The organism is Mesorhizobium sp. AA22 (genome assembly GCF_001672375.2).
GTDB lineage: Bacteria > Pseudomonadota > Alphaproteobacteria > Rhizobiales > Rhizobiaceae > Mesorhizobium > Mesorhizobium wenxiniae.
The window spans coordinates 1190978-1244989 of the sequence record NZ_CP048406.1; the positions used below are offsets into that span (position 1 = coordinate 1190978).

Annotated in this window: 59 protein-coding genes, 1 other RNA gene and 3 pseudogenes (1 of these 63 running past the window's edge); 37 read left to right on the top strand and 26 right to left on the bottom strand. The window is 62.2% G+C overall.

All coding sequences use genetic code 11. The annotated features are described in order from the left end of the window. Positions 1–276: 276 nt before the first annotated feature. The 3 genes from A9K68_RS05635 to A9K68_RS05645 all read left to right on the top strand — a co-directional run bounded on the left by A9K68_RS05635 (position 277) and on the right by A9K68_RS05645 (position 3094). A complete protein-coding gene (locus A9K68_RS05635; RefSeq protein WP_065011209.1) occupies positions 277–1773 on the top strand; it encodes a CoA-acylating methylmalonate-semialdehyde dehydrogenase in 1497 nt (498 codons plus the stop codon). A 423-nt stretch (positions 1774–2196) separates the two neighbouring features. Continuing rightward, the gene (locus A9K68_RS05640; protein ID WP_065011210.1) at positions 2197–2496 is read left to right on the top strand and encodes a hypothetical protein; all 300 of its coding nucleotides are present in this window, start codon (positions 2197–2199) and stop codon (positions 2494–2496) included. A gap of 283 nt (positions 2497–2779) precedes the next feature. After that, entirely contained in the window at positions 2780–3094 is a 315-nt protein-coding gene (locus A9K68_RS05645; RefSeq protein ID WP_065011212.1) for a hypothetical protein, read from the top strand. A 150-nt stretch (positions 3095–3244) separates the two neighbouring features. On the opposite strand, the gene A9K68_RS05650 is transcribed toward A9K68_RS05645, so the two are convergent. After that, a complete protein-coding gene (locus A9K68_RS05650) occupies positions 3245–3937 on the bottom strand; it encodes a GntR family transcriptional regulator (protein ID WP_246811300.1) in 693 nt (230 codons plus the stop codon). Positions 3938–4006: 69 nt separating this feature from the next. On the opposite strand from A9K68_RS05650, the gene A9K68_RS05655 reads away from it, so the two are divergent. From A9K68_RS05655 to A9K68_RS05710, 13 genes and pseudogenes are all read left to right on the top strand, one after another. Then, positions 4007–4900 carry a dihydrodipicolinate synthase family protein gene (locus A9K68_RS05655; protein ID WP_065011213.1) on the top strand — a complete coding sequence of 298 codons (894 nt, stop codon included), beginning with the start codon at positions 4007–4009 and terminating at the stop codon, positions 4898–4900. 194 nt (positions 4901–5094) lie between these two features. Continuing rightward, positions 5095–6345: an FAD-binding oxidoreductase gene (locus tag A9K68_RS05660; protein WP_065011215.1), complete on the top strand. Its 1251-nt coding sequence runs from the start codon at positions 5095–5097 to the stop codon at positions 6343–6345. A 12-nt stretch (positions 6346–6357) separates the two neighbouring features. Further along, a complete protein-coding gene (locus tag A9K68_RS05665) occupies positions 6358–7359 on the top strand; it encodes a 4-hydroxyproline epimerase (RefSeq protein WP_065011216.1) in 1002 nt (333 codons plus the stop codon). Positions 7360–7694: 335 nt separating this feature from the next. Continuing rightward, entirely contained in the window at positions 7695–8597 is a 903-nt protein-coding gene (locus A9K68_RS05670; protein ID WP_065011217.1) for a branched-chain amino acid ABC transporter permease, read from the top strand. Between the two features lie 49 nt (positions 8598–8646). Then, positions 8647–8880, top strand: a pseudogene (locus A9K68_RS32425) (DUF3382 domain-containing protein); the annotation flags it as partial. Between the two features lie 189 nt (positions 8881–9069). Continuing rightward, positions 9070–10197, top strand: a pseudogene (gene livM, locus A9K68_RS05675) (high-affinity branched-chain amino acid ABC transporter permease LivM); the annotation flags it as partial. Continuing rightward, positions 10197–11306, top strand: a pseudogene (locus tag A9K68_RS05680) (ABC transporter ATP-binding protein); the annotation flags it as partial. The pseudogenes livM and A9K68_RS05680, both read left to right, overlap by 1 nt. Before the next feature lie 44 nt (positions 11307–11350). Beyond that, positions 11351–12079: an ABC transporter ATP-binding protein gene (locus A9K68_RS05685; protein ID WP_065011220.1), complete on the top strand. Its 729-nt coding sequence runs from the start codon at positions 11351–11353 to the stop codon at positions 12077–12079. 17 nt (positions 12080–12096) lie between these two features. Further along, positions 12097–12444 (top strand): DUF6867 family protein, encoded by a 348-nt coding sequence (locus A9K68_RS05690; RefSeq protein ID WP_065011221.1) that lies wholly within the window; start codon positions 12097–12099, stop codon positions 12442–12444. Between the two features lie 139 nt (positions 12445–12583). After that, positions 12584–13714, top strand: coding sequence for a branched-chain amino acid ABC transporter substrate-binding protein (locus A9K68_RS05695; protein WP_029348955.1), 1131 nt, complete (start codon positions 12584–12586; stop codon positions 13712–13714). A gap of 233 nt (positions 13715–13947) precedes the next feature. Then, positions 13948–17406, top strand: coding sequence for a pyruvate carboxylase (gene pyc / locus A9K68_RS05700; protein WP_065011222.1), 3459 nt, complete (start codon positions 13948–13950; stop codon positions 17404–17406). Positions 17407–17565: 159 nt separating this feature from the next. Continuing rightward, positions 17566–17826: a DUF2312 domain-containing protein gene (locus A9K68_RS05705; RefSeq protein WP_023800031.1), complete on the top strand. Its 261-nt coding sequence runs from the start codon at positions 17566–17568 to the stop codon at positions 17824–17826. Between the two features lie 51 nt (positions 17827–17877). Beyond that, a complete protein-coding gene (locus A9K68_RS05710; protein ID WP_065011223.1) occupies positions 17878–18333 on the top strand; it encodes a hypothetical protein in 456 nt (151 codons plus the stop codon). A gap of 129 nt (positions 18334–18462) precedes the next feature. Here A9K68_RS05710 and A9K68_RS05715 read toward each other — a convergent pair whose 3' ends face one another. Beyond that, positions 18463–18972 carry an arsenate reductase ArsC gene (locus A9K68_RS05715; RefSeq protein ID WP_065011224.1) on the bottom strand — a complete coding sequence of 170 codons (510 nt, stop codon included), beginning with the start codon at positions 18970–18972 and terminating at the stop codon, positions 18463–18465. Between the two features lie 213 nt (positions 18973–19185). On the opposite strand from A9K68_RS05715, the gene A9K68_RS05720 reads away from it, so the two are divergent. Next, positions 19186–19530 carry a hypothetical protein gene (locus tag A9K68_RS05720; RefSeq protein WP_065011225.1) on the top strand — a complete coding sequence of 115 codons (345 nt, stop codon included), beginning with the start codon at positions 19186–19188 and terminating at the stop codon, positions 19528–19530. A 61-nt stretch (positions 19531–19591) separates the two neighbouring features. Here A9K68_RS05720 and msrB read toward each other — a convergent pair whose 3' ends face one another. From msrB to A9K68_RS05745, 5 genes are all read right to left on the bottom strand, one after another. Next, positions 19592–19996, bottom strand: a complete 405-nt coding sequence (gene msrB, locus A9K68_RS05725; protein ID WP_027152870.1) for a peptide-methionine (R)-S-oxide reductase MsrB — start codon at positions 19994–19996, stop codon at positions 19592–19594. A gap of 109 nt (positions 19997–20105) precedes the next feature. Then, complete coding sequence (locus A9K68_RS05730) at positions 20106–20903, bottom strand: MBL fold metallo-hydrolase (protein WP_065011226.1); 798 nt, start codon at positions 20901–20903, stop codon at positions 20106–20108. 32 nt (positions 20904–20935) lie between these two features. Then, a complete protein-coding gene (locus A9K68_RS05735; RefSeq protein ID WP_065011227.1) occupies positions 20936–22126 on the bottom strand; it encodes a VWA domain-containing protein in 1191 nt (396 codons plus the stop codon). 8 nt (positions 22127–22134) lie between these two features. Then, the gene (locus A9K68_RS05740) at positions 22135–22581 is read right to left on the bottom strand and encodes a GNAT family N-acetyltransferase (protein WP_065011228.1); all 447 of its coding nucleotides are present in this window, start codon (positions 22579–22581) and stop codon (positions 22135–22137) included. Between the two features lie 177 nt (positions 22582–22758). Then, positions 22759–23598, bottom strand: coding sequence for a MoxR family ATPase (locus A9K68_RS05745; RefSeq protein WP_065011229.1), 840 nt, complete (start codon positions 23596–23598; stop codon positions 22759–22761). A gap of 181 nt (positions 23599–23779) precedes the next feature. Between A9K68_RS05745 and ssrS the strand changes: the two genes are divergently transcribed. The 4 genes from ssrS (at position 23780) to A9K68_RS05765 (ending at position 26456) form a co-directional block, all read left to right on the top strand. Continuing rightward, a non-coding RNA gene (gene ssrS, locus A9K68_RS05750) (6S RNA) lies at positions 23780–23935 on the top strand. A 191-nt stretch (positions 23936–24126) separates the two neighbouring features. Further along, positions 24127–24714: a 5-formyltetrahydrofolate cyclo-ligase gene (locus tag A9K68_RS05755; protein WP_065011230.1), complete on the top strand. Its 588-nt coding sequence runs from the start codon at positions 24127–24129 to the stop codon at positions 24712–24714. An 81-nt stretch (positions 24715–24795) separates the two neighbouring features. Continuing rightward, a complete protein-coding gene (locus A9K68_RS05760; protein ID WP_065011231.1) occupies positions 24796–25620 on the top strand; it encodes a YmdB family metallophosphoesterase in 825 nt (274 codons plus the stop codon). A gap of 71 nt (positions 25621–25691) precedes the next feature. Continuing rightward, positions 25692–26456 carry a TerC family protein gene (locus tag A9K68_RS05765; protein WP_029348937.1) on the top strand — a complete coding sequence of 255 codons (765 nt, stop codon included), beginning with the start codon at positions 25692–25694 and terminating at the stop codon, positions 26454–26456. Positions 26457–26490: 34 nt separating this feature from the next. On the opposite strand, the gene A9K68_RS05770 is transcribed toward A9K68_RS05765, so the two are convergent. Genes A9K68_RS05770 through A9K68_RS05780 form a run of 3 tightly spaced genes read right to left on the bottom strand, consistent with a single transcriptional unit; the run spans position 26491 to position 27869 of the window. After that, positions 26491–26958: an SRPBCC family protein gene (locus A9K68_RS05770; protein ID WP_065011232.1), complete on the bottom strand. Its 468-nt coding sequence runs from the start codon at positions 26956–26958 to the stop codon at positions 26491–26493. A gap of 49 nt (positions 26959–27007) precedes the next feature. Then, complete coding sequence (locus A9K68_RS05775) at positions 27008–27370, bottom strand: glyoxalase/bleomycin resistance/dioxygenase family protein (RefSeq protein ID WP_065011233.1); 363 nt, start codon at positions 27368–27370, stop codon at positions 27008–27010. Positions 27371–27386: 16 nt separating this feature from the next. After that, a complete protein-coding gene (locus A9K68_RS05780) occupies positions 27387–27869 on the bottom strand; it encodes an SRPBCC domain-containing protein (RefSeq protein ID WP_065011338.1) in 483 nt (160 codons plus the stop codon). Between the two features lie 51 nt (positions 27870–27920). On the opposite strand from A9K68_RS05780, the gene A9K68_RS05785 reads away from it, so the two are divergent. From A9K68_RS05785 to A9K68_RS05795, 3 genes are all read left to right on the top strand, one after another. Then, positions 27921–28244, top strand: coding sequence for a metalloregulator ArsR/SmtB family transcription factor (locus A9K68_RS05785; RefSeq protein WP_065011234.1), 324 nt, complete (start codon positions 27921–27923; stop codon positions 28242–28244). A gap of 219 nt (positions 28245–28463) precedes the next feature. Next, complete coding sequence (locus A9K68_RS05790; protein WP_023800014.1) at positions 28464–29213, top strand: YebC/PmpR family DNA-binding transcriptional regulator; 750 nt, start codon at positions 28464–28466, stop codon at positions 29211–29213. Positions 29214–29316: 103 nt separating this feature from the next. Continuing rightward, positions 29317–29628, top strand: coding sequence for a SelT/SelW/SelH family protein (locus A9K68_RS05795; protein ID WP_065011235.1), 312 nt, complete (start codon positions 29317–29319; stop codon positions 29626–29628). Positions 29629–29657: 29 nt separating this feature from the next. Here A9K68_RS05795 and A9K68_RS05800 read toward each other — a convergent pair whose 3' ends face one another. Together A9K68_RS05800 and A9K68_RS05805 are read right to left on the bottom strand one after the other, a co-directional pair. Further along, on the bottom strand, positions 29658–30137 hold the full coding sequence (locus tag A9K68_RS05800) for an anthrone oxygenase family protein (RefSeq protein WP_082982672.1): 480 nt from the start codon (positions 30135–30137) through the stop codon (positions 29658–29660). Position 30138: 1 nt separating this feature from the next. After that, complete coding sequence (locus A9K68_RS05805; protein ID WP_065011340.1) at positions 30139–30972, bottom strand: NAD(P)H-binding protein; 834 nt, start codon at positions 30970–30972, stop codon at positions 30139–30141. Between the two features lie 113 nt (positions 30973–31085). On the opposite strand from A9K68_RS05805, the gene A9K68_RS05810 reads away from it, so the two are divergent. Then, entirely contained in the window at positions 31086–31727 is a 642-nt protein-coding gene (locus A9K68_RS05810) for a TetR/AcrR family transcriptional regulator (protein WP_065011236.1), read from the top strand. A 9-nt stretch (positions 31728–31736) separates the two neighbouring features. Here A9K68_RS05810 and A9K68_RS05815 read toward each other — a convergent pair whose 3' ends face one another. Together A9K68_RS05815 and rpmE are read right to left on the bottom strand one after the other, a co-directional pair. Beyond that, complete coding sequence (locus tag A9K68_RS05815; protein ID WP_065011341.1) at positions 31737–32237, bottom strand: hypothetical protein; 501 nt, start codon at positions 32235–32237, stop codon at positions 31737–31739. A 104-nt stretch (positions 32238–32341) separates the two neighbouring features. Beyond that, positions 32342–32563, bottom strand: a complete 222-nt coding sequence (gene rpmE, locus A9K68_RS05820) for a 50S ribosomal protein L31 (protein WP_065011237.1) — start codon at positions 32561–32563, stop codon at positions 32342–32344. A 191-nt stretch (positions 32564–32754) separates the two neighbouring features. Here rpmE and A9K68_RS05825 point away from each other — a divergent pair, with 191 nt between their 5' ends. Continuing rightward, on the top strand, positions 32755–34557 hold the full coding sequence (locus tag A9K68_RS05825) for an ABC transporter transmembrane domain-containing protein (protein ID WP_163602988.1): 1803 nt from the start codon (positions 32755–32757) through the stop codon (positions 34555–34557). 15 nt (positions 34558–34572) lie between these two features. Here A9K68_RS05825 and A9K68_RS05830 read toward each other — a convergent pair whose 3' ends face one another. Together A9K68_RS05830 and A9K68_RS05835 are read right to left on the bottom strand one after the other, a co-directional pair. Further along, the gene (locus A9K68_RS05830; protein WP_246811301.1) at positions 34573–36477 is read right to left on the bottom strand and encodes a DUF3857 domain-containing protein; all 1905 of its coding nucleotides are present in this window, start codon (positions 36475–36477) and stop codon (positions 34573–34575) included. Between the two features lie 262 nt (positions 36478–36739). Then, positions 36740–38224: a carboxypeptidase M32 gene (locus tag A9K68_RS05835; RefSeq protein ID WP_163602989.1), complete on the bottom strand. Its 1485-nt coding sequence runs from the start codon at positions 38222–38224 to the stop codon at positions 36740–36742. Between the two features lie 182 nt (positions 38225–38406). On the opposite strand from A9K68_RS05835, the gene A9K68_RS05840 reads away from it, so the two are divergent. Next, on the top strand, positions 38407–38760 hold the full coding sequence (locus A9K68_RS05840; RefSeq protein WP_065011241.1) for a DUF1304 domain-containing protein: 354 nt from the start codon (positions 38407–38409) through the stop codon (positions 38758–38760). A gap of 124 nt (positions 38761–38884) precedes the next feature. Here the strand turns inward: A9K68_RS05840 and A9K68_RS05845 are convergent, their stop codons facing one another. From A9K68_RS05845 to A9K68_RS05885, 9 genes are all read right to left on the bottom strand, one after another. Beyond that, complete coding sequence (locus tag A9K68_RS05845) at positions 38885–39181, bottom strand: hypothetical protein (RefSeq protein ID WP_348640704.1); 297 nt, start codon at positions 39179–39181, stop codon at positions 38885–38887. Positions 39182–39505: 324 nt separating this feature from the next. Further along, positions 39506–40537 carry a peptidoglycan -binding protein gene (locus A9K68_RS05850; protein WP_029348904.1) on the bottom strand — a complete coding sequence of 344 codons (1032 nt, stop codon included), beginning with the start codon at positions 40535–40537 and terminating at the stop codon, positions 39506–39508. A 1-nt stretch (position 40538) separates the two neighbouring features. Further along, complete coding sequence (locus tag A9K68_RS05855; RefSeq protein ID WP_065011243.1) at positions 40539–41564, bottom strand: MotA/TolQ/ExbB proton channel family protein; 1026 nt, start codon at positions 41562–41564, stop codon at positions 40539–40541. Between the two features lie 107 nt (positions 41565–41671). Next, complete coding sequence (locus tag A9K68_RS05860) at positions 41672–42364, bottom strand: hemolysin III family protein (protein WP_065011244.1); 693 nt, start codon at positions 42362–42364, stop codon at positions 41672–41674. 108 nt (positions 42365–42472) lie between these two features. Continuing rightward, positions 42473–43273, bottom strand: a complete 801-nt coding sequence (locus tag A9K68_RS05865) for an inositol monophosphatase family protein (RefSeq protein WP_065011245.1) — start codon at positions 43271–43273, stop codon at positions 42473–42475. A gap of 40 nt (positions 43274–43313) precedes the next feature. After that, the gene (efp, locus tag A9K68_RS05870; RefSeq protein WP_065011342.1) at positions 43314–43880 is read right to left on the bottom strand and encodes an elongation factor P; all 567 of its coding nucleotides are present in this window, start codon (positions 43878–43880) and stop codon (positions 43314–43316) included. 173 nt (positions 43881–44053) lie between these two features. Then, a complete protein-coding gene (locus tag A9K68_RS05875; RefSeq protein ID WP_065011246.1) occupies positions 44054–45085 on the bottom strand; it encodes a tetratricopeptide repeat protein in 1032 nt (343 codons plus the stop codon). Position 45086: 1 nt separating this feature from the next. Next, positions 45087–45734, bottom strand: coding sequence for a thiamine phosphate synthase (locus A9K68_RS05880; RefSeq protein WP_029348894.1), 648 nt, complete (start codon positions 45732–45734; stop codon positions 45087–45089). Positions 45735–45868: 134 nt separating this feature from the next. Continuing rightward, positions 45869–46804 (bottom strand): DMT family transporter, encoded by a 936-nt coding sequence (locus A9K68_RS05885; protein WP_065011247.1) that lies wholly within the window; start codon positions 46802–46804, stop codon positions 45869–45871. A gap of 134 nt (positions 46805–46938) precedes the next feature. On the opposite strand from A9K68_RS05885, the gene A9K68_RS05890 reads away from it, so the two are divergent. Then, positions 46939–47397: an Lrp/AsnC family transcriptional regulator gene (locus A9K68_RS05890; protein WP_065011248.1), complete on the top strand. Its 459-nt coding sequence runs from the start codon at positions 46939–46941 to the stop codon at positions 47395–47397. Positions 47398–47508: 111 nt separating this feature from the next. Next, on the top strand, positions 47509–48279 hold the full coding sequence (locus A9K68_RS05895) for a sulfite exporter TauE/SafE family protein (protein WP_065011249.1): 771 nt from the start codon (positions 47509–47511) through the stop codon (positions 48277–48279). A 56-nt stretch (positions 48280–48335) separates the two neighbouring features. Here A9K68_RS05895 and A9K68_RS05900 read toward each other — a convergent pair whose 3' ends face one another. Next, positions 48336–48887, bottom strand: a complete 552-nt coding sequence (locus A9K68_RS05900) for a DUF2269 family protein (protein WP_065011250.1) — start codon at positions 48885–48887, stop codon at positions 48336–48338. A gap of 346 nt (positions 48888–49233) precedes the next feature. Between A9K68_RS05900 and A9K68_RS05905 the strand changes: the two genes are divergently transcribed. The 8 genes from A9K68_RS05905 to A9K68_RS05940 form a co-directional block, all read left to right on the top strand. Next, the gene (locus A9K68_RS05905; protein ID WP_065011251.1) at positions 49234–49638 is read left to right on the top strand and encodes a hypothetical protein; all 405 of its coding nucleotides are present in this window, start codon (positions 49234–49236) and stop codon (positions 49636–49638) included. A gap of 362 nt (positions 49639–50000) precedes the next feature. Beyond that, positions 50001–50531 (top strand): DUF1465 family protein, encoded by a 531-nt coding sequence (locus tag A9K68_RS05910; RefSeq protein ID WP_065011343.1) that lies wholly within the window; start codon positions 50001–50003, stop codon positions 50529–50531. Positions 50532–50837: 306 nt separating this feature from the next. Then, a complete protein-coding gene (ruvC, locus tag A9K68_RS05915; RefSeq protein ID WP_065011252.1) occupies positions 50838–51350 on the top strand; it encodes a crossover junction endodeoxyribonuclease RuvC in 513 nt (170 codons plus the stop codon). 56 nt (positions 51351–51406) lie between these two features. Further along, positions 51407–51676: an AbrB/MazE/SpoVT family DNA-binding domain-containing protein gene (locus A9K68_RS05920; RefSeq protein WP_065011253.1), complete on the top strand. Its 270-nt coding sequence runs from the start codon at positions 51407–51409 to the stop codon at positions 51674–51676. Further along, positions 51654–52073: a type II toxin-antitoxin system VapC family toxin gene (locus A9K68_RS05925; protein WP_065011254.1), complete on the top strand. Its 420-nt coding sequence runs from the start codon at positions 51654–51656 to the stop codon at positions 52071–52073. The genes A9K68_RS05920 and A9K68_RS05925 overlap by 23 nt, the downstream gene beginning before the upstream one ends. Before the next feature lie 44 nt (positions 52074–52117). Further along, a complete protein-coding gene (ruvA, locus tag A9K68_RS05930; protein ID WP_065011255.1) occupies positions 52118–52738 on the top strand; it encodes a Holliday junction branch migration protein RuvA in 621 nt (206 codons plus the stop codon). Positions 52739–52781: 43 nt separating this feature from the next. Beyond that, positions 52782–53819, top strand: coding sequence for a Holliday junction branch migration DNA helicase RuvB (ruvB, locus tag A9K68_RS05935; protein WP_029348874.1), 1038 nt, complete (start codon positions 52782–52784; stop codon positions 53817–53819). A gap of 127 nt (positions 53820–53946) precedes the next feature. Further along, a protein-coding gene (locus A9K68_RS05940) for a metallophosphoesterase (RefSeq protein ID WP_065011256.1) crosses the window boundary here: on the top strand, positions 53947–54012 show its beginning. The gene runs 837 nt beyond the window's last position; 66 of the gene's 903 nt are visible here — the first part of the coding sequence; it begins with the start codon at positions 53947–53949; the stop codon falls past the right edge of the window.

Sequence of the window (54012 nt, forward strand, 5' to 3'; positions counted from 1 at the left end):
GGCCGCTCCCGCGGCGACTTCCTTGCAACGTTGCGGGTTGGCGAAAGCCGGGATGACAGCCGATCTCCCCACTCGTGGGGGAGATGTCCGGCAGGACAGAGAGGGGCGCGAAGGAACTCAACCTGTCATTCCTTGAGGTGGCCTATCATTTGCGGGATTTGATGCTCCTCAGTCAACCGTTATCTATTTACCGCACAACGGTTGCGTTTTCGCTCGCGTTGCCATCGGCCGCGCAAAGGCGGACAATGGCGCATCACAAATACAGGGAGAGAAACCATGATCGAATACGGTCATTTTATCGGTGGCAAGCGTGTCGCTGGGACCAGCGGCCGCAAGCAGGACGTCATGCAGCCGATGGACGGCACGGTGCGCGGCACGGTGGCGCTGGCTTCGCAGGCTGAACTGCGCGCGGCTGTGGAAAACGCCAAGGCGGCGCAGCCCGGCTGGGCGGCGACCAATCCGCAGCGGCGCGTGCGCGTCTTGATGAAGTTTCTCGAACTGGTCACCGGGGAGTATGATGCGCTGGCCGACATTCTGGCGCGCGAACACGGCAAGACCATCGCCGACGCCAAGGGCGACATCCAGCGCGGCCTGGAAGTGGTCGAGGTCTGCATCGGCGCGCCGCATATGATGAAGGGCGAGTTCACGGACGGCGCCGGCCCCGGCATCGACGTCTATTCGATGCGCCAGCCGCTCGGCGTCGTTGCCGGCATCACGCCGTTCAATTTTCCGGCGATGATCCCATTGTGGAAGATCGCGCCGGCTATCGCTTGCGGCAACGCCTTCATCCTGAAGCCTTCGGAGCGCGATCCCGGCGTGCCGATGCGCATCGCCGAGCTGTTCATCGAGGCCGGCCTGCCGGCGGGCATCCTCAACGTCGTCAACGGCGACAAGGACGTGGTCGACGCCATCCTCGACGATCCCGACATCAAGGCCATCGGCTTTGTCGGCTCGACGCCGATCGCCCAGTACATCTATTCGCGCGGCTGCGCGGCCGGCAAGCGCGTGCAGTGCTTCGGCGGTGCTAAGAACCACATGATCATCATGCCTGACGCCGACATGGACCAGACCGTCGACGCGCTGATCGGTGCCGGCTACGGCTCGGCCGGCGAGCGCTGCATGGCGATCTCGGTGGCTGTCCCGGTCGGCAACGATACCGCCAACCGGCTGATGGAAAAGCTGGTGCCGCGCGTCGAAAGCCTGAAGGTCGGCCCGTCGACGGATTCGTCCGCCGATTTCGGCCCGCTGGTGACGGCGCAGGCGCTGGAGCGGGTCAAGGGCTATGTCGATACCGGCGTCAGGGAAGGCGCCAAGTTGGTCGTCGACGGCCGCGGCTTTTCCATGCAGGGCTACGAGAACGGCTACTATATGGGCGGCTGCCTGTTCGACAACGTGACCGCCGACATGCGCATCTACAAGGAAGAGATCTTTGGGCCGGTGCTCTCCGTAGTGCGCGCGCCGACTTACGAGAACGCGATCAAGCTCGCCAACGACCACGAAATGGGCAACGGCGTCGCCATCTTCACCCGCGACGGCGATGCCGCCCGCGACTTCGCCTCGCGAGTCCAGGTCGGCATGGTCGGTATCAACGTGCCGATCCCGGTGCCGATCGCCTATTATACGTTCGGCGGCTGGAAAGCGTCTTCCTTCGGCGACCTCAACCAGCACGGACCGGACGCGTTCCGATTCTACACCAAGACTAAGACGGTGACCTCGCGCTGGCCGTCCGGCGTCAAGGACGGCGCCGAATTCGTCATCCCGACAATGAACTAGCCGGACGGTTGCTTGTTTGCGCGTCCTCGCCTTCAGTTGCGGGCGCGCGGGCAGGCGTCAAAGGACGGGGCCGAATTCGTCATCCCGACAATGAACTAGCCGGACGGTTGCTTGTTTGCGCGTCCTCGCCTTCGGTTGCGGGCGCGCGGGCAGGCGTCAAGGACGGCGCCGAATTCGTCATCCCGACAATGAACTAGCCGGACGGTTCCGAGCCTAGATGTAATATTGAACGAAAAGGCCTGGCCAGCGACCGGGCCTTTTTGTTGACCGGTCGCGGCCCGCATCTGCGTGAACGCTAATGTGATGGAACCAGGCGGGCGGCAGAAACCTTAATCTGCAATCCTGCCGCGAAGAAGCGCGGCAGGTCAACCAACGGCGCTGACGGCAGCTGCGGGGGCATCGGCCGGCGCAAGGAGGTGTCAGATGACGCGTCTTATGGTGTCGATACTTTGCGCGGCGGCTGCCGCGTTTTCCGCCGTCTCGGCAACAGCGGCCGAACAATGCGCGCCACGAGCCGACATGATCAAGGCGCTCGGCGAGAAGTTCCGGGAAAATCCGACTGCGCTCGGCGTTGTCAATCCGAATGTGATTGTTGAAGTCTTCGTTTCCGATAAAGGCAGCTGGACCATCCTCGCCAGCGACACACGCGGTCAAAGCTGCGTGGTTTCGGTGGGTGAAGGCTGGGAGAGCGCGGTGACGACAGCCGCACTGCCAGGCACCTGAGCCGCCTAGCGCGTGACAGCCGCCTCGGCATGGCCCCGCGGCCGCGATTCTCGCGATGATCTTGAACGGATCCACAGGCGCCCCAGCGGGCGCCTGCTTGCGCTTTTTCGGTGCCGGTACCATATATCGAACAAAGTGGGAACATCTGGAATCGTCCCCGCTGATGACAGACCGGAACACGGAAAGGAACGACGCAATGGTGATGACGTCGGAACCGGCCTGGACCGTTCCGGCAAAATGAGGCGTCTCCCTTTGCCGGACGTGATGGCAAAGGAGGTGCCCTATGGCACGCAAATCGCTGTTGGGTTGGGTGAAAGCCCTGGTTCTTGCTGGCGCATTGGCGGTCGGTGCGAACGCCGCAAGCGCCCAGTATCAGTACTGCGTTAAACATGGCGATCTCGTCGCCCACCTGAGCGAGCAGTTCCAGGAAAGACAGTTTGCTTTCGGGCTGATCGGTCAAATGGCGATTATGGAGGTCTATGTCGCCGAGACCGGAAGCTGGACGATCATCGTCACCGATGTCGCCGGCAGAAGCTGCATCGTCGCGGCCGGCGAACATTGGGAAAACGTGATGATCCCGGCCGATCAGGACGCATGACGGAAATTAGGCGATGCTCGGCACCTGGCAGCAGCCTCCGGGCGCTTTGCGGTCTTTTGCTCTTTCTTTCGCCGTCAGACCAGGCGCGCTCGATGCCTTTTTGAGATGGGCGGGACTCAAAAAGCCTGCCGAAGCTTTGATGCCGACCTGCTAGCGCGTGGCAGCCGCCTCGGCATGGCCGCGCAGCAGCGCCATCAGGCGCTTGGCATCCTTGGCGGCGGAGTCTTCGTCGCCGTCGAGGATCGAGCGGATCAGCGCGACGTGGTGCTCGGCCGATTCGGCAAGGCCGGTATCGGCCTTGTATCGGAACCAGAAGCGGCGGCTGTGGGTTTGCAGGGGAGCAGCCAACCGCGCAGCGAAGGGGTTGTCGGCAGCCAGCGCCAGCGCTTCGTCGAGCGCCTTGTCGGCCTGAATGAAGGCGAGCACATTGCCCGATATCACTGCCTTCTGCATGGCAAGCGCGGCGTCGTGAAACAGGTCGGCGGCCTCACGGGTGACGAAGCGGGCGGCCGAACGGGCAAGAACCACCTCGACGCCACGCCGTGCATCGAGGACGCGCAACCAGTCGCCGGGATGGAGCGGGGCAATGGCGATGCCGGCACGGGGCCGGACATCCAGCAGTCCCTCCCACGCCAGTCGCTGGATCGCCTCGCGCACCGGCGTGCGGCCAAGTCCCAGCCTGTCGATCACGGCGCCCTCGGTGATGAAGCTTGAAGGCGCCAGTTCGAGCGTTACGATCATGTGCTCGAGCGCCCGGTAGGCTTTCGCCGCCACTGGCTCGAACGCCGGGCTTGTTTCAGTGAATATCAAAGGCGAACTCCTGATATATTTTTGATATATCATAGCGAAATCCGTGTTGACAGCCCGTTTCTTGATAAATATACGACTGATATATCAGATGGAGCGACCGCCATGTGGACTGGAGTTTTCCCCGCCGTCACGACCAAATTCACCGAGGACGACCGCCTCGACCACGCCGAGATGGAGCGCTGCTTTGCGCTGCAGATGGAGGCCGGCTGCGACGGCATCATCGTCTGCGGTTCGCTCGGCGAGGGGCCGATGCTCTCGCATGACGAGAAGATCGACGTGCTGAAGACCGCGAAGAAGATCGCTGGCAGCAAGCCGGTTCTGCTGACGGTCAACGAGCCCGGCACGCGCGAGGCGGCCGCGATCGCGCGCCGCGCCGCCAAGGAGGGCGCTAACGGGCTGATGGTGGTGCCGAGCCCGATCTACCACACCCATGCGGAGGAGACGGTCGCGGCACTGCGCGCTGTCGCCGAGGCCGGCGACCTGCCGGTTATGATCTATTCCAACCGGCTTGCCTATCGCGTCGACGTCACCGTCGGTCAGATGGAGGAACTGGCGAAGGACGAGCGTTTCGTCGCCATCAAGGAATCCTCCGACGACATCCGCCGCTCGACAGAAATCATCAACCGCTTGGGCGACCGTTACGACCTGTTCACCGGCGTCGACAATCTTGCGTTCGAGGCGCTGTCGGTCGGTGCCATCGGCTGGGTGGCGGGACTGGTCACCGCGTTCCCCCGCGAGACGGTCGCGATCTATCAGTTGATGAAACAGGGCCGCCGGGAGGAGGCGCTAAAAATCTACCGCTGGTTCCGGCCGCTGCTCGACCTCGACGTGTCGACCTATCTGGTGCAGAACATCAAGCTCGCCGAAGTCCTGGCGATCAACACCAACGACCGCGTGCGCATGCCGCGCCAGCCGCTGTCGGGCGAGCGCCGAAAGACCGTCGAAAAGATCGTCAGGGATGCGCTGGCGGTGCGGCCCGTGCTGCCACAATTCTAAGATGGCAATGTCGCGGACCCCCTCATCCGGCGGCTTCGCGGCGACCTTCTCCCTGAGGGGAGAAGAGGTCGCAAACGCTGGCGTCAGCCTCTTCTCCCCGACGGGGCGAAGGCGGGCCGAAGGGACGGATGAGGAGGCTGGCTCCAAGGTGCGGAGCGAGGCGGAGGCCGAGCCATGCAGCGCGGCGCGCAGCCATGAATAGCGATGCGACGCTCGACATCGCCATTATCGGCGGCGGCATCATCGGCATCTGTGTCGCCGCCTATCTGGCCGAGGCGGGGCGAAACGTCACGATCTTCGATCGAACGGGCATCTGCGAGGAAACGAGTTCCGGCAATGCTGCTGCCTTGGCCTTTTCCGATGTGTTGCCGCTGGCCCACAAGGGCATGATCAGGCATCTGCCGAAATGGCTTGCCGACCCGCTCGGCCCGCTCAGCATCCCGCCCGCCTACCTGCCGAAGCTGCTGCCCTGGCTTATCCGCTTCTGGCGCGCCGGACGAAACGACCGCTACGAGGCCAGCCTCGGTGCGCAGGCCGGGATGATGCGGCTCGCCAAGGCCGAATGGGCAGGGCTGATGGCGCGCTCGGGCACCGGAAACATGCTGCGCGAGGACGGCTCGCTCGAACTTTACGAGAGCGAGGCCGAGTTCAAGGCGTCGCTGCCCCGCTGGGCGGCCAGGCAAAGCTTCGGCATCGGCTTCAACCATGTCGAGGGCGATGCTCTCGTCGCCTTGCAGCCCGGCCTGTCGCCGCGTTTCGTCAAGGGCACTTTCGTGCCGGGATGGAAGACCGTTACGGATCCGAAATTATTGAGCAAGGCGATCTGGACCTTTGCTGAGAAGAACGGCGCGCGTTTCGAAAAGGCTCGGATCGACCATGTCGGAGCGGGGCAGGATGGCGCAACGTTGACGCTGGCCGACGGTAGGATGCGGCAAGCAAAATGCCTCGTCATCGCCGCCGGCGCGTGGTCGCATCTCCTGGCGAAACATATCGGCGACCGCATCCCGCTCGAAACCGAGCGCGGCTACAACACGACCCTGCCGAAAACCGCCTTCGACGTTAAGCGGCAACTGATCTTCTCCGGCCACGGCTTCGTCATCACCCCGCTCGAAACCGGTGTGCGCGTCGGCGGCGCGGTCGAGCTCGGCGGGATTGAGCGGCCGCCCAACTACGCCCGCTCGAAAGCGCTGCTCGACAAGGCACAGAAATTCCTGCCGGGGCTTGACCCGGCCGGCGGCCGCGAATGGATGGGGTATCGGCCGTCGCTGCCGGATTCGCTGCCGGTGATCGGTGGCGCCAGGCATGCCGGCACGATAGTCTATGCCTTCGGCCACGGCCATCTCGGCCTGACCCAGGCAGCTGCCACCGGGCGCCTGGTCCGCGATCTCATTCTCGGCCAAAATCCGATGTTTGATCTTTCTCCGTTTTCTCCGAACCGCTTCTGACGGGATCTAGACATGGCGCGCCACTCCTTCTTCTGCATCGACGGTCACACCTGCGGCAATCCGGTGCGGCTGGTCGCCGGCGGCGGACCGCTGCTCCAGGGCGCGACGATGATGGAGCGGCGCGCGCATTTCCTGGCCGAATATGACTGGATCCGCACCGGGCTGATGTTCGAGCCGCGGGGCCATGACGTGATGTCCGGCTCGATCCTCTATGCGCCGACGCGGCCCGATTGTGACATCGCCATCCTGTTCATCGAAACTTCGGGGTGTCTGCCAATGTGCGGTCATGGCACCATCGGCACCGTGACGATGGCCATCGAGCACGGGCTGATCAAGCCGAAGACGCCGGGTTTGCTCAGGCTGGACACACCGGCCGGCCTGGTCACCGCCGAATACAAACAGGTCGGCGAATATGTCGAGGAGGTGCGAATCACCAACGTGCCGTCCTTCCTCCATGCCGAGGGACTGACGGTGGAATGTCCGCAGCTCGGCGAGATCATCGTCGACGTCGCCTATGGCGGCAATTTCTACGCCATCGTCGAGCCGCAGAAGAACTATCGCGACATGGCCGACCATTCCGCCGGCGACCTCATCGCCTGGAGCCCGGTGGTGCGGCAGCGGCTCAACGAGAAGTACGCCTTCGTGCATCCCCAGAATCCCGGCATCGACCGGCTTTCGCATATGCTGTGGACGGGTGCGCCGACCGACAGCCGGGCGGATGCGCGCAACGCCGTCTTCTACGGCGACAAGGCGATCGACCGCTCGCCTTGCGGCACCGGCACCTCGGCGCGGATGGCGCAGCTTCACGCCAAGGGCAAGCTTAGGACTGGCGACGATTTCGTCCACGAATCGATCATCGGCTCGCTGTTCAAAGGCAGGGTCGAGAAGGAAGTCACGGTGGCGGACAAGCCGGCGATCATTCCCTCGATCGGCGGCTGGGCGCGCATGACCGGATTGAACACGATCTTCATCGACGACCGCGATCCGTTCGCGCACGGATTCGTCGTCAAATAGAGAGCATCCTGACACAGGGAAATGAAAGGGAACGCAAAGATCGATTGCTCAGGCGGCGCAACGATCCCGCTCATCAACTTATTTTGACGGCGATTCCTTCGAAACGGCGTGCATTTTGACGACGAATCGCCAAAGACATTGTGTTATGCCAATGATAGGGTCCGCGATAGTCCAGAGGCCGGGAAGGGAAGAACGGGCAATCCGATTGCGTGCTTCAAAATCACGCATGCCGATTAAAAAATGACGTTGCAATCCGGGCTCGAAACTTTACGACTAGGGGAAATACGAAAAGGAATGCGTCTGCATGGGCGACATTCCAGGGGAGCCACGACAGCATGCAGTATTTTGTCCAGCAGCTTATCAATGGGCTGACGCTGGGATCGATCTATGGACTGATAGCGATCGGCTATACGATGGTGTACGGCATCATCGGCATGATCAATTTCGCCCATGGCGACATCTTCATGATCGGCGCTTTCGCCGCCCTCATCGTTTTCCTTATCCTCGGCGCGTTGTTCTATTCGGTACCGGTGGTGATCGCGCTCCTGGTCATGATGATCGTCGCAATGCTGTTGACCAGCATGTACAATTGGACGATCGAGAAGGTGGCCTACCGGCCTTTGCGCGGTTCGTTCCGGCTGGCGCCGCTGATCACCGCGATCGGCATGTCGATTGCGCTGTCCAATTTCGTCCAGGTGACGCAAGGGCCGCGCAACAAGCCGGTCCCGCCGATGGTGTCCAAGGTCTACAACATCGAAGGCATCAGCGTGTCGCTGAAGCAGATCATCATCGTCCTGGTCACCATAGTCCTGCTGGCGCTGTTCTGGTACCTGGTCAACAAGACCTCGCTGGGTCGAGCCCAAAGGGCGTGCGAGCAGGACCGCAAGATGGCCGCACTGCTCGGCATCGACGTCGATCGCACCATCTCGATCACCTTCATCATGGGCGCCGCCCTTGCCGCCGTCGCCGGCACGTTGTTCCTGATGTATTACGGTGTGGTGGTGTTTTCCGATGGCTTTACGCCTGGTGTGAAGGCATTTACTGCCGCGGTGCTCGGCGGCATCGGCTCGTTGCCCGGCGCCGTGCTCGGCGGGCTGATGATCGGCTTCATCGAAAGCATGTGGTCGGCTTATTTCTCGATCGATTACAAGGACGTCGCTGCCTTCTCAATCCTGGCGATCGTGCTGATCTTCCTGCCTTCCGGCATTCTCGGCCGGCCAGAAGTCGAAAAGGTCTGAGACAATGGCGGTCACCGCATCTCCGGAGCGCGACATCGTCGCCACCCCCATGCAGCGCGCCACCCGCGAAGCGCTCTATGCCGGCGCCATTGCGCTCGGCCTGTTCGTGCTGTTCATCGGCCTGAGGACCGATCAGAACATCTCCAACGAACTGATCCTTGTACAGCGCTGGTTGCTTCTTGCCGTCGTGGTTGTGCTGACCATGGCCGGGCGTTTTCTCTACGTCGCCTACGGACAGCCCTTCCTGGCAAATCAGCAGATCGTCGACGTCGCCACCGGCCTGCTGCCGGAGAGCGTGGCGACGCGGTTCTTCCGCCTGCCCTATTTCATCGCTGCCATCGCCACAGTGGCCGTGCTGGTTTTCCTTGCCGGCTCCCTTGACGGATTGCTGGGACCCGGTCTGGCCGGTTATGCACGGTTCCTGAGGGCGCTGGCGATCATCTACGCCCTCGCCTCTGTGCTGTTTTATTTCCGAACCTTCATCCATGCCCATTTTTCGGCGCTGGGCATAACGGCACTGGCGCTCTACCCGGTCATTGTCGTGCTGGTGCTTGCTTTGTACGGAGGATCGGTGGCCGCCGGGTTCCAGGGTTCTCTGAAATGGGTCGACAATTTCGGCATCCAGATCCTGATCTACGTGATGCTGGCCTGGGGGTTGAACATCGTCGTTGGCCTCGCCGGCCTGCTCGATCTTGGTTATGTCGCCTTCTACGCCGTCGGTGCCTATGCCTATGCGCTGCTCGGCACGCAATACGGCCTGTCGTTCTGGATCCTGCTGCCTGCCGCCGGCGCCATGGCTGCCTTCTGGGGCGTGCTGCTGGGTTTTCCGGTGCTACGCCTGCGTGGCGACTATCTGGCGATCGTGACGCTGGCCTTCGGCGAGATCATTCGTCTCGTGCTGATCAATTGGCGTGAGGTTACCAACGGCTCCGCCGGTATCTCCGGCATCCCCAAGGTCACCTTTTTCGGCCTGATGACGTTCAATGTCTCGGATCCGAACTATATCGCCAAGGTTTTCGACATCGCCACGTCGAGCGCCTACTACAAGATCTTCCTCTACTACCTGATCCTGGGACTCTGCCTTCTGACCGCCTTCGTCACCATAAGGCTTAGGCGCATGCCCGTCGGTCGCGCCTGGGAAGCGCTGCGCGAGGACGAGATCGCCTGCCGCTCGCTCGGGATCAACACCACCACAACCAAGCTCACCGCCTTTGCCACCGGCGCCATGTTCGGCGGCTTCGCCGGCTCGTTCTTCGCCGCGCGGCAAGGTTTCGTCAGCCCCGAATCCTTCATCTTCCTGGAATCGGCGATCATCCTCGCCATCGTCGTGCTCGGCGGCATGGGTTCGCTGGTCGGCATTGCCGTCGCTGCCATGGTGATGATCGGCGGCACCGAGGTGCTGCGCGAGCTCGATTTCCTGAAGCAGGTTTTCGGTCCCGACTTCACGCCGGAGCTTTATCGCATGCTATTGTTCGGCATGGCCATGGTCATCGTCATGCTGTGGAAGCCGCGCGGCTTCGTCGGCAGTCGTGAACCGACAGCCTTTCTCAAAGAGAGCAGGGCCGTATCCGGCTCCTTCACCAAGGAGGGCCACGGCTGATGAGCGATGCGAGCCCATCCATGAACGATGCCATCCTGCAGGTCGAGCATCTGTCGATGAAGTTTGGCGGTCTGGTCGCCATCGGCGACCTGTCCTTCCAGGCCAGGCGCGGCGAGATCACCGCGCTGATCGGGCCGAACGGTGCCGGCAAGACCACGGTGTTCAACTGCATCACCGGCTTCTATAAGCCGTCGGAAGGCATGATCACGCTCAGCCGGCGCGACGGCTCGAGCTTCTTGCTCGAACGCCTGCCGAACCACGAGATTCCGGCGCGCGCCAAGGTGGCGCGCACCTTCCAGAACATTCGTCTGTTCTCGGGCATGACGCTGCTCGAGAACCTGCTGGTGGCGCAGCACAACAAGCTGATGAAGGCTTCCGGCTACACCGTCCTCGGCCTGTTCGGCTTCAGCGGCTACCGGACGGCGTCGGCCGAGTCGATCGACCTCGCCAGGCACTGGCTGGAAAAGGCCGACCTCGTCGATCGAGCCGACGATCCGGCCGGCGACCTGCCCTACGGCGCGCAACGGCGCCTGGAGATCGCGCGGGCGATGTGCACGGGTCCGGAGCTGCTCTGCCTCGACGAACCGGCGGCCGGACTCAATCCGAAGGAATCGATGGCGCTCAACGCGCTTCTGATGGATATCAAGGACAACACCGGCACCTCAATCCTGCTGATCGAGCACGACATGGCGGTGGTCATGCAGATTTCCGACCATGTCGTGGTGCTCGAATACGGGCGCAAGATCTCGGATGGCAGTCCGCATGCGGTACGCACCGACCCGCGTGTCATTGCCGCCTATCTCGGGGTCGAAGACGAGGACGTCGAGACGGTGCTGACCGAGGTCGGCGACGAAGACGTCATCGAGCAACTGGACACGGGCCCGGATTCGGCGCACGGCCCGGGCACATCATCTTCGTATCTCGCCGGACCTGTGACCGACACGGTCGGGCACAGCGAGGGCGAACGGGTCACGGTGTCGAAGGGCGCCTCGAAAGCCGGGCAGGTCGACGCAAGGTCGAGCGCCGCGGCAGCCTCCCCGGCGGCAGCCAAGCAACCCTCTGCGGCCAAATCCTCAGCGGCAAAGCCGGCCACCAAGGCTCAGGTAAAGCCGAATACATCAGGCGTCTCCAAACGGGGCGGAGGGCGTAAATAATGGCCGGCACGACGCTGCTCGATATCAAGGGCGTCCAGACCTACTACGGCAACATCAGGGCGCTGAACGGCGTCGATGTCACCGTCAAGCAGGGCGAGATCGTGGCGCTGATCGGCGCTAACGGCGCCGGCAAGTCGACGCTGATGATGACCATTTTTGGTGCTCCACGGGCGCGGGCGGGCACCATCACCTTCGCCGGCATCGACATCACCCAATTGCCGACCCATGAGATCGCGCGCATGCGAATCGCCCAGTCGCCGGAGGGACGGCGCATCTTCCCGCGCATGACGGTGATGGAAAACCTGCAGATGGGCGCCAGCCTCGACAACCTCCAGCATTACGACGAGGATGTCGAGAAGGTGTTCACGCTGTTTCCGCGCCTGAAGGAACGCATTGCCCAACGCGGCGGCACGCTGTCGGGCGGCGAGCAGCAGATGCTGTCGATCGGACGTGCGCTGATGGCGCGGCCGAAGCTGCTCCTGCTCGACGAGCCGTCGCTGGGCCTGGCGCCGCTGGTCGTCAAGCAGATATTCGACGCCATCCGCGAGTTGAACCGCACGCAGGGGCTGACCGTGTTCCTGGTCGAGCAGAACGCCTTCGGCGCGCTGAAACTCGCCACGCGCGGCTATGTCATGGTCAACGGCAATGTGACGATGAGCGGCACCGGCAAGGAGTTGCTCGCCGATCCGGACGTGCGCGCCGCCTATCTCGAAGGCGGCCATCACTGAGTTCAGGAGTCTTCATCATGCAGGGCATTCTCTATGAGGAACCCTCGGTCTGGCAGTTCTTCTTTGTCACCTGCCTACTTGGCGGCTGGGCGGCATGGATGACAGGCAAGGCCTGCGCCCAAACATGGCGCAGCTTCGTCCAATTGTTCGCTTACATGCTCGGCCTCGGCATCGCCGTAAGGTTCATCCATCACGCACTGTTCGACGGCACGATGTTCTCGCTGCAGTACTACATCGTCGACACCATTGTCCTGATGATATTGGGCTTCATCGGCTATCAATACACGCGTACCAACCAGATGGTGACACAGTATAACTGGCTCTACGAAAGAGCATCGCTTTTGAGCTGGAAACCAAAAGGTTGACGTTCACCATTAACGCCGTTCCGGGGATGAATCGGCGTGACAAGTGCCTGAAAATCGGCAAAGTACGTTTTCTGCGAGTAAAAGTGGGCATCGCATGAAAGCATCATCCACGCCCACTCTGTAAATGGGAGCGTTTTACATGAGAAAATCACTTTTGTCCGCCGTCGCCCTGACCGCGCTCGTCGCGTTCAGCGGAAGCGCGTGGGCTGACATCCTGGTCGGCGTTGCCGGTCCGATCACCGGTCCGAACGCCGCCTTCGGCGCGCAGCTGCAAAAGGGCGCCGAACAGGCTGTCGCCGACATCAATGCGGCCGGCGGCATCAACGGCGAGCAGGTCAAGCTCACGGTCGGCGACGACGTCTCCGATCCGAAGCAGGGCATCTCGGTCGCCAACAAGTTCGTCGCCGACGGCGTCAAGTACGTGGTCGGCCACTTCAACTCGGGCGTTTCGATCCCGGCATCGGAAGTCTATGCCGAGAACGGTATCCTCGAGATCACCCCGGCTGCGACCAATCCGAAGTTCACCGAACGCGGCATGTGGAACACCTTCCGCACCTGCGGACGCGACGATCAGCAGGGCAAGGTTGCTGGCGACTATCTCGCCGCGAACTTCAAGGATGCCAAGATTGCTGTCATCCATGACAAGACGCCTTATGGCCAAGGCCTCGCCGACGAAACCAAGAAGGCGCTTGCAGCCAATGGCGTGACCGAGGCCATGTATGAAGGCATCAATGTCGGCGACAAGGATTTCTCGGCCCTCATCGCCAAGATGAAGGACGCGGGCGTCTCCGTCGTCTACTATGGCGGCCTGCACACCGAAGCCGGCCTGATCATACGCCAGCTCGCCGACCAGGGCCTCAAGGCAACCTTCATGTCCGGCGACGGCATCGTGTCAAACGAATTGGCCTCCATCGCCGGCGACGCCGTCGACGGCACGCTGATGACGTTCGCTCCGGATCCGCGCAAGAATCCGAACGCCAAGGAGCTCGTCGAGAAGTTCCGCGCGGCCGGCTTCGAGCCTGAGGCCTATACCCTCTACTCCTACGCGGCGATGGAAATCATCGCGGCCGCCATCGCCAAGACCGGTTCAGCCGATGACGCTCAGAAGGTAGCTGAGACCATCAAGTCGGCCGGCCCCTGGAAGACCACGATCGGCGAGATCGGATATGATGCGAAAGGCGACATCACCCGTCCGGATTACGTCATGTACACCTGGAAGAAGGGCGACGACGGCAAGTACACCTATGTCGAGAACGCACCCGGCAAATAACCGGACGTTGCTACATAAAATGCCCGGCGCCTCGCGCCGGGCATTTTTCATGTGAGTTTCCCGAAAGCCTGGATCGGGACTGCGGGGCGTCGTCCGGACGGACTCGCAATGTGTCAACGCGATAGATCAAACTAAATCGGTTTAATTGCTTCCTTCGATTTTGTTTGCACTGCAGCATTTTCGCGTTAATCATGGCGCCAGTTCCCTTCCCGTCAGCGTCCGGAGCCTTGTCCTTGGCCATTTCGAAGATCCTTGTCGCCAATCGCTCCGAAATTGCCATCCGCGTCTTCCGCGCGGCCAACGAACTCGGCCTCAAAACCGTGGCGATCTGGGCCGAGGAGGACAAATACTCGCTGCATCGCTTCAAGGCCGACGAAAGCTACCAGGTCGGGCGCGGGCCGCATCTGACCAAGGATATGGGGCCGATCGAAAGCTATCTGTCGATCGAAGAAGTGATCCGCGTCGCCAGGCTGTCGGGCGCCGATGCCATCCATCCGGGCTACGGGCTGTTGTCGGAAAGCCCTGAATTCGCCGAAGCCTGCACCAAGGCCGGCATCATCTTCATCGGACCCAAGCCGGATACGATGCGCAGGCTCGGCAACAAGGTCGCCGCACGCAACCTGGCGATCGAGGTTGGCGTGCCGGTAATTCCCGCCACCGACCCGTTGCCCGACGACATCGAGGCGGTGAAGGCGCTCGCCAAGACGATCGGCTATCCGGTGATGCTGAAGGCATCGTGGGGCGGCGGCGGCCGCGGCATGCGCGCCATCCGCTCGGAGGCCGATCTCGCCCGCGAGGTGACGGAGGGCAAGCGCGAAGCGAAAGCCGCCTTCGGCAAGGACGAGGTCTATCTCGAAAAGCTGATCGAGCGCGCCCGCCATGTCGAGGTGCAGGTGCTGGGCGACACACACGGCAATGCCGTGCACCTGTTCGAGCGCGATTGCTCGATCCAGCGCCGCAACCAGAAGGTGGTCGAGCGGGCGCCGGCGCCGTATCTCGAAATGTCACGGCGCGAGGAGCTCTGCGATTATGCACTGAAGATCGCTCGCGAGACGAGCTATATCGGCGCCGGCACGGTCGAGTTCCTGCAGGATGCCGACACCGGCAAATTCTACTTCATCGAGGTCAACCCGCGCATCCAGGTCGAGCACACCGTCACCGAGCAGGTGACCGGCATCGACATCGTCAAGGCGCAGATCCACATTCTCGACGGTTTCGCCATCGGTACGCCGGAATCGGGTGTGCCGGCGCAGAAGGAGATCAGGCTCAACGGCCACGCGCTGCAGTGCCGCATTACCACGGAAGATCCCGAGCACAATTTCATTCCCGACTATGGCCGCATCACCGCCTATCGCGGCGCCACCGGTTTCGGCATCCGCCTCGATGGCGGCACCGCCTATTCCGGCGCGGTCATCACCCGTTTTTACGACCCGCTGCTGGAGAAGGTGACGGCGTGGGCACCGACGCCGGCCGAAACCATCGCCCGCATGAACCGCGCACTGCGCGAGTTCCGTATTCGCGGCGTGGCGACCAACCTCACCTTCCTCGAGGCGATCATCAATCATCCGAGTTTCGCCGACAATTCCTACACGACCAAGTTCATCGACACGACGCCGGAACTGTTCGCGAGCGTGAAGCGACAGGATCGGGCGACCAAGCTGCTCAACTACCTGGCCGATGTCAGCGTCAACGGCCATCCCGAGACGCGCGGCCGGCCGCAGCCGAAGGCGGATGCGGCCGCACCCATGGTGCCCTATCTCAACGGCAATGTGCCCGACGGCAGCAAGCAGAAGCTCGAGGCACTTGGGCCGGAGAAATTCGCGGCCTGGATGCGCGCGCAAAAGCAAGTGCTCGTCACCGACACGACGATGCGCGACGGACACCAATCCCTGCTCGCGACGCGGGTGCGCACATATGACATCGCCGGCATTGCCGGCACCTATGCGCGCGCGCTGCCGCAGCTTTTGTCGCTGGAATGCTGGGGCGGAGCGACGTTCGACGTCGCCATGCGCTTCCTCACCGAAGACCCGTGGGAACGGCTGTCGCTGGTGCGCGAGGCAGCGCCCAATTTGTTGCTGCAGATGCTGTTGCGCGGCGCCAACGGCGTCGGCTACACCAACTATCCCGACAATGTCGTCGAGCATTTCGTCAAACAGGCCGCCGCCGGCGGCATCGACCTGTTCCGTGTCTTCGACTGTTTGAACTGGGTCGACAACATGCGCGTCGCCATGGACGCGGTCGGCGCCGAGGGCAAGCTGATCGAAGCGGCGATCTGCTATACCGGCGACATACTCGATCCGGCCCGCGCCAAATACGACCTCAAATACTATGTCACGCTGGCCAGGGAGTTGCAGGCGGCAGGCGCCCATATCATCGCGGTCAAGGACATGGCCGGCCTCCTGAAGCCCGCGGCGGCACGAGTGCTGTTCAAGGCGCTGCGCGAGGCGACCGATCTGCCGATCCATTTCCACACGCACGACACGTCGGGCCTGTCGGCGGCGACGGTGCTGGCGGCGGTGGACAGCGGCGTCGACGCCATCGACGCGGCGATGGATTCCTTGTCCGGCAACACCTCGCAGCCTTGCCTGGGCTCGATCGTCGAAGCGCTGAAGGGCACCGAGCGGGATCCGGGTCTCGATCAGCAATGGATCAGAAACATCTCGTTCTACTGGGAGGCGGTGCGCAACCAGTATGCCGCCTTCGAGAGCGACCTGAAGGGGCCGGCTTCGGAAGTCTACCTGCACGAAATGCCAGGCGGGCAGTTCACCAATCTCAAGGAACAGGCGCGCTCGCTCGGTCTGGAGACGCGCTGGCACGAAGTGGCGCAAACCTATCACGACGTCAATCTGATGTTCGGTGACATCGTCAAGGTGACGCCGTCGTCCAAGGTCGTCGGCGACATGGCGCTGATGATGGTGAGCCAGGACCTGACGGTCGCCGATGTCGAAAATCCGGCCAGGGATATCGCCTTCCCCGATTCAGTGGTGTCGATGCTGCACGGCGACCTCGGCCAGTCGCCCGGCGGCTGGCCGGAGGCACTGCAGAAGAAGGTGCTGAAGGGCGACAAACCGATCACCGTGCGACCTGGCTCCCTGTTGAAGCCAGCCAATCTCAAGGCCAGCCGCAAGGAGATCGAGGACAAGCTCGAGCGCAAGCTCAGCGAATTCGAATTCGCCTCGTGGCTGATGTACCCGAAGGTTTTCTCCGACTTTACCGCAGCCCAGGAAACCTACGGGCCGGTCAGCGTGCTGCCGACGCCGACCTATTTCTACGGCATGAAGCCGGAAGACGAGATCTTTGTCGACATCGAGAAGGGCAAGACGCTGGTGGTGCGCTGCCTGGCCATCGGCGATGTCGACGAGAAGGGCATGGTCACCGTGTTCTTCGAGCTCAACGGCCAGCCGCGCCGGGTCAAAGTGCCGGACCGCGCGCATGGCGCTTCCGCCGCCAAGGCGCGGCGCAAGGCTGAACCGGGCAACGAGGCGCATGTCGGCGCGCCGATGCCCGGCGTCGTCTCGGCGCTTGCCGTTGCCGCCGGCCAGGCGGTCAAGGCCGGCGACGTGCTGCTGTCGATCGAGGCGATGAAGATGGAAACGGCATTGCATGCCGAGCGCGACGGCACAATCGCCGAAGTGCTGGTCAAGGCCGGCGATCAGATCGACGCCAAGGATCTGCTGATCGCATTCGGATGAGACAGAAATGTTGCCCAGGCAGAGTTGTCTGCGTCTGGCGGCAGCCCTCCATGCCGCATCGATAACAGCTTGACCGGTCGCCCCCGGTCGGGCATCGAACCGCTGCAAATTCGCCGCGACAGTTCCTGAGTCGCGGCATGGAAACGACGCGGAGAAAAAATGGCCGACGACATCACCGAAACCAGCCAGACTGTTGCCGCCGGCCAGCTGCGAGCCTTCATCGAGCGCATCGAGCGGCTCGAGGAAGAGAAGAAGACGATCGCCGACGACATCAAGGAAGTGTTCGCCGAGGCCAAAGGCACCGGCTTCGACACCAAGGCGATGCGGTCGATCATCCGGCTGCGCAAGAAGGATCAGGCCGAGCGGCAAGAGGAGGAAACCATCCTCGACCTCTACAAAGCCGCACTCGGCATGGTGTAAAGCTGGTAACAGCCCTGGGCGCCGGTTGCGGCGCCCTCAACGGGTCGAACCATGAGCGAATTCGACTTTGGCGTCCGCCGCGCCTCTGAATTCCGCCAACGCGGCTTCTGGACGCTCTTTTCGGAACGGCATCCGGAAGAAAGGGCTCTGATGGCGCGACGCGGACCCTGGTTCTGGCAGCGCGGGCTGCCCGACTTCGCCTTGGTCCTTTCGATGTATGTCGCGCCGGCGCAGAACCATGTCGGCGTCTTCTTCGGCCGCAACGAGAAGTTCGGTGCCACGGAAGCCTGGTCGCGGTTGAAGCCGTTCCAGCCGGCGATCGAAGACAGGTTGAAGCTCAGGCCAGAACAGAGTTGCGAGGGCCTAGGCATCAATTCGCTGTGGCGGGTGAACTGCTTTGCCGAGGACAATTGGCCGGCCATGGCTGACTGGCTGGTGACGGAAGCATCGCGCTTCGAGCGCGCCGTTGCCGAGGTTCTCGGCGAGGGTGGCGAAGCCGGTTCGTGAATTCGCCTGCCTGTCGGCGGCTTGGGCCTAAAGCGCGTCGCGGCTGAAGCGATTCGTGCGACGCGCTTTAGTTTTGTTTTTATGCATGTCGTTACCCCAAAACCGCTGCGCACTTTTGGGCGACATGCATTAGTTCGGCTTCGCCGTGTCCCGGCCGATCGCATCGAGATGCTGTTGCAGCGCCAGATGATCGAGTGCATCCACCCGCAGATTGGTGAACAGCGAAATGCGGTTGTTGAGCATGCGATAGGCATCGGCAAAGGCAAGGTGCAGTTCGGCTTCGGTGCCGTCCGCCTTGGCTGGGTCCGGTATAGACCAGAGCGCGGTCATCGGATGACCCGGCCAGATCGGACAAGATTCGTTTGCGGTGCTGTCGCAAAGCGTGAAGATGAAGTTCATTTCCGGCGCATCGGGCTCGGCAAACTCGTCCCAGCCTTTCGAACGCGCGAAGCTCGTATCGTAATTGAGGCTTTCGAGCAGCTGCAGTGCGAAGGGATTGACCTCGCCCTTCGGCTGCGAACCGGCGGAAAAGGCCTTGAACCTGCCGGCACCGATCCGATTGAGGATGGCTTCCGCCATGATGGATCGCGCCGAATTGGCGTTGCAAAGAAACAGCACGTTGTAGACATTATCGCTCATCTCAAGACCTCCCTGTCAGGCGACTGGATGATGGAGGCGGCAAATTCCGGTAAGATACCCTTGCCGAGATGCCGACAAGGGCGACGTAGAAAGGTTTCACGACCGTTTGATGACAATCTGTCAGATCATACGCTTGCGTGCCGATGATCGAGTTGCGTTGACAGGCTTGCTGCTTTGGACATCTCTGCCATCGAATGAGAGAAAGCCGCATCGATGAGTGCGCCAGAGACCTTCGAAGGCGAAGACGGCGAGGCAGGCCGTCCGGCGGGTTTCTTCCGCTCGCGCTGGCAAGGCACGGCCCCGCTCGATCGGCTGTTCTGGCGCGATCTTGTCCTTGTCGGCACGGCGATCAACACCGCAGTGTCGGTGCTGGCGCTCATCCTCCTCGGGCTGAAGCTGCCGCTCGCTCTCGTTCTGGCGGTGCATTTCGCACCGGTGCCGTATAATTTCTTTCTGACTTTTGCGGTGTGGCGGACCGCCGAAAAATCCGGTGGCGTCAAGGCTTCGCTGATGACGCTGGGGGCTGTGCTGTGGCTGATCCTGGTGGTGGTGATCTGACAGGAAAGTGCTGCCCGGCAAAGGGCGGCCGCAGCCGTCCTTTGCCACCGTCGAATTCCTATCAGGCGGCCGGCTCGAATTTCAGCGCGACGCCATTGATACAATAGCGCAGGCCGGTCGGCGGCGGCCCGTCCTCGAAGACATGGCCAAGATGGCTGCCGCAGCGGGCGCAATGGCATTCGGTGCGGACCATGCCATAGCTGCGGTCGACGGTCGTCTCGACCGAACCGGGCACCGGATCGTTGAAGCTCGGCCACCCGGTGCCGCTCTCGAACTTCAGCTTGGATTCGAACAATGGCTGGTCGCAGCCGACACAGGAAAAGGTGCCGGCGCGCTTCTCGTGAAGCAGGGCGCAGCTGCCCGGCCGCTCGGTGCCGTGGTTGCGCATCACCGCATATTGCTCCGGCGTCAGCCGGGCGCGCCATTCGGCATCGGTGCGGGTTACGGGGTAGGTGTGACTATCCATTTTGCCTCTTAGCTCATGCCGCTATTGGGGTTGTCTTCCCCCAGTTCGCCTAAAATAGGCATTTGTTACGGCGTTTGCCGGTATTTCCGATCCTGCCGCGAAGAATTCCTCAGGCGATCGCCGTGAGATACCGCGCAACCGACGCTGCAAATGCCGTCTTTGCATCTCCGATGACGTTCTGGTTCCACCATGCGCCATAGATATGGTCGAACGCGAAAGGCTCCAGCGCAGCCTCGATGCCGAGCACTTTCGCCGCATTGAGCGGGATGTAGTTGGGGTAGCTGTACATAAAGCTGACATGGCGGCGAGTCGGCGTCACCTGCAAGATGTCGCCGGCCAGGATGGCGTCGCCGCCCTCGCGTTTCCAGTGCAGCACCTGGCCACCGGCAAAGTGACCGCCGCAACGGATAAGTGTCAGCGCGGGGCTTAGAACGCGGGTCTCACCTTCCCAACTGACAACAGCCGGATGCGGCCGCATGATCCACTTGCGATCATTGGCGTGCAGGTAGATCGGCACGCCGCCAAACGCCTCGCTCCACTCGACCATTGCCGAATAATAATGGCAGTGCGAAATAGCGATCGCGGCCAGGCCGCCCCGTCGGTTGACTTCGGCCACCGCCTCGTCGCTGACCATCGAGATGCAGTCCCACAGGACATTGCCATACGCCGTTTGCGCCAGCAGCGCCCGCTGACCGATGGCGAAGCGCGGCTCGACGCCGAAGCCTAGCAGACCGGCGTCGTCCTTGATCACGATCCGATGCCCGGCGGCGAGCTCTTCCGGCGTGATCCAGGCCTGGCCCTCCCAGCGCACATATTGCCGCTCGTCCTCGCAGATCGGGCAATGGTCCGGCGGCGCGGCTGCCGCCGTGAACTGGACGCCACATTGCAGGCAGAGGAAACAGGTCATCGGCCTTCCTGTCTTGCTTGCCGGAAATCCATTCAGTGCTTCCTTGAAAGTTGCTTCGTCGCGGCTTCGAGCCCGGCGAGCGTCAGCGGAAACATGCGGCCGCCAAAGATATCGCGGATCATGGCGATCGAATGGGTGAAACCCCAGTTCTTCTGATTTTCCGGGTTGAGCCATACCGCGTTCGGCCATTGCTGCAGCAGACGGCCGAGCCAGACGACGCCGGCCTCCGGATTCCAGTGCTCGACCGAGCCGCCGGGATGCGCGATCTCGTAAGGGCTCATCGAAGCATCGCCGACGACGATCACCTTGTAGTCCGGGCCGTATTTGTGGAGGAGGTCGAAGGTCGGGATCACCTCCGCATGGCGGCGGCGATTGTCCTTCCAAACGCCTTCGTAAAGGCAGTTGTGGAAGTAAAAGTATTCGAGCTGGCGGAATTCGGCACGGGCAGCCGAAAACAGCTCCTCGACGCTTTTGATGTGGTCGTCCATCGAACCGCCGACGTCGAAGAACATCAGCAGCTTCACGGCATTGCGTCGCTCAGGTCGCGTCTGCACGTCGAGATAGCCATGTTCGGCCGTGGCGTGGATGGTGCCGGGCAGGTCGAACTCCTCCTCGGCGCCTTCGCGCACCCAGCGGCGCAGCCGCTTCAGCGCGACCTTGATATTGCGGGTGCCGAGTTCGACGGCATCGTCGAAATTCCTGAACTCGCGCTTGTCCCAGACTTTGACCGCGCGGCGGTTGCGGCTTTCATGCTGGCCGATGCGAACGCCTTCGGGATTATAGCCATAGGCGCCGAAGGGTGAGGTGCCGCCGGTGCCGATCCATTTCGAACCGCCCTGGTGGCGGCCCTTCTGTTCCTCCAGCCGCTTCTTCAGCGTTTCCATCAGCTTTTCGAAACCGCCGAGCGCTTCGACCAGCTTTGTCTCCTCGTCGGTCAGGTGCTTTTCGGCGAGCCGGCGCAGCCATTCCTCCGGGATGTTTTCGACATCGACCGCGTTTTCGCCAGCCAGCGCTTCGACGCCCTTGAAAACGTGCGAAAAGACCTGATCGAAACGGTCGATGTGGCGCTCGTCCTTCACCAGTGCTGAGCGGGCGAGATAGTAAAATCCCTCGACGTCATAGTCGACCAGCCCCGCCTCCAGCCCTTCCAGCAGCCACAGATATTCTCGGAGCGAGACGGGAACCCGCGCAGCCTTCAGTTCGAGGAAGAAGGGGATGAACATCGCACTGCCTATAGCAGATCATACTCGATGAAGCCGGTCCGCCGCGCCACGTGGTCGTAGAGCTTGCGCGCTGTGGTGTTGGTTTCGTGGGTCATCCAGTAGACGTTCTTGACGCCGACCTTGCCGGCTTCCTGCTTGACCGCTTCGATCAGGGCGGCGCCGACGCCCTTGCCGCGCACATCCGGGTCGGCGAACAGGTCCTGCAGATAGCAATTGTTCATCTGCGACCAGCAGGAGCGATGATAAAGATAGTGCGTCAGGCCGACCGCCTTGCCGTCGAAGGTGGCGATGAACCCCTTCGGTTCGAACTCACCCGCCGTGAACAGGCGCTTCCAGGTGACGGCGTAGACCTCCTCCGGCAGTCTGGTTTCGTAGAAGTTGAGGTAGGCAGTCCACAGACGCTGCCAGTCGGCGTGGTCGGATTGTGCCAGTGGGCGGACGGTAATCCCGGTCATTTCATTTCCCTTCCGAAGCTTTATGCCTAGGCTGCCTCGGTGCCCGGCCGGCGGCAACGGTCCAGCAACGGGAAAGCGCTGTCCGACGCGTATGCCCGGCCTTCGCTATGGCTCCGGGCGTTCGTCGCTCCAAAGGCCAAATCGTTGGCTTTTCGTCGGCCTTTGGCCGACCGCTCCTCACCCCTGCCTTCTCGCCATAAATGCCAGGCGCTCGAACAAATGCACGTCCTGTTCGTTTTTCAAAAGCGCACCATGCAATTTCGGCAGCGCATTCTTCGGATCTGCGCGCAGATCCTCGGGCGCGATGTCATCGGCGACCAAGAGCCTGATCCAATCGAGCGCTTCGGAGGTCGACGGCTTCTTCTTCAGGCCAGGCACGTCGCGGATCTCGTAGAACTGGGTCAATGCGGCGCGCACCAGGTTCTGCTTGATGCCGGGATAGTGCACGTCGACTATCCTGTGCAGCGTCTCGACGTCGGGGAAGCGGATATAGTGGAAGAAGCAGCGGCGCAGGAAGGCGTCCGGCAGTTCCTTCTCGTTGTTGGAGGTGATGATGACGATCGGGCGCACGGCGGCGCGGATCGTTTGGCCGGTCTCGTAGACGAAAAACTCCATCCTATCGAGTTCCTGCAACAGGTCGTTGGGGAACTCGATATCTGCCTTGTCGATCTCGTCGATCAGAAGCACGACCTTCTTGCCTGCGGCGAAGGCGTCCCACAGCTTGCCGCGGTTGATATAGTTCCTGATGTCGTTGAAGCGCTCGTCGCCGAGCTGGCTGTCGCGCAGCCGCGAGACGGCGTCATACTCGTAGAGGCCCTGCTGCGCCCTTGTCGTCGACTTGACATGCCATTCGATCAGCTCGAGGCCGAGCGCCGCCGCCACTTGCCTGCCCAGTTCGGTCTTGCCGGTGCCGGGCTCGCCCTTGACCAGCAATGGCCGCTCCAGCGCGATCGCCGCATTGACCGCCACCATCAGATCCTTGTCGGCGACATAGGCCGCCGTGCCTTCGAAACGCATTCTTGCTCCTCGGTTTTGATGGGCAACCGTAAGGAGACAGTCCAGCCTGTGCAAGGCACCGCGGCGAGGCGCGGTGAAACCTCGTGTCGCGCAGGTCCCAGGCAGGGCTTTGTGACGAATTAAGCCGGCGAACATGGCCATCTCTCTGGCGCTTGGTCGATCGTCAGCCTATATTGGTCGTGACGGTCTGCGCTTCCCGGCAGGAGAACATTTTCCCCGGGGCCTTAATGATCCCTAGGGAGCTGTCCCTGGGAAGACCCGTGGGTTTTCTCATACGGCGCCCACCTACTTTGTAGGTTCCCGGGATCGCTCTCTCCACCGGTTGTGTGGATCGTCACCCATCAAAAAGGCCATCTTTGGCGGATTTTGTCGCACCGCTTTGTGCGGTGCTCACGAACGAAAAGTTCGCTCCGCTGATCTCATTTCGCATGATCTTTTCACCGAACCGCTGACACTTCGGTGGATCATGCGGTAGAAAACGTCGCTCCTAAAACTCCATCCAAATCTGATCTTTTCTACCGTCCGCGCATGACAACCTCAAAAGACCTGAAAAGACATTTGCGACGCGAAGCACTCGGGCGCCGCGACGCGCTCGATCCATTCTGGCGGGTGGAGGCAGCGCTCGAAATGGCCGAGACGGCGCGGGACAGCATTGCGATAGAGCCTGGCCAGATCGTCTCCGGCTTCTGGCCGATGCGCTCGGAAGTCGATATCCGGCCGCTGATGTTCGCCTTGCGCGAAAAGGGAGCAAGGCTTTGCCTGCCGGCGATTCTCGACAAGACCACCATCGTCTTTCGCGAACTGGTGCGTGGCGCACCGATGGTCGACATGGGGTTCGGCACCGTCGGACCACATGAGGAGGCGGAGGTGCTCGATCCCCAGGTGATGCTCGTGCCGCTCGCGGCTTTCGACGCGCGCGGCCACCGGATTGGGTACGGCGCCGGTTATTACGACCGCGCGATCGCGCGGCTGGTCGACAAGGGGCAACCGCCGCGACTGATCGGCATTGCTTTCGACTGCCAGGAGGTGGCGCTGGTGCCGGACGAGTCGCATGACGTGATCATCTCGGAAATACTCACCGAGAACGGGTTGCGCCGGTTCGCGCCGAAATTGTAGATAAGTTCCTGGACGCATGGTCTTTTCCGAAAGTCATGCAGCTTTTTGCTTCGCTGACCTTCGGTTCGGGATCATGCTTATATGAGACTTCTCTTCCTCGGCGATATGGTCGGCAAGACGGGACGCACGGCGGTGTGGGAACAACTGCCCGGCCTGATCTCGGATTTCAAACTCGACTTCGTCATCGTCAATGGTGAGAACGCCGCCGGCGGTTTCGGCATCACCGAAGAGATCTTTCGCGAGACGATCTCGGCGGGTGCCGATGTCGTCACCACCGGGAACCATGTCTGGGACCAGCGCGACGCGCTGGTTTTCGCCCCGCGCGAGGAGCGGTTCCTGCGCCCGTCCAATTTCCCCAAGGGCACGCCGGGGCGCGGCTCCGGCGTCTACATTGCCAGGAATGGCGCGCGCGTTCTGGTCGCCAACATCATGGGCCGGGTGTTCATGCATCCCGAACTCGACGATCCGTTCCAGGCCGGTGAGCGCGAGCTTGCCGCCTGCCCGCTCGGCGAGCAGGCCGATGCGGTGGTCATCGATTTCCATGCCGAGGCGACCTCCGAAAAAATGTGCTTTGCGCATTTCGTCGACGGCCGCGCTAGTCTCGTCGTCGGCACCCACACGCACCAGCCGACCGGCGACCACCACATCCTCAATGGCGGCACCGGTTATATCTCCGACGCCGGCATGTGCGGCGACTATGATTCCTCGCTCGGCATGGACAAGGAGGAGCCGCTCAACCGGTTTCTGTCGAAGGTGCCGAAAGGACGCTTCGAGGCGGCGACCGGCCCGGCGACATTGTGCGGCGTCGGTGTCGACATTTCGGATCGCAGCGGCCTGACCGAGCGGATTGCGCCGTTTCGCCGCGGACCGCGGCTCGAGGAAACCGCGCCATCTTTCTGGTCGTGACATTGATATCAACGCCTGCGATACCTAACTGCCGGCGACACTGCTCTAGATCGTAAGAGGGGACGACCTCCATGCAGCTCATCGAATTCCTGGCGCCGCATTTCGCCTTTGTCTCCGATCCGACCGCGTGGGTCGCGTTGCTGACGCTGATCGTGCTGGAGGTTGTGCTCGGCATCGACAATCTGATCTTCATCTCGATCCTGACCAACAAATTGCCGGAGGCACAAAGGGCCCGCGCCCGGCGGCTCGGCATTTCCGCCGCGCTGATCATGCGGCTGGTGCTGCTTGCCACCATCTCGATCATCGTCCAGTTGACGGCGCCGGTATTCACAGCTTTCGGCCATGGCTTTTCCTGGCGCGATCTGATCCTGATCGCCGGCGGCCTATTCCTCGTCTGGAAAGCGACCAAGGAGATACACCACACGGTCGATCTCGAGGATCACCAGGACACGATGATGGGCGAGACGCTGCAGCTTTCGATGGCCGGCGCCATCTTCCAGATCCTGCTGCTCGACCTCGTCTTCTCGATCGATTCGATCATCACTGCGGTCGGCATGACCGACGAGATCGCCATCATGTACATCGCCGTTATCGTGGCAGTCACCGTGATGATGCTGGCGGCCGGGCCGCTCGCCAACTTCATCGCCAAGAACCCGAGCATCGTCATGCTGGCGCTGAGTTTCCTGCTGATGATCGGCATGACGCTGATCGCCGACGGCATGGGCTTCCATGTGCCGAAGGGCTACATCTACGCCGCCATGGGTTTTTCCGCCCTTGTCGAGGGCCTCAACATGCTGGCGCGACGTCGCAGAAAGGCAAAGGCCGGCGGGCACTAAGGTTGGCGCGCCGGTCTGGCGAAGCCGGTGCGTTCTAAGTCGCCGGAACACCCTTCGGATGACGGTCGCCGATCAGGCCAAGCGTCAGCCCTTGCTCCAGCCACGCCTTGGCGCCGGCGAGCACGAGCGCGAAGCCATCGGTCGAGCCGATCGCCTGCTTGACCTGTTCATCGGGGCTGCCGGCAAAACCGAAATTGCGAACCTCGACAAAGGTCGTGCCGCCCGGCATCTTGGTAAAAGTCCAGACCACCGTGGTCGGCGGATCGCTCCATTGTATGACGATCTTTTCGTTCCTGACGATCTCGCTGACCGTGACCGGCGCCGAGACGTCGTACATGCGCCATTCCCAGCGAACCTCCTTGCCGCTGTCGAGCCTGTCGCTGCCATGAGTGAACCAGAATTTCCGGGTGATCGCCGGATCGACGATGGCTTCGAACACTTCTGCGACCGGCCGCCGGATCAGCATGCCGGCTTCGGCGGTAGGTGTCTCGCGGATTTCCATGTCGTCCTCCTTCTCAAGTCGATGCCGCCCCTGTCGCCAGGCGTCGGGGTCACCAGGCGTTGGGTTCGCGCACCAGGTGGATAATATTGGCCGGATTGGTGATCCAGCCGCCGCGGAAATCTTCGCCGAGCGCCTCGATGGCGTCGCAGCGCACGACGCCGGCCTTGGCGAGGTGATCGGCTGCGGCCGGAAAATCATCGGTGAACAGCTCCAGCCAGACCTCGGCCTGGCTCAGCATCGGCGCCTCATCGATCCACAGGCGATTGGGGCCGAGCTCGAAACCAACAGCCGGCGCTTTGGCTGTGAACGGCTTCAGCCCGACGACATCGCGGTAGAAGGCGATCGTGTCCTGATATTGGTGGGGCGGCACTTTCATGGCGATGTTGATGCCGCCGGTGATCTTCGCAGTCATTCTTTCCTCCGTCTTCTCAGATATTGTCTTCACTGGCCGGTTCGCCCTTCATCTCGCTGCGGTAATATCCGTCGCGCAAATTGATCCCGTATTCGACATAGGCCTTCATGCAGGCCAGCATCTGCGACCAGCCCTCGCAATTGAGGTAAGACTTCTTCAGGCCGACCGCGTCCTCGTGCCAGCCGGCCTCGGCGATGGTGACGAAGGTGCCGCCGTCGTCCAGCGGCTCGAAACTCATCTCGATGCGCGTCTTGTAAGCCGGCTTGCCGTCGGCGTCGGTGGCATCCCAGCGCAGCACGATGCGGTTGTTTCTCTCCACCTCGTCGACCTCGACCGGGACCTTGCCCCACCAGACGACCTTGGCGCCGGCCACCAGCGGGGCACTGGCGCCGCCGATTGTGGTGAAATAGCCGCTGAGTTTGTTCGGGTTGACGACCGCGTCGAAAACTTCGGCAACCGGTTTGCCGATGCGGCCCGAAACCCTGAATTCAAGAGACATATCCACAGCTCCTTCCTTGATCAGATCGGTATTATGTTATAAAAATATAACATGTCAAGCAAAGCGCAGGACGACAATGTTTTCAAGGCGCTGGCGCATCCGCGCCGGCGTGCGCTGCTGGACGAGCTGAAGGACGCGCCGCGCACCACCGGCATGCTGTGCGATGCCTTTCCCGACATGGACCGCTGCACCGTCATGCTGCATCTGAAAGTGCTGGAGGAAGCCGACCTGGTCGTCGCGCGGCGCGAGGGGCGCGAACGCTGGAATCATCTCAATGCGCTGCCGATCAAGCAGATCCACGATCGCTGGATCAGCCAGTACGCCACGCATGCGATCAGCATTCTCGACCGGCTGAAATCCGATCTGGACGGGTGAATGGCCGCAGGAATGCAGCTGGCGGACGTGTTGCGCACCACCGTTACGGCGCGGCTGGACGAATTGAGCCGATTTATCTATAAGCCGGCCATTCCGACATAGAGCGCCGTACGTCCATCCGGACGGACCAGGAACGTTCTGAAATTATGAATTCGAGCATTTTGGCAAAAGGCGAGGTCTCGCTGCAGGATGCTTTGCCAAGAAGACGACAGGGGTGCCATGGCTGGCCATTCACAGTTTAAGAACATCATGCACCGCAAGGGCCGCCAGGACGCGGTGCGGTCGAAAATGTTTTCCAAGCTGGCGCGCGAAATAACCGTCGCCGCCAAGAGCGGCACGCCGGATCCGTCGATGAACCCGCGCCTGCGTCTTGCCGTGCAGAACGCCAAAGCGGTGTCGATGCCGAAGGACAACATCCAGCGAGCCATCAACAAGGCGTCGATGGGCGACGCCGAGACTTACGAAGCCGTGCGCTACGAAGGCTACGGGCCGGGTGGCGTTGCGCTGATCGTCGAGGCGCTGACCGACAACCGCAACCGCTCGGCGTCGAATGTGCGCGCCGCCTTCACCAAGGCCGGTGGGGCGATGGGCGAAACCGGCTCGGTTTCGTTCATGTGGGACCGTGTCGGCGAGATCTTCTATCCGGCGTCAGTCGGCAGTGCCGAGAAGGTCATGGACGCGGCAATCGAAGCCGGTGCCGACGACGTCCAGTCGGACGAGGAAGGGCACACGATCTATTGCGCCTTCGAGAACCTCGGCGAAGTGTCAAAGGCGCTGGAAGGCGCGCTCGGCGAGGCTGAATCAGTGAAGCCGATCTGGAAGCCGCAAACCAACATCGCGGTCGACGAGGAGCGGGCACAATCGCTGATGAAGCTGGTCGCGACGCTTGAGGACGATGACGACGTGCAGAGTGTCTACGCCAATTTCGAGGTCGACGACGAGACCATGGCGAAGCTCAGCGCCGCATGAGCACAGCTCAGCCCAGACATGAGCGAGCTCAGCCCAGACATGAGCGAGCTCAGCCCGAAGACATGAGCAAAGCTCAGTCTGACATGAGCGAGCTCAGTCCGAGATGACCCCACAGGCGCTGCCTCAGGTCCGCATCACCTATTGCACGCAGTGCCAGTGGCTGCTGCGGGCCGGCTGGATGGCGCAGGAGCTGCTCTCGACTTTCGGAACGGATCTGGGCGAGGTCACGCTGGTGCCGGGCACCGGCGGCATTTTCACCATTTCCTGCAACGACACGCTGGTCTGGGACCGCAAGCGCGACGGCGGCTTTCCCGACGCTGCAAGGCTTAAGCAACTGGTTCGCGACGTGATCGATCCGGATCGCCATCTCGGTCATGCCGATCGTAAGGGCCACAAGTCAAAAGACCCTGCCTGACGCAAGGTCTTTTAGATTTCTGGCCTCATTCACCGCCACGCCACGATGAAGCAGCCCAGCGCCACGATGGCGGTAATGGTGCGGACGTGGTTCCACATCACCCAGTCCCTGACATAGGTGGCCCACACGGCGGCGCCGTTGGCGCTTGCCGGATCGACGGCGGCCAGCGCGTTGTTGAGCGGCACGTTGAAGATCATGGTCACGATCAGGTTGCCGACGACATAGATCAGGGCGCCGGCGAGAAGCCAGAACGAACCCGGCTGATTCCAGCCGAGAATGGCGCCGACAACGAGGACGAGGCAGACCAGTCCGGTGCCGAAAAGCGCGGTCATGAACATCGGCGCCACCGCAGTGACGTTGATCGAATTCATGGCGGCGATGCCGCCCGCGGCAGGCAAGCGGGCGAGGCCCGGCATGACGAAGCTGGAAAAGGCGAAGAAGACACCAGCGACGACGCCCGAGCCGAGCGCGGCTACGAAGGTTAGGGTAGGGAGCAGTTTCATGATCATGTCAGTTGCTCCAGATGCCCGTAGCGGCGGTTTCGATTGCGTAGGCGGAGAAGTCCCTTGGCGCTCGGCCGAGCACGCGCTCGACGCCGTCGGCTAGCACCTCGTTGCGGCCGTCGAGCACCTCGGTGAACAGTTCGTTGAGCAGCCAGGCAAACTCGGCCGGCAGCGCGTGCGCGGCGATTGCGGCGGCGAACTCGGCATGCGAAATCTGCTTGAAGCCGATGTTGCGGCCAGCTGCCTTGCCGATCTCGGCGACCGCCTCGGCGAAGCTCAGCAGCCGCGGCCCGGTCAGCTCGTAAAGCTGGCCGATATGACCTTGCCGGGTAAGCACTGTAACGGCGGCGTCAGCAATGTCTTCGGCGTCGACGAACGGTTCTCCGACATTGCCGACCGGCAAAGCCACCTCGCCGGCGAGCAGCGGATCGAGCAAAAAACTCTCGCTGAAGTTCTGGGCAAACCAGGCGCAGCGCAGGATCGTCCAGTCGGCGCCTGAGGCCTTCAGCATCACTTCGGCGCGCTGGGCTTCGGTTTCGCCGCGCCCCGACAGCAGCACCAGCCGGCGCACACCGCGCTCCACGGCAAGTCTGGCGAAGGCGCCGACCGCTTCGGCGGCACCCGGCACCGCAAGATCGGGATAGTAGCTGATGTAGACGGCCCCGACACCATCAAGCGCGGGTTCCCAGGTCGTGTTGTTTTCCCAGTCGAAGGGCGGCGTGCCCGAGCGCGAGCCAATCCGCACTGGCAGGCCCTGCGCCGTCAGCCGGTCTGCGAGACGACGGCCGGTCTTGCCGGTGCCGCCGAGGATTAAAGTCGGTTTCCGTACTGTGTCGATCATGGGTGATTTTCCTTTGTTCACAAACATGAGTAATCCTCACATTTGCAAAACGTGATAAACCCTCGTATTTTGCGAGTCAAGCCAATTTGTTGATCATTCGCTTGGAGACAGTGATGGAAGGCTCGACCGTATCGGGTTCACAGGATGGCCAGATCGCCTCGCCGCGCCGGGCGCCAAGCCAGCAACGCAGCCGCGAACGGGTCGAACGGATGCTGGCCGCCGCCTCCGCTTTGATCGCCGAGCAAGGCAGCGATGCCATGCGCATGGGCGAAGTGGCGGAACGGGCCGGCGTGTCGATCGGCTCGCTCTACCAGTTCTTTCCGGACAAGCGGGCGATCATCTGGGCGCTGGCCGAGCGCTACACCGCCGAAAGCCAGGCCTGCATCGCGGCAGCACTTGCCGAGGTGAGCGACGCGGAAGGGCTGCGGCGGGCGTTTTCCGAGCTGGTGGATATCTATTACGGGCTGTTCCTGGCGGAGCCGGTGATGCGTGACATCTGGTCGGGCACACAGGCCGACAAGGCGCTGCGCGAACTCGAGCTTGCCGACAGCCGGGCCAACGCCGAATTCCTCACGGCGGTGCTAAAACGGCTGCGGCCTGCCGCCGATCCGGCGGCGCTGGAAACGACGGCGTTTCTCATCTGGCAGATGGGCGAGGCCGCCATGCGGCTGGCGATTTCGGTGGAGCGAGAAGAGGGCGACAGGTTGGTCGCCGCCTACAAGCGCATGGCGCTGCGCGAACTGGTCGGCGAATAGAGCCGGAGACTACCGGCCGAAATAATCCCGTAGCATTTCCGTGCGCTCATCTTCCGCGCACATCGCCATGCGGCCGAGGCTGAACCGGCCTCTATGAAGGGCGACAACGGCCAGTGCGCAGTTTACGGTCGGGTCGTCCGCCGAAACTGCCAGATCCCGCAAGGCCAATTCGAAAAGGATCTGCCACGCAGTTTTGTAGTGTGGTTCGATCCAATCCGGAACCGGCGGGTTCCGGTCGTAGGTCAATCGCGCTTCTTCGATCGTCGCGGCCAGACCGTAAGCTCCCCAATATACTGGAGTTTGGCCTTCGGAGATGCGAGCCAGTTCCACAACCGCGGCGTAAGATGCGTCTCCAACATCGCCCTGATGGTGCAGTTCGTTCCAGAGCTCGTCCCAGACCGACTTGTCATCGTAGTGAACGGCCAGCTTTCGCAAGGCCGGTCGTGGATCATAAACGACCTTGTATCCGCCCGTGAGGCCGGACCATCGTTCATCGTTGATTGCGATCATGTCGCCGCCCTTCGCCAACCAGTCGACCCTCCTGTGCCGGGTGGCTCCAGTCAACAAAAAACCCGCCATGAGGGCGGGTTCTTGATCTGCGAAAAGTCTGCGGCTTAGAGGCCGAAACCTTCGAAACGCTTCTTGAACTTCGACAAGCGGCCGCCGCGGTCGAGCAGGGTCTGCTGGCCGCCGGTCCAGGCCGGATGGGTGGTCGGGTCGATGTCGAGGTTCATCGTGTCGCCCTCCTTGCCCCAGGTCGAACGGGTCATGTATTCGGTGCCGTCGGTCATGACGATCTTGATGGTGTGGTAGTCGGGATGGATGTCGGTCTTCATTGTGCTATTCCTGGTTCGCCGGCGCTGCTGACGGGCATAAGCCTGCGTCGATGCGCCCCTTTTTAAAACTCGAAGCCGCAGCTATTGAGGAGCCACGGCTTTTAAAAACGGTCGGCGAGCCTATACATCAGCCGGAATTGAATCACAAGGCCGCGGCAAGCGCATATTAAAAAGAGCCAGAGGAAACGGTTATGGCGCACCCCAGCGGCGATGCAGACGAGCGTAGGCGCTCGCTCAAGCCGCTGCGGCGCCTGTTCCCCTATATCACCCGCTACCGGAAGATGGTCATTGGCGCGGTCGTCTCGCTGACCGTAGCGGCGGCGACGACGCTGGCGCTGCCGCTGGCCGTGCGGCGCATGATCGACCACGGCTTTTCAGCTTCCGATTCCAGTTTCATCGCCGAGTATTTCGCCATGCTGGTGGTGATGGCTGCCTTGCTCGCCGCGGCGTCGGCCAGCCGCTACTATTTCGTCATCACGCTGGGCGAGCGCGTCGTCGCCGACATCCGCAACGACGTGTTCCGCCATGTCACGACGCTGTCGCCATCTTTCTTCGACACCGCCCAGTCGGGCGAGATTGTGTCGCGGCTCGCCGCCGACACAACGCAGATAAAATCGGCGGTCGGTGCCACCGCTTCGGTGGCGCTGCGCAATGTCATCCTGGGGCTCGGCGCCGTGGCGATGATGGTCTTCACCAGCCCGAAACTGTCGGGCCTCGTCATTGCCGCTATCCCGGTGATCGTGCTGCCGCTGGTCGCCTTCGGCCGCTCGGTGCGGCGCAAATCGCGGCTGGCGCAGGACACGCTGGCCGACGCGACGGCCTATGCCAGCGAGCAGATCGGCGCGGTGCGCACGCTGCAGGCCTTCACCAACGAGAAACTGGTCACCGGGAATTTTTCATCTGCCGTGGAAGCCGCGTTCGAGGCGGCGCGATCTTCGATCTTTGCCCGATCTTTCCTCACCTTCTTCGCCATCTTCATGATCTTTTCCTCGGTGGTGGCGGTGCTGTGGTTCGGATCGCGCGACGTGCTTGGCGGGACGCTGTCGCCGGGCACGCTCGGCCAATTCCTGCTCTATTCGGTGTTCGCCGCCGGCGCGCTCGGTGCGCTGTCGGAAGTGTGGGGCGAGCTTGCCCAGGCGGCGGGTGCTGCCGAACGGCTGACCGAGATCCTGGCCGAGAAGCCCGCGATCCAAGCCCCCGCGCATCCGAAACTGCTACCGGCGACGGCCAGGGGCGCAATAAGTTTCGACGACGTATCCTTCTCCTATCCGGCTGGGCCCGACCGCGCCGCCGTCCACGGTCTGAGTTTCCAGGTCAAGCCCGGCGAGACGGTGGCGATCGTCGGCCCGTCGGGCGCCGGCAAGAGCACGGTCTTTTCGCTGCTTCTGCGCTTCTATGACCCCGAGATCGGCAAGATCATGATCGACGGCGTTAATGTGCGAGAGGCCGATCCCGTCGCCATACGAGAGCGCATCGCCATCGTGCCGCAGGATGTCACCATCTTCGCGGCCAGCGCGCGTGACAATATCGGCTTCGGCCGTCCGGACGCCAGCCAGGCCGAGATCGAGGCGGCGGCCAAGGATGCGCTTGCCGACGAGTTCATCCTGAAGCTCGAGAAAGGCTATGACAGCGAGGTCGGCGAGCGCGGCGTGACCCTGTCCGGCGGCCAGCGCCAGCGCGTGGCGATTGCCCGCGCGATTCTGCGGGATGCGCCGATCCTTCTGCTCGACGAGGCGACCTCGGCACTCGACGCCGAAAGCGAGACGCTGGTGCAGACGGCGCTGGAGCGGCTGATGCAGGGCCGCACCACCATCGTTATCGCCCACCGGCTGGCGACGGTTCTGAAGGCCGACCGGATCCTCGTGATGGATGGCGGCTGCATCGTCGAGGAAGGCACCCATCAAAGCCTCGTTGCCAAGGGCGGTATCTATGCGCGGCTGGCCAAGCTGCAGTTCGAAACCGGGTCGAATGCTTTCAGAGGTGCCGCGGAGTAGATCCTTCCACTGGCGTCAGTTCGCTTCGGCGTCCGAATAGGCGAAATTGTAGTTCCAAGCCGAGTTGTCGTTGATCTTCTTGAGGGATTTCAAATAAGGGCCGATACTCTTGGCGGGAATCCGGTCGTTGAGAGTCTTGAGAAACCAGTCGACCTGAAATTCGGTGGAGGTGCTCGTCCAACGAGCCTTGAATGCAACGTAGGGCGTAATCACGTCGTCATTGTCCTCAGGGCCTACGAAGTGGGCCTTCAAATTTCTGACGGTGCACCGGTGTCGTCGAAAGATCGGGCTGCCTAGCCAGATTGGCGCGGTCCTTTCGAGGAGGTCGGGCTCCGGCAAATATCTAATGCCGACATCCGATTTCAGAGCAAAGTCCTTGGAGAGGTTATCGGCATCGAGATCGCCTGCCGACAGATCGTAGGATTCGGTTACCGAAACCAGATTCTTGTCGCGGCTGTCGTTCGTCACCAGCGGCCCCAGGCTTTTCATTCCGGGATACTGGCGATTGTAATATTTGAGATAGTCGTCCGCGATCCTTGCCGCCGATTGCGAGACAAGCTTATAGCGCATGCTATCGGCATCTGCGCCCCAATAGGTCGTGGTGACGGTCAGTTTGAGCGGCTCGCCTTTGCGTTTGGGGAAGTCGAATACCTCATTCACAAAGGTGGTCGGCTGGTAGAGTTCGTTTCGGTCTATCTTTTCCATCGCCGCGTTGTCGGCGACGATGGGCAGCGCAAAGCCGTAGTCGGGCGGTACAAGATTGTCTGCCCTTCCTCCCTGCAGATAGTTGGTCGCGTCGATCCAGTACGTCTGGCTGTCAATGACGACCTTTACGATGATGTGGTCAAACGCCCTTATCGTCGGAAGTATCGTGGCGAGAGCAAGCCCTTCATCAAGATCCGTGAGAGCCACGTCCGCCTGGATTCCCAGTCGCCGCAGGCTGGAGGCGAGAAGCAGCGCCTTGTCCTTGCAATCGCCGAAGCCGCTTGCCACCACTGTCGTTGGGCTGCGCGGGATATAGGAACCACGGCCCATGGACAGGCTGACATAGCGGATGGTGTCCTGGACCAACCGCATTGCCTCGATCATCCTGTCTTCGGGCGCATCGTATTTCGCGGCAATGGCATCGAGCTTCGATTCGAAATCTGCCGGCAGCTCCTGGTCGAGCCGATAATACAGAAGAACCGTGTCGACGATATCTTGCCATTTAGACGTCGAAGAGATTTCGATGGATGGGTATGTGAGAAAGTCCGGCGGCAGATATTCCTGCGATTTCACCGGCGTCGGGTTGGCGCTTTGCCAAAGATAGGTCGTCGTTTCTCCGGTAGACTGGACATCCGGGCGTATGTCCGTCCTGACCTGTCGGACATTCAGGGGCTGCACCGTTGGCCACGTCACTCTTTTGCGGATCAAAGCGATTGGTTCGTCCCAGGCCACGGCAAAGGAATGGAAAAGGAGATCCGTGCCGATGATCGGAGTTCTGACCGTGGTCTTGCTATAATCGACGATGTCTCCGACCCGGACATCGTTGATGTTCAGGTAAGCGGTCAGCCAACCATCGAAGAGGCCCTTCTCCGCATCCCTCTCGCGCCGAAACACGTCGAACTCAGCATCGGAAAGATGCTGGATCACCACGCCGTCGCGAATGATGTCGATCCAGTTCACCGTGACCTCGGACGTCGCAGGATCGAATTCAAAACTTATGCTGGCGCCGCGTTCCAGCCCGGTGCGGTCGACGATCTTGTAGGCATAGCGGTCGAACACCTCCAATCCGCCGGGGCGCTTCCGGATCTGATAATCCGACAGCAGGTTGGATATGCCGTTCTTGATCTGGCTGTCGAATTGCGGATCGGCCTTGGGAAGCGCGACTGGCTCGATCCAGTCGCCAACGCTGCCCTTGTGCACGGTTGTACCGGCCATGGCCGGTACAACCGTGCAAATGACAATCAATACGGTGAGTCTTGCCAATATAGTAAGTTTTGCGGCCACTGTTGTCGCCGCCTGAAAGTGCCTTGCCCGCCCCATGCCCTGCACGTCCCCAGATACAGTCGAATGCCACTAGTGATAGAAAAGTAAATTGCGTCCTGCAAGGCAGGGTGGCTCGGCTAGGACCGAGAATGGTGAATCATCTTCGAGAACCCCAATGATCGGTCAGGTGGGATGGATGGGAGGGGGTGCCGTCCTATGTGCCGTAGCGCTTTTTCAGGTGATCGGTGAAATGCGCGGCGTTGAGTTTCTCGCTGGTGGCGCGTTCGAGCAGGTCGGGCGTCGACCAGCGCGAACCTTGCGACCAAATCTTTTCACGGCGCCAGTCGTTGATCGCCGCGAAATTTCCCGTGGCGAGGTCTTCGTCGGCCGAAGGATGGTCTCTGGTCAGCGCCGCCCATTGCTGCGCCGCCATCATGGCGCCCAGCGTATAGGACGGGAAGTAGCCGAAGGCGGCACCCGGCCAGTGCACGTCCTGCATCGGCCCGTCGGCCGGGTTGTCGATGGTCGACAGGCCGAGATAGTCGCGCATCTTGGCGTCCCAAGCCTCGGGCAGCTCGGCGGCCTCCAGCCGCCCCGAGACAAGCTCCTGCTCCAGCTCGTAGCGCAGGATGACGTGCAGCGGATATGTGACCTCGTCGGCGTCGACGCGGATCAGCCCGCCCTCGACCCTATGAACATGCGGCAGGATGTCGTCGATCGACCAGGTCTCGCCCAGGTGCCGTTCGACCACCGGCAGCGCCCAGCGCCAGAATTCCGGGTTGCGGCCGATCTGCTTTTCGACGAACAGGCTCTGGCTTTCATGCACGGCCATGCCGCGCGCTTTGCCAAGCGGCCAGTGCGCCCATGCCTTCGGCAGGTTCTGTTCGTAAAGCGCATGGCCGGTCTCGTGCAGCACTCCCATCAGTGCCGACAGGAAGTCGGAGGTCTTGTAGCGGGTGGTGATGCGCACGTCGCTCGGCACGCCGCCACAGAACGGATGATGCGATACCGACAGCGAGCCGTGGGTGAGGTCGAAGCCGACCGCCGCCATCATGGCGAGGCCAAGCTCGCGCTGCTTTTCGGTCGCATAGCTGCCCGAAAGCGGCTTCAGCGGATGTTTCGCCAGCCGCTCTTCCTGCACGGCCAGTGCCTCCGGCACGAAATCCCTTAGGAAGGTCTTCAACTCAGCGAAGACCGGCGTGATGTCGGCGGCGCGGTTGCCGGGATCGTATTGCTCCATCAGCGCGTCATAGGGATCGAGGCCGAGCACGTCGGCGCGAAGTGCTGCTTCCTCGCGCACCAGCGCCACGACGCCTTCGAGCGCCGGCAAAAAACCTGCCCAGTCGTTCTTTGCACGCAAGTCGCGCCACAACTGCTCGGAGCGCATGCGCGCGGTCGTTTGACGCTCGACGAATTCGACCGGCAGACAGGTCAGGTTGGTGTATTGCCGCCGGAACTCCTTGACCGCTGCCTGCTGTTCTTCGTTCAGCTTTTCCTGTTCGGCGGCTGCGATCCAGTCGGCGATCTCCGGCGCGGTCGCTCTGGCGTGATGCATGCCGGCCAGCGCCGACATCGCCTCGGCGCGCTTTTCGCCGCCGCCCACGGCCATATGGGTCGCCTCGTCGGCGCCGAGAATGGCGAGCGCATGCTCCAGCGCTTCGAGCTTGTGACCGAGGTCGTCGAGTTTTTGAAAGGACATGATGGGTTCCGCTGAATTTGAACGGCGGGAAAAGATACCAATGCGCGGGCATTGGCAACCCTGAAGGCCGTCAGCGAAGGGCACATTGGTTGCTAGCTGAACGCCGCAATGCGTCTTGCGGGACCGGTGGCGTGCGTGATCAATATCGCAAGGCGGCGCCGTGCCGCGACGGGAGATGAAGCATGATCGCCAACGTGCTGGTCGGGTTGGTGGCGCTGATCCACCTCTATATCGTCTATCTGGAGATGGTGCTGTGGAATACGCCACGCGGCCACAAGGCGTTCAAGCTGACGCCAGAATTCGCCAGCGCATCGAAAGTGCTTGCGGCCAACCAGGGGCTTTACAACGGCTTTCTCGCAGCCGGGCTGATCTGGGGGCTTTACCTCGGCGAGGCCGGTTTCCAGATCAAGGTGTTTTTCCTGCTCTGCGTCGCCATCGCCGGCCTCTACGGCGCGGCGACGGTCGATAGGAAAATCCTCTACCTCCAGACTCTACCGGCAGTGCTGGCGCTGATCGTACTTTGGCTGGGCGCATGACCCCGAAAAATCGGAATCAATTTTCGGAGCACGGATCTGCTGCGGGCCTTCGGTGCGGAACGGATCTGCGCAAGAATCAAAGGATTATGCGCAAGATCGAACTGCGGCGCTGTATTGGAGGGTTTCAGCCGTTTGGATATTTTGGGCCGTAGCCGTTCGGATAATATCCGCCATCGCCGCCGCTGCCGATGAGGAAGGCGCTGCCGGTGGCAGCCCGCAGCCTTTGGCTGACATGATCGAGTTCAGCCAGCAATTGATGATATTGCGTGGCCGGCATCGTTCCATCTCGAGCGGCCCTCTGGGCGGCCCGATCAAGTTGAGAGACCTGCGTGCTCAAGGCACGCGCTTCGTCCGGCTTGATCCTGTTCGCCTGCATGGCGGCGCGGATACCGGTATCCACGCTCTCTTTCTGGTTGATCAAGGCTGCCTCACGCGGGCCGGCGTAGGCGCCAGCAAACGGAACGGTGACGAGAAGTGCGACGAGCGTTGCAGCCCTGAGGATCTTGGGAGTGAAAGAGCGCATGTTGCGTCTCCTTTTACAGGGGAGGCGGCGATTGGGGGCCACCTTCCAGCCGTGGGCCGTCGGTTCCGTCGGGCGCGATGGACGCTTCCACCGCCGGCGGTTCTCGGCCCGGTGACATAGCTAGGAGCGATCCTCGGCAAAGTGTAATCAAAAGGTAATCTTTTCAGGCCTTGCTAGCCCGCATTGTCGCCCTAAATGCGGCCGCCGCTGGAGCCGGGGCGATCAGCGCTCGGTCAGTTTCAGCTCGATGCGGCGGTTCTTGTTGCGTGCATCTTCGGTGTCGGCGGGGTCGAGCGGCTGGAATTCACCGAAGCCGGCCGCAACCAGCCGGTTGGCCGGCACGCCGTTTTCGATCAGGAACTTCACCACCGAGGTCGAGCGCGCCGTCGACAATTCCCAATTGTCGCGGTAGCGGCCGGTTCCCGATAGTGGCTTGTCATCGGTGTGGCCGTCGACGCGCAGCACCCAGTTGATCTCCGGCGGGATCTCCTTCTGCAGGTCGATAATGGCGTCGGCGAGCTTCTTCATCTCGTCCTTGCCGGCATCGTTGATCACTTCGGAGCCTGTCGGGAAAAGCACTTCCGACTGGAAGACGAAGCGGTCGCCGACGATGCGGATGTTCTCGCGATCGGCGAGGATCTCGCGCAAGCGCCCGAAGAAGTCGGACCGATAGCGGTTCAGTTCCTGCACCCGTTGCGCCAGCGCGACGTTCAGGCGGCGGCCGAGATCGGCGATCTTGGTGTTGGACTCGCGGTCGCGCGTTTCGGATACGTTGAGCGCTTCTTCGAGCGCTCCGATCTGCCTGCGCAGCGCCGCGATCTGCTGGTTGAGGATTTCGACCTGGCTCAGCGCCTGCTGGCTGATCTGGCGTTGGTTGTCGAGTTCACCAGAAAGCGCCGTGGCGCGCTGGTTGGCCGCGTCGCCGGCACCGGCGCCTTGCGCCAGCAATTGCTCGAGTCGGCTCTTTTCCGCCTCCGACGCCGACAGCGACGCCTGCAAATTGGCGAGCGAATCTTCCTTGTCCTGCGTCGTCGAGCGCTCCAGCGCCAGAAGCTGGGTCAGTTCGTTTATCTGCAAGTTGAGGCGGTTGAGTACCGTGTCCTTGCCGGAGATTTCGCGGCCGAGCAGGAACTGCGCCAGCACGAAGACGGTGAGCAGGAACATGATCGCCAGCAGCAACGTCGACAGCGCGTCGACGAAGCCTGGCCAGTAATCGATACGGCGATCGGTACGCCGGCTCCTGGCGAGAGCCATGCTAATGGACTCCGGTCTTCTTCAGGGCGTCGGCGATCTTCTCCAGCGTATTGCGCATAGCCTTCTGCTCGTCCGACTGGGCCTCGACCCAGTCGCGCATGATCTGCTGCTCCGAGCGCATGTTCTTGACCAAGCCCGAAATGCCGTCGGCAAGGTTGGCCATGGCGGTGGCGACACGCGGATTGGCGCCGCCGCCGCTTTCCTGCATGCTGCGCAGTCTTTCCGACAGGACGCGGATCTCGTCGGAGGACTCGGCCTTTGGCGGTTCGGCGACGACGATGTCGGACGACAGGTCGGTGACCGAGGACAGCCAGTTTTCGAGCTCGGTGTAGAAGCGTGTCTGGGCGCGGCCAGCCTGCAGGTCGAGGAAGCCGAGCACCAGGGAACCGGACAGGCCAAACAGCGACGACGAGAAGGCGGTGCCCATGCCGGCGAGCGGCGCGGAAAGCCCCTGCTTCAGCGATTCGAGCACGGCGGCGGCATCGCCGGAGCCGGGATCGAGCGAGTCAATAGTTTCGCGGATCGAGCCGATCGTGTTGAGCAGGCCCCAGAAGGTGCCGAGCAGGCCAAGGAACACCAGCAGCCCGACAAGATAGCGCGAGGTGTCGCGGCTTTCGTCGAGGCGGGTGGCGATCGAATCGAGCATGGTGCGCATCGAGCTGGTCGAGAAGGCGATCGTCGACGAGCGGCCGATCATCGCCTTCATTGGCGCCAGCAGCACCGGTTCGGTGGTTTCTGAGCCGGCCCGAAATGAGTTGACCCAGCGCACTTCGCGAAACAGCCGGCCGACCTGCACGAAGGCCAGCAGGATGCCGACCGCAAGCACGCCGATGATCAGGCCGTTGAGACCGGGATTGGTGGCAAAGGCGTTCGAAATCTGACGGGTCAGGATGGCGGCGATGAAGGCGACGATCATCAGGAAGATGACCATGGTCAGCAGAAAAACCTGCGGGCTCGACAATTTGTGCGGGTCGTACATCAGGACGTCGGAGCGTCTGCCCACGCCGAAGGATTTGAGAAAAGCCATCCGTGCCCCGTTTCCGATGCCGTCAATTCACGTTTGACGGCGACTCTAAACGCAATTGTGACCAAATTGAATGGCGCTTGGCAATATTGCCGGCCGGACCATTGGCGTCAGAGTCGGTTGATGACCAGGCAGTCGACCATGGCGGCAAGATGCAGGCCGGCGCCGGTGACGACAAAGCCGTGCCACAGCGCATTGTGGAAGCGCAGGCCCTTCCAGGTGAAGAAGATGACGCCGCAGGAATAGACGATGCCGCCGGCAACAATCAGCGCGATCGATGTCGTCGGCAATGTCTGGACCAGCGGCTCGACAAGAACGATGCCGCTCCAGCCGATGGCGAGATAGAAGACGATCGCCAGCCGGTCGAAGCGGCCGGGAAGAAGCACTTTGATGGCGATGCCGATCGCTGCCGCGAGCCAGACCAGGACGATCAACGAGATGGCAAGCGGCGAGCCGTCGAGCTGGGCGAGGAAAGGCGTGTAGGTCGCGGCGATCAGCAGATAGATCGCGGCATGATCGAAGCGCCGCAATATCCACTTGGCCGGCGACGACACCGGCCACAGGTTATAGGCCAGCGACACCGACAGCACGGTGAGCAGCGAAACCACGTAGAAAGCGGCGGCGATATATTCGCCCGGACCGGCATGCAAGGAGGCCAGCGCCAGCAGCGCCGAGCCGGCGGCAATGGCGAGCACGATGCCCACCGCATGGACGATGCCGTCGGCGATCATTTCGGCGCGCGAATAATGCCAGCGTCCCATGAAGGGGATTTCGATCCGGGATTCGGTGCCGATATGCGTCATGAATGATCCTGCATCCCCTTATCTGGGCGGATCCCGGACAGTATTTCAAGCTTTGGTTGCGATTTTGCGACTGCGGCGGTTCAGCGCGCCAAGTCCGCTAGCTAGAGCTTAGCGCGGCGTCACCGGCTTCCTGACGGTTTTCAACAGCGCGCGCTGGATGACCTCGTTGCCGGCGACGATCGAGCCGCCATCCAGCATGTTCTGCCCGCCGGCGAAGTCGGAGATGAAGCCGCCCGCCTCGCGGATCAGCAGGATGCCGGCGGCGACGTCCCAGGCCGACAGGCCGGTTTCCCAGAACCCGTCCATGCGGCCGGCAGCGACGTAGGCGAGATCGAGCGAGGCAGAGCCGAGGCGGCGCACGCCCGAGACTTCGGCCATCACGTTGCGCAGCTCGACCAGGAAATTGCCATGCTGGCCGCGCCCGAGATGCGGCACGCCGCAGCCGATCACCGCGTCGATCAGCTTGGTGCGGCCGGCGACCCGCAACCGGCGGTCGTTCATAAAGGCGCCGCCGCCGCGCTCGGCAGTGTAGAGTTCGTCCATCGCCGGATTGTAGACGACGCCGGCGACGATCTGGCCCTGACGCTCTAGCGCGATCGAGATGGCGAAGAGCGGAATGCCGTGCAGGAAATTGGTGGTGCCGTCGAGCGGGTCGACGATCCAGCGGTGCTGGCCGTCGTCGCCTTCGATCAGGCCGCGCTCCTCCATCAGGAAGGCGTAGCCCGGCCGCGCCTTCGACAGCTCGGTGAAAAGGATGTCTTCGGCCTTGCGGTCGGCCTGGCTGACATAGTCGCCCGGCCCCTTCATCGAGACCTGCAGGTTCTGGACTTCGCCGAAATCGCGCGACAGCGAGCGGCCGGCCTTCATAGCGGCCTGGACCATTACATTGAGGATCGCGGAACGCGCCATTGTACTTTTTCCTGCTGCGCTTCTTCCTGCTGCCGGCGCTTTAGTCGGCGCGGCGCACGTAAGTGATTTCGTTGGTGTCGACGATGATACGTTCGCCCGACCCGATGAACGGCGGCACCAGCACGCGGATGCCGTTCTCCAGCATCGCCGGCTTATAGGATGAGGCGGCCGTCTGACCCTTCACCACCGGATCGGCCTCGGTGATGGTCAGCGTCACCTGGTCGGGCAGTGAAATGCCGATCGGCCTTTCATCATAGAGCTGGACCGTCACCATCATGCCGTCCTGCAGGAAGGCGGCACGATCGCCGACGAAATCCTTTTGCAGTTCAAGCTGCTCGTAGCTTTCGGTGTCCATGAACACCAGCGCTTCGCCCTGCTCGTAGAGGTAGGAGAAATCCTTCATCTCCAGCCGGATCTGTTCGACGGTTTCGGCGGAGCGGAAACGCTCATTAAGCTTGGTGCCGTTGATCAGGTTCTTCAGCTCGACTTGGTTATAGGCGCCGCCCTTGCCGGGCTTGACAGTGTTGGTCCTGACCGCCACCCATAGGCCGCCATCATGTTCGATGACGTTGCCGGGACGGATTTCGTTGCCATTGATCTTGGCCATGATGATGTGATCCGGAATGAGATATTCGCGATGAAAGCGATTTGGCGCCTCCAAGACCACAAATCGCCAGGAGAGGCAAGGGAGTGGACAAGGGAGTGGGCAGGAGGGGGAGTAGGGGCGGAGCCATCCCCTCGTCAGCATTCGCTGCCAGATAATTCACCGTCCGCGACGCTCTACGGCAGGCGGTTGGCCATCTGCAGCGCCTGCTTCGTCTGGTCGTCGGTCAGGCCCCGCAGAAAATCGTCCATCTGCGGATCGATGAGCCCGGCGCGACGGGCGACAACGTACCAGGCGCCGGCAAGGATCGGATCCGGATCGGTGCCGATGCCGCCCATGTAAAGCTTGGCGAGGCGGTTCTGGGCGGCGACATTCCCGCCCTCGGCGGCCTGTTTCATCCAGCCGAAGCCGGACTTCAGGTCGCGGGCACCACCACGTCCCTCGATCATCCAGGCGGCGAGATCGATCTGCGCCGTATCGTAGTTCTGCCGTGCTGCCTGCGCCAGCAGCCCTCGCGCCTGGACCTCGTCGCGCGGCTTGCCGCCGACGCCATTGGCATAGACCTGCGCCATCGCATATTGCGCGTCGGCAAGGCCGGTCGCGGCGGCGCGCTGATAATAGGACACCGCCTTTGCGATGCCGGCATCGCCGGGGTCCTGCTGGACCAGCAGCTGCGCGAAATTGAACTGCGCCAGACGGTTGCCGGCCTCGGCGGCGGCCTGCATCAGCGCGTAGGCCCCTTTCTCGTCCTTTTTGACGTAGCGGCCGTCGAGCAGCATCAGCGCATACTGGAACTGCGATTCTGGTATGCCCTGCTCGGCGGCAAGCGCGTACCACTTTGCCGCCTCCGCAGCGTTGACCGGCACGCCAAGACCGCGCGACAATATCTCCGCGATCAATGTCTGCGCCGCCGGGTCGCCGTTCTGGGCGCGAACCAAAGCGAGGTTGTAGGCCGTCTTGTAAAGGCCGCGCTGGAAGGCGCCATAGGCAGAATCCGACGGCTTTGCGCCGAAGCGGTCGGGATTGATGGCGTCGGCCGACGGCAGCGGGGCGGTGGTGGCAGGCTGCGGCAGCGGCGTGGCGATCGGCTTGTCCGTGCTTGCACCGATGTCGGGCTTGAGTTGCGGCAACGGGGCGGTTTCCGCCACGGCGGCCTGCACCGTGAGCGCCGCAAGCAAAGCACCGAAAAGGATTGTCCACGCCGGCACGTCAGTCCTCGAAACGCGGCGCGGTTTCGTCGAGCAGCGCATTGGCGCTGGCGACTGCCATCTTCGGGTCGACGCCGTCGGCAAAGACGGCGCTGGACAGCGCCACGAATTCGGCGCCGGTGGTAGCTACCGCTTCGACCGAGGCGAGGTCGGACCCGGCCATGACGATGCAAGGGATCTGGATCACATCCGCCCACCATTGGCCCAGCGACAGGTTGCGCGGGTGCGGCTCCGGCTTGTTGTCGTAGCCGAAGCGGCCGAAGAAGATGTAGTCGGGCCTGAGCTCGCCGAGTTCCAGCGCATCGTCGCGTGTCTTGGCGCCGCCGGTGCCGACCATCATTTTTGCCTGAAAACGGTCGATCGTCTCGGCGAGTTCGGCCTTGCCGACCTCGACATGGATGCCATCTGCCTGGACGCGGCCGGCGATGCGGGTGTCGCCGGCAATGACGACGGCAACGCCTGCCGCTTGCGCCGCCGGCACGATCTGTTCGGCGAAGGCCTGGAAGGAGGCCTCGTCCATGCCGTTCTCGGGCAGGATCAGCGAGGCGACGTCGCCGCCCTCGAACGCCGCGCCGATGCGCTCAGCCGGCACGCCGGGCGGCGCGATCAGCACGATGCGGCAGCGATTTGGAGGCGTTGCGTCGTTCATTGGTTTTCGATCCCGGTTTTCGCCTATGCCGGGCGAAGATGGTTGCATTGCGGCATAGAGCAAAGTGCCGGCCTTGAACAGGCGGGCGGGGCAGGATCATTGGCGCATGATTGTCGTCCGGCGACGTTCTTCGCTCACTTGATCGCCTGGGTGCTCTCGGCTGGGATCTCCGATTTCCACAGTGTCCAGCCAAGATTCATGCCGGCGGCAGCGACCAGGATGGCGGCGGCGCCGACGATCTGGGCCGGATGCAGCCGGTGGCCGAAGGCGACGACATCGACCAGGATCGCGACCACAGGGTAGATAAAGGACAGCGACCCCTGCAGATGAGTCGGCAGTTTCTGAATGGCGCCGTACATCAGGATGTACATCAGACCGGTATGGACGACGCCAAGCGTCGTCAGCATGCTCCAGCTCCACGCATCGGCGGGAAGGTGGGAAAGGTTGGCGAAGGGTGCCAGCATGACGACTCCGACGCAGACCTGGATCAGGGCGATCAGGTGCGGTGGCGTGCCTTTGAGCTTCTTGGTGACGATGGCGGCCACAGCCCAGAAGAAAGCCGCACCCAGCGCCATTGCGATGCCGGTAAAATAATCCGTACCGAGATTGCCTGTGCCTGTATTAGGACCTGCATCGGGCCCCACATCAGGCGAGGCGTGCACGATCAGCAGCATGCCGGCGAAGGCGATGCCGAGCCAGGCCAGCTTCGTCATGGTCAGCCGCTCTAAGAAGAAGAGCGCGCCAAAGCCGACCAGCATGAAGGGCTGGGTGTTGTAGACTGCCGTGGCGATCGAGATCGAGGCGTGGGAAAACGAACTGAACAGCAGCAACCAGTTGATGACGATGGCCGCGCCCCCAAGGGCCGCAATCGCCGCGATGCGCAGCGACACCCTGCCGCGCAGCAATCCCAGGGCAGCGCAGATGATCAGCAGCGTTATCGCGCCGAAGGCGCAGCGCCAGAAGACGACGTCCATGATGGGCTCGCCCGACATGACGACGAACCATCCGATCGTGCCGAGGATGGCCATTGCGGCCGTCATTTCGATTGTGCCGCGCACCGTGCTGTCCATGACGATTACCTCTCGAATGCTGATGGGTTGATAATCCCATGCGGCACAAGCGCTTCCTATGTCTTGCGATAGGTGATATGCCGGCCGTGCCTAATTAAATAAGGTGACGGCGGCCTTTTCGTTGGGAATGTCAAATGCTGGACGATCTGGACCGACGCCTTCTCGAAATCCTGATCAAAGATTCGCGAACCTCGTTGAAGGAACTGGCCCAGCAGGTTGGACTGTCGTCGCCGAGCGTGGCGGAACGGCTGCGTCGGCTGGAGGATCGTGGCGTTATCAGGGCTTTCACCGTCGAGATCGACCCGCAAGCGCTCGGCTACTCGCTGCAGGCGATTGTTCGCATCCGGCCCTTGCCGGGCAAGCTGCATATCGTCCAGAAGCTGATCGAGGAGATCCCGGAGTTTGGCGAATGCGACAAGGTGACGGGCGACGACTGCTTTGTTGCCCGGCTGTTCGTGCGCTCGATCGGCGATCTCGACAAGCTTCTCGACCGTGTCGCCGACAAAGCCGAAACGAGCACAGCCATCATCAAGGCGCAGCCGATCCGGAGGCGCCCACCGCCGCTTGCCGCGACCGCCATCTCAAAACCGTAACAGGCCTCAGCACTCACGACGCATCGCATTGTGTGCAAATTTGCCGTCGCGGCGCGAAACTTTATCGGCTATTCCAGCGTCTACACGATTTCCCTCCAACTGTCCCCGCCGATGTCAGGTCTTCTGCTCGATCCCTGGTTCTATGCCGCCGCCATTCCAGCCGTCATCCTGGTTGGTCTGTCCAAGGGCGGCTTTGGCGGTGCGGTCGGCTTCGTCGGCGTGCCGCTGATGGCGCTGGCCATGCCGCCGGTGCAGGCCGCCGCCATCCTGCTCCCTATACTATGCCTGATGGACATCGTCTCGGTGTGGACATGGTGGGGTGTCTATGACCGCAAGATGCTTACGGACATGATGCCGGGGGCGGTGATCGGCATCGGCCTCGGCTGGCTGACCGCGGCGATGGTGACAGCGGAAATGGTGCGGCTGATCGTCGGCGCGGTGGCCATGATCTTTGTGCTTCGCTGGGTCTATCTACAGATGCGGCACGGTGCGGGCCACTCGGCCGAGCCCAACCGCGCGGCTGCTGCCTTCTGGGGGACGGTCGCCGGTTTCACCAGCTTCGTCGCCCATGTCGGCGGCCCGCCCTTTCAGGTCTATGCGCTGCCGATCCGTCTCGATCCGAAAGTGCTGTCGGGCACCGCTGCAATCTTCTTTGCCGCCACCAACGCATTGAAGCTCATCCCCTATTTTGCGCTGGGACAGTTCGACACAACCAACCTGACCGCGTCGGCGGTTCTGGTACCGCTGGCGCCGCTTTCGACCATCGCCGGCGCCTGGCTGGTCCGGCGGATGCGGCCGGAACTGTTCTACCCCTTCACCTACGCAACCGTGGCGGTCGTTGCGGTCAAGCTTCTGTGGGACGGGATTTCCGGCCTTCTCTAGATTGCCAGCCATGGAAGCTGCCGGCAGCCGAGCCGCCAGCAGCGTCACGGTGGATTTCAGGCGGCGCTCGGCACCAACCGGCGCGTTCCGCCGAGGGCGAGAGCAATTCCGGTGGTCAGGACCAGCGCCATGCAGCCCAGGATGGTGATGTCGTTCAGCGTCGGCTTCAGCACCATGTCGGCGATGATCACCAGCATCACCGAATAGTCGACGCGTGCAGCGTTGAGGATGCGCTGGCCCTGAGCGAGGGCCGCCGGCGTCACGCCTTCCTTGGCGATCATCCCCGCCATGCGGTCGGCGGTCGGCTTGAAGATGAACATGCCGATGCAGAAAGTCGTCGCGTAGCCGGCAAGGCCGATCAGGATCCACAGGGCGGAGAAGCCGACCCACAACCAGCACATTATCAGCCCGAAGGCGAGCGTCAGCATCGACATCGGCGCGAAGAACCTGTTGCCCAGCTCGCCAGTGGCGCGCATGGCCTGCAGCATGCCTTCGATGTTTCCAGCGCGATCGGCGCGCATCGCGAGCACCATCAGCGTGAAGCCGCCGCCGACCCAGAGGGTCGCCGAGACGACGTGCAGAAATTTGACGATAGAGTACCAATCCATGGTTCCCCATCCTTGGATGTTGACGATTGCGAGCGGCGCATACTTGCTCCATCTCGCTGCGAGGAGCGGGCGTTTAGCGCGGCGCCTGTTTCGGAACGATGTCGCGTGGGCGGCCGCTTTGTTTCGACCTCCTATGAGACACGCCGTAACGGCATCGTTCAACGATTGCGCAAGCGCGTCGCGCCGTTTCTGCTATTCTGGCAGCGCCGGGGAAGGGTCGGGCGCGATGCGGCATCGTCCAGAAACATTGCCGATGCTAATGCGCCGATGCCGGTGACCCGGTGGCGGGTCGCCCGCCTGAATTCAACCCATTCCCATGACGGGAAAAGGCAAATCGGGGGATACTATGCAAAAGATAGCACGAAATTTCTTCACACTGGCCGTCGTCTACGCACTGTTCGGGATGGCGCTCGGCCTTCAGATGGCGATCAGCAAAGATCACACGCAGATGCCGACCCACGCCCACATCATGGTGGCCGGATGGCTGATGTCGGCGGTGTTTGCCTTCTTCTACCATTTGTTTCCGGCAATCGGGCAAAAGACGCTCGCCACGGTCCATTTCTGGTTGACGGCAATCAGTGGCATCGGCCTGTTGATCGGCCTTTACATCATGCTTGCCGGCAACCCGGCGATCGAGCCGCTGGTGGCAACGTCCTCGATGGGTTTTTACGCGGGATTGCTGCTGTTCGCCTACATCGCGCTGCCGGTGGTGTGGAAAGCCGAGCGGCTTCCTGAGGCGCAAAAGGCCTGAGTATTGTGCTGTTACGGCACAGGCGGGGGCGCTTTGATCAAAAAATATCCGCGCCGTTAAGGCTTCATTAAGCTTTACAGGCGTTTACTATGTGCATCCAGTGATCTGGATTCTTACCGAGTGGTTGGAGCCACTTTGTTTGACGCCTCCCTGTTAAACTCCTGAGAGCCGCCTTATCCGCGGCTCTTTTTTTGCCCGCGATCCGGATTGCCGGTGCCTGCGCCGTCGTTAACCGTTTGTTAAACATGTGCTTGCCTTCACCGGCGGCGAAGCGCATTTTCAAGCCTCGGTCATATAGGGTGCAGGGCGTGACGGCGATGACGCCGATTCGGCCGGCTGTAAGGCAAGTGCAGGGCGTATCGATGAACGATCCTTCGAAGGGAAGCGCGAAAACCATCAAGCTGGCGGAGCGCCGGGTTTTCTCCCAATCCTTCAAGCCGCTCTACCAGGAAGGCATGGGCCTGGTCGAGCAGGCGGCCGAATATCTGGACGGCAAGGGCCGGGCCGAGGCGAAGAAACTGTCCAGGCTGGCGGCGACGCTCTATGCGGCCGAATCGATGCGGCTGACCACGAGGCTGATGCAGGTTGCCTCCTGGCTGCTTTTGCAGCGCGCGGCGAATTCCGGCGAGATGACCCGCGATCAGGTTGCTTCCGAAAAATCCAAGGTGCGTCTCGACACCGCTTCCGCCAACAACGATGCCGCAGGCTGGGTCGAACTGCCCAAGGATTTTCTTGATCTCGTCGACCGCTCGCTGCGCCTGCAGGCGCTGGTGCGGCGCATGGACGAGGAAATCTACGGCAGCGCCGTGGCCGAGGTCTCGCCATCCGGCCACCCCGTCAATCCGGTTTCCGATCAGATCACGCTGCTAAACACGGCTTTCGCCCGCGGCTGAGAGACTGTTTGGAAACTCTACTCCGGCGGCCATCTGACGGCGTTTTCTGCGCTTACCTGCAGCGCCGCGCGTCCTCTTGGACGCGCAAAGGATGCTGTAGCACTTTGATTTTTGCGCATGATCCATTCCGAAAATCGACTCCGATTGCACGGACCCAAATGTCCGCTCCGCTTCGGTTCTCGAAAACCACGCCATCTGCCTCGTCAGAGCGAAATCTCAAACAGCCTATGGGACGCTGTGGGAACCCTGTTTCTGGTTTGTTCACATTTCGCTGGCATCGCTGTCCATCAAGGGTAGACTCGGCGAATGGGGGAAACGATTCGCATCATCGGTATCGATCCGGGGCTGAGGCGCACCGGCTGGGGCATCGTCGAAAGCCTCGGCAATTCGCTGCGCTTCGTCGCCTCCGGCACCGTGCGTTCCGACGACAAGGCGGCGCTGGCGACGCGGCTTTGCCAGTTGCATGACGGGCTTGCCGAGATCCTGCATACTGCCATGCCGCACGAGGCGGCGGTCGAGCAGACTTTCGTCAACAAGGATGCGGCCGCGACACTCAAGCTTGGCCAGGCGCGCGGCATTGCTATGCTGGTGCCGGCGCTGGCAGGTCTGGTCGTTGCCGAATATGCGCCCAACGCCGTCAAGAAGGCGGTGATCGGCGTCGGCCATGGCGACAAGAAACAGATCCACATGATGGTCAAGGTGCTGATGCCGAAGGCGACGTTCGACACCGACGATGCCGCCGACGCGCTGGCCATTGCCATCTGCCATGCGCATCATCGGCAGAGTGTTGTCTACAGGTTGGCAGCGCTGGCTGGATAAGTTTGTTCTTGACCTGTTCTCGTGCCGGCAGTAAGTAATACCTGTGAGGTATTACCATGCGAGTAACGACCAAAGGACAGGTGACGATCCCGAAAGAGATACGGGATCGCCTCGGCATCGGCCCAGGCTCGGAGGTGGAGTTCTTGCCCACAGACGACGGCGTTCGTGTAGTTGCGGTCAACGAAAACATTTCCGAAGAAGAGGCCTCTCGCAAATTCAGCCTACTGCTCGATCAAATGGCCGGTACGTTGGATCTGGGAGGAATGACGACGGACGAGTATATGGAGTGGCTGAGGGGTCCACGTGAAGATCTCGACATTGCTTGACACGAATGTCCTGATCGACGTTTGGGGTCCCGCCGGACGGGAGACGAAGTGGTCGGCGTCGGCGATCACCCAATGCCGGCGCGATGGCGCACTCGTCATCAATACAATCGTCTGGTCCGAACTGGCGCCGCTGATAGCGACGGAGGCGGCGCTTCGTAAGGCAGTCGAAATGCTCAAGATGGATCGAGAACTCTTGCCCTGGGAAGCGGCTTTCCTTGCCGGCGTCACGCATTCCCGCTATCGCCGCGCAGGCGGGCTCCGCGAACGAACGCTGCCGGATTTCTTTATTGGAGCCCACGCCGTCGTTTCTGGACATCGGTTGCTGACGCGCGATGCCGCGCGCTACCGCAGCTACTTTCCGGATCTCGACATCATGTCTCCGGAAAACTACCCATGAGGGCCTTGTATCCATGAGAGCCCCTGTACCATGAGGGCCTTGGCATGATCGGCAAGCTAAAAGGCACGCTGGACGAGATCGATGAGGACTTCTGCATCGTCGACGTGCATGGCGTCGGCTATGTCGCCCACTGCTCGGCGCGCACGCTGGCGACGTTGCCGGCGCCTGGTGAGGCGGTGGTGTTGTTCATCGAGACCTATGTCCGTGAGGACATGTTGAGGCTGTACGGTTTCCAGTCGGTTCTGGAGCGCGAATGGTTCCGGCTGCTGATGAGCAATGTACAGGGCGTCGGCGCCAAGGTGGCGCTGGCTATTCTGTCGACGCTGGCGCCGGCCGATCTCGCCAATGCTATCGCGCTGCGCGATATTGCCATGGTCAGCCGCGCACCGGGCGTCGGCAAGAAGGTGGCCGAGCGCATCGTCACCGAACTGAAGAACAAGGCGCCAGCCTATGCGGGCACTGCCTCCGGCACCATCGGCCTGAAGCAGGAACTCGGCGAAGGCGTCGCACCGGCGCCGATCACCGACGCCGTCTCGGCGCTGGTCAATCTCGGCTATTCGCGCGACATCGCCGCCAATGCGGTGGCGGCGGCGCTGAAAAGCGCCGGCGAGGATGCGGATGCATCGAAGCTGATCCGCTTCGGGCTGAAGGAACTGGCGCGGTGAGACTGTGCTTGTCCCGTTCCCTACCCTGTGCAAGGAAAGCGGCATGAGCCTTTCGCCACGCCTCATCGCTCCCGATAAGCGCGGCGAGGATGCCGAGCAAACCTTGCGGCCGCAGACGCTCGGCGATTTTGTCGGCCAGGCGGCGGTGCGGGCCAATCTCAAAGTGTTCATCGAGGCCGCCAAGGGCCGCAGCGAGGCGCTCGACCATGTGCTGTTCGTCGGGCCGCCCGGCCTCGGCAAGACAACGCTGGCGCAGATCATGGCGCGCGAGCTCGGCGTCAATTTCCGCTCGACCTCCGGCCCGGTCATCGCCAAGGCCGGCGATCTCGCAGCACTGCTCACCAATCTCGAAGACCGCGACGTGCTGTTCATCGACGAGATCCACCGGCTCAACCCGGCGGTCGAGGAAATTCTCTATCCGGCGATGGAGGATTTCCAGCTCGACCTGATCATCGGCGAAGGGCCGGCGGCGCGCTCGGTCAAGATCGACCTAGCCCGTTTCACCCTCGTCGCCGCCACCACCCGGCTCGGTCTTCTGACCAATCCGCTGCGCGACCGCTTCGGCATCCCGGTCCGTCTCAATTTCTACTCCGTCGAGGAACTGGAGCAGATCGTGCGGCGCGGCGCCCGCATTCTTGGCATGCCGCTCGGCGACGACGGCGCGCTGGAGATCGCGCGACGCGCGCGTGGCACGCCGCGCATCGCCGGACGGCTGTTGCGCCGCGTGCGCGATTTTGCCTCCGTCGCCGGCGACGGTCATGTCGACCGGCAGATCGCCGACGAAGCGCTGACGCGGCTGGAGGTCGATGCGCTCGGCCTCGACGCGCTCGACCGCCGCTACCTCTCGATGATCGCGCGGAATTTTGGCGGCGGGCCGGTGGGCATCGAGACGATCGCGGCAGGGCTTTCCGAGCCGCGCGACGCCATCGAGGACATCATCGAGCCCTATCTGATCCAGCAGGGATTCATCCAGCGCACGCCGCGCGGCCGCGTGCTGACCGCCAATGCCTGGCGGCATCTCGGCCTCGATGCGCCGAAGGACTTGGCGCAGCAGCAGATCAGCCTGTTCCAGGAAGAGTAGCGTCCGCGCGGCGTTGCGGCTTCATTCCTGCGCAAAATCTCCTAATCCTGGTCAGCTTGCCGGCGCATTTGCGGGCTCTAACGCTTCGCCGTGGGACCGTCCGTCCCACGAACGACGGAGCTGAGCGATGATGACCAGACGTGGCTTCCTGCGCCTCATCGGCGGCTCGTTCTTATCGGCCGTGTCGCTCAGC

What these genes read in the sequence shown, in the direction of transcription:
- A9K68_RS05695 (WP_029348955.1), top strand. Translation starts at nt 12,584, where the DNA reads ATGAGAAAATCACTTTTGTCCGCCGTCGCCCTGACCGCGCTCGTCGCG.
- ruvC (WP_065011252.1), top strand. Translation starts at nt 50,838, where the DNA reads ATGGGGGAAACGATTCGCATCATCGGTATCGATCCGGGGCTGAGGCGC.
- A9K68_RS05900 (WP_065011250.1), bottom strand. Translation starts at nt 48,887, where the DNA reads ATGGATTGGTACTCTATCGTCAAATTTCTGCACGTCGTCTCGGCGACC.
- A9K68_RS05830 (WP_246811301.1), bottom strand. Translation starts at nt 36,477, where the DNA reads ATGGCCGGTACAACCGTGCACAAGGGCAGCGTTGGCGACTGGATCGAG.
- A9K68_RS05745 (WP_065011229.1), bottom strand. Translation starts at nt 23,598, where the DNA reads ATGCGTTTCGAAGGCACGGCGGCCTATGTCGCCGACAAGGATCTGATG.
- A9K68_RS05780 (WP_065011338.1), bottom strand. Translation starts at nt 27,869, where the DNA reads ATGTCTCTTGAATTCAGGGTTTCGGGCCGCATCGGCAAACCGGTTGCC.
- A9K68_RS05815 (WP_065011341.1), bottom strand. Translation starts at nt 32,237, where the DNA reads ATGATCGCAATCAACGATGAACGATGGTCCGGCCTCACGGGCGGATAC.
- msrB (WP_027152870.1), bottom strand. Translation starts at nt 19,996, where the DNA reads ATGGATAGTCACACCTACCCCGTAACCCGCACCGATGCCGAATGGCGC.
- A9K68_RS05730 (WP_065011226.1), bottom strand. Translation starts at nt 20,903, where the DNA reads ATGACCTGTTTCCTCTGCCTGCAATGTGGCGTCCAGTTCACGGCGGCA.
- A9K68_RS05735 (WP_065011227.1), bottom strand. Translation starts at nt 22,126, where the DNA reads ATGTTCATCCCCTTCTTCCTCGAACTGAAGGCTGCGCGGGTTCCCGTC.
- A9K68_RS05865 (WP_065011245.1), bottom strand. Translation starts at nt 43,273, where the DNA reads ATGGCGCGTTCCGCGATCCTCAATGTAATGGTCCAGGCCGCTATGAAG.
- ruvA (WP_065011255.1), top strand. Translation starts at nt 52,118, where the DNA reads ATGATCGGCAAGCTAAAAGGCACGCTGGACGAGATCGATGAGGACTTC.
- A9K68_RS05765 (WP_029348937.1), top strand. Translation starts at nt 25,692, where the DNA reads ATGCAGCTCATCGAATTCCTGGCGCCGCATTTCGCCTTTGTCTCCGAT.
- A9K68_RS05880 (WP_029348894.1), bottom strand. Translation starts at nt 45,734, where the DNA reads ATGAACGACGCAACGCCTCCAAATCGCTGCCGCATCGTGCTGATCGCG.
- A9K68_RS05910 (WP_065011343.1), top strand. Translation starts at nt 50,001, where the DNA reads ATGAACGATCCTTCGAAGGGAAGCGCGAAAACCATCAAGCTGGCGGAG.
- A9K68_RS05790 (WP_023800014.1), top strand. Translation starts at nt 28,464, where the DNA reads ATGGCTGGCCATTCACAGTTTAAGAACATCATGCACCGCAAGGGCCGC.
- A9K68_RS05855 (WP_065011243.1), bottom strand. Translation starts at nt 41,564, where the DNA reads ATGGCTTTTCTCAAATCCTTCGGCGTGGGCAGACGCTCCGACGTCCTG.
- A9K68_RS05755 (WP_065011230.1), top strand. Translation starts at nt 24,127, where the DNA reads ATGACAACCTCAAAAGACCTGAAAAGACATTTGCGACGCGAAGCACTC.
- A9K68_RS05825 (WP_163602988.1), top strand. Translation starts at nt 32,755, where the DNA reads ATGGCGCACCCCAGCGGCGATGCAGACGAGCGTAGGCGCTCGCTCAAG.
- A9K68_RS05685 (WP_065011220.1), top strand. Translation starts at nt 11,351, where the DNA reads ATGGCCGGCACGACGCTGCTCGATATCAAGGGCGTCCAGACCTACTAC.
- A9K68_RS05715 (WP_065011224.1), bottom strand. Translation starts at nt 18,972, where the DNA reads ATGAGCGATAATGTCTACAACGTGCTGTTTCTTTGCAACGCCAATTCG.
- efp (WP_065011342.1), bottom strand. Translation starts at nt 43,880, where the DNA reads ATGGCCAAGATCAATGGCAACGAAATCCGTCCCGGCAACGTCATCGAA.
- ruvB (WP_029348874.1), top strand. Translation starts at nt 52,782, where the DNA reads ATGAGCCTTTCGCCACGCCTCATCGCTCCCGATAAGCGCGGCGAGGAT.
- A9K68_RS05835 (WP_163602989.1), bottom strand. Translation starts at nt 38,224, where the DNA reads ATGTCCTTTCAAAAACTCGACGACCTCGGTCACAAGCTCGAAGCGCTG.
- A9K68_RS05720 (WP_065011225.1), top strand. Translation starts at nt 19,186, where the DNA reads ATGAGTGCGCCAGAGACCTTCGAAGGCGAAGACGGCGAGGCAGGCCGT.
- A9K68_RS05885 (WP_065011247.1), bottom strand. Translation starts at nt 46,804, where the DNA reads ATGGACAGCACGGTGCGCGGCACAATCGAAATGACGGCCGCAATGGCC.
- A9K68_RS05670 (WP_065011217.1), top strand. Translation starts at nt 7,695, where the DNA reads ATGCAGTATTTTGTCCAGCAGCTTATCAATGGGCTGACGCTGGGATCG.
- A9K68_RS05650 (WP_246811300.1), bottom strand. Translation starts at nt 3,937, where the DNA reads ATGATATATCAAAAATATATCAGGAGTTCGCCTTTGATATTCACTGAA.
- A9K68_RS05760 (WP_065011231.1), top strand. Translation starts at nt 24,796, where the DNA reads ATGAGACTTCTCTTCCTCGGCGATATGGTCGGCAAGACGGGACGCACG.
- A9K68_RS05660 (WP_065011215.1), top strand. Translation starts at nt 5,095, where the DNA reads ATGAATAGCGATGCGACGCTCGACATCGCCATTATCGGCGGCGGCATC.
- A9K68_RS05810 (WP_065011236.1), top strand. Translation starts at nt 31,086, where the DNA reads ATGGAAGGCTCGACCGTATCGGGTTCACAGGATGGCCAGATCGCCTCG.
- A9K68_RS05770 (WP_065011232.1), bottom strand. Translation starts at nt 26,958, where the DNA reads ATGGAAATCCGCGAGACACCTACCGCCGAAGCCGGCATGCTGATCCGG.
- rpmE (WP_065011237.1), bottom strand. Translation starts at nt 32,563, where the DNA reads ATGAAGACCGACATCCATCCCGACTACCACACCATCAAGATCGTCATG.
- A9K68_RS05635 (WP_065011209.1), top strand. Translation starts at nt 277, where the DNA reads ATGATCGAATACGGTCATTTTATCGGTGGCAAGCGTGTCGCTGGGACC.
- A9K68_RS05640 (WP_065011210.1), top strand. Translation starts at nt 2,197, where the DNA reads ATGACGCGTCTTATGGTGTCGATACTTTGCGCGGCGGCTGCCGCGTTT.
- A9K68_RS05705 (WP_023800031.1), top strand. Translation starts at nt 17,566, where the DNA reads ATGGCCGACGACATCACCGAAACCAGCCAGACTGTTGCCGCCGGCCAG.
- A9K68_RS05795 (WP_065011235.1), top strand. Translation starts at nt 29,317, where the DNA reads ATGACCCCACAGGCGCTGCCTCAGGTCCGCATCACCTATTGCACGCAG.
- A9K68_RS05895 (WP_065011249.1), top strand. Translation starts at nt 47,509, where the DNA reads ATGTCAGGTCTTCTGCTCGATCCCTGGTTCTATGCCGCCGCCATTCCA.
- A9K68_RS05840 (WP_065011241.1), top strand. Translation starts at nt 38,407, where the DNA reads ATGATCGCCAACGTGCTGGTCGGGTTGGTGGCGCTGATCCACCTCTAT.
- A9K68_RS05710 (WP_065011223.1), top strand. Translation starts at nt 17,878, where the DNA reads ATGAGCGAATTCGACTTTGGCGTCCGCCGCGCCTCTGAATTCCGCCAA.
- A9K68_RS05775 (WP_065011233.1), bottom strand. Translation starts at nt 27,370, where the DNA reads ATGACTGCGAAGATCACCGGCGGCATCAACATCGCCATGAAAGTGCCG.
- A9K68_RS05850 (WP_029348904.1), bottom strand. Translation starts at nt 40,537, where the DNA reads ATGGCTCTCGCCAGGAGCCGGCGTACCGATCGCCGTATCGATTACTGG.
- A9K68_RS05655 (WP_065011213.1), top strand. Translation starts at nt 4,007, where the DNA reads ATGTGGACTGGAGTTTTCCCCGCCGTCACGACCAAATTCACCGAGGAC.
- A9K68_RS05785 (WP_065011234.1), top strand. Translation starts at nt 27,921, where the DNA reads ATGTCAAGCAAAGCGCAGGACGACAATGTTTTCAAGGCGCTGGCGCAT.
- A9K68_RS05665 (WP_065011216.1), top strand. Translation starts at nt 6,358, where the DNA reads ATGGCGCGCCACTCCTTCTTCTGCATCGACGGTCACACCTGCGGCAAT.
- A9K68_RS05690 (WP_065011221.1), top strand. Translation starts at nt 12,097, where the DNA reads ATGCAGGGCATTCTCTATGAGGAACCCTCGGTCTGGCAGTTCTTCTTT.
- A9K68_RS05920 (WP_065011253.1), top strand. Translation starts at nt 51,407, where the DNA reads ATGCGAGTAACGACCAAAGGACAGGTGACGATCCCGAAAGAGATACGG.
- A9K68_RS05805 (WP_065011340.1), bottom strand. Translation starts at nt 30,972, where the DNA reads ATGATCGACACAGTACGGAAACCGACTTTAATCCTCGGCGGCACCGGC.
- A9K68_RS05800 (WP_082982672.1), bottom strand. Translation starts at nt 30,137, where the DNA reads ATGATCATGAAACTGCTCCCTACCCTAACCTTCGTAGCCGCGCTCGGC.
- A9K68_RS05740 (WP_065011228.1), bottom strand. Translation starts at nt 22,581, where the DNA reads ATGACCGGGATTACCGTCCGCCCACTGGCACAATCCGACCACGCCGAC.
- A9K68_RS05905 (WP_065011251.1), top strand. Translation starts at nt 49,234, where the DNA reads ATGCAAAAGATAGCACGAAATTTCTTCACACTGGCCGTCGTCTACGCA.
- A9K68_RS05860 (WP_065011244.1), bottom strand. Translation starts at nt 42,364, where the DNA reads ATGACGCATATCGGCACCGAATCCCGGATCGAAATCCCCTTCATGGGA.
- A9K68_RS05645 (WP_065011212.1), top strand. Translation starts at nt 2,780, where the DNA reads ATGGCACGCAAATCGCTGTTGGGTTGGGTGAAAGCCCTGGTTCTTGCT.
- A9K68_RS05890 (WP_065011248.1), top strand. Translation starts at nt 46,939, where the DNA reads ATGCTGGACGATCTGGACCGACGCCTTCTCGAAATCCTGATCAAAGAT.